This is a genomic window from Streptomyces sp. SP18CS02 (genome assembly GCF_036322365.1).
Lineage (GTDB): Bacteria > Actinomycetota > Actinomycetes > Streptomycetales > Streptomycetaceae > Streptomyces.
Genome location: NZ_JAQYXC010000155.1, coordinates 1 through 43,494, shown reverse-complemented (window position 1 = coordinate 43,494; position 43,494 = coordinate 1). Strand labels below are relative to the sequence as shown.

Genomic DNA, 43,494 nt, shown 5'->3' with positions numbered 1-43,494 from the left:
CGTCCTGGAGGGAGATCCAGACGCCGTCGTCGTGGCAGCCGACGATGTCGAGCCTGCCGTCGCCGGTGGTGTCGGCGAGGAAGCGGGGGTGCTTGTCGGCAAGCCACCCGCCCGCCTCCTCCCCATGGCCGAACGCCCTCAGGACCGCTTCGCCGCTCGCGGGCGTGAACGTCCCGTTCTCGTCGGGGCGGGCCAGCCGGACGCCGTCGGCGCCGAGCACGACGATGTCGGGCCGGCCTTCGCCGGTGGTGTCCACGAGGGTCCACAGGTCCTTGGGGTTCGGAGAGGGTGTGGGCGGGTGCAGGACGCGCTCGTCGTCGTCGAACGTGCCGTCGCCTCGGCTGGCCGAGGTCACAGCTCCCTTCGCGGGTTTGAGGCCTACGATGTCCGCTCGGCCTGCTCCCGTGGTGTCGGCGAGGAAGCGCTCGCCCAGGCCCGCCCACCACACCGGTTGCCCGCTGGGGCGGCGGCCGACTCCGGTGCTCTTCCACCCGCCGGCGTCCTGGTCGCTGCCGAACTGTTCGAGGACCAGCAGCATGTTGCTGAAGGAAGGCGTGGCTCCGGGGGCCGGGCGCAGCGCGGTCGAATCGGCCAGTCGCCAGGAGCGGCGGCCGTTCCAGTGGTCCAGCAGTGCCCAGCGCAGTACGGGGTCGCTGATGCGTTCGGGCTCGGCCGGGACGAGCTGCCAGTGCTGGCTCGGCGCGGCCTCGTCGTACTCGCGCAGGACGATGCGGGTCTCGTCCTGGTCGGCGTCGGCGAGGTCGAGAACGGCGTTGTCGGTCGTGCCCTCGATGAAGTACAGGCCTGCTTCGCCGTCGACGGGGACGAGGTGCCACTGCTGGCTCTGCCTGCCGGCAGCAGCCGTGGCCTGGCGGACGGCGCGGTCCGCGGTGGCGGGGTCGTCGAGGACCGCGCCGCTGTCCGTGTTGCGGATCACGTACGCGTGGTCGTCCTGCGCGGGCAGGAACTGCCAGTGGTGCGGGCTCGGTCCGCCGTCGGGGAAGTCGCGCACGACGAGCGCCCCGTCCGCGCCCGGCTCGGCCGGGGCGCCCAGGGCTTTGCCGGTGGCGGCGTTGACGATCTGCAGCTTCAGTTCTTCCGTGGGCACGGGCATGGTGCGGCCTCTTCAAGGCGGTAGGGGCGTTGGCTCGGGACGGATACGGCACGGCGGCCGCCGGTCACGTGAAGACGTGGTGGTAGGGGACGTTCCACTCGCTGGGCAGTCGCGGGTAGAACGTGTTGATGACCGTGCCGGTGAAGTCCCCGCCCCAGTTGTAGGTGAGCCGCACCTCGCTGTTGGGCGTCACCGCGTAGTCCTTGAACCCGAGGATGGTGTCGGGGTGGGTGATGGGCACGAAGGTGATTCCGCCCCACGGTGTCACCGTGACGACCCAGAGCTGGGTGTCCTCGGGCGCGCCGTTCTTCCCCCGCCACTTGTCTGCGACCTTGTCGGGCAGGCCGACCTGGACGGTGTCGGCCGTGGTCTTGGGGGCGTCCTGGTGCACGGTCATGCGTCGGCGCTTCGGCTTGGGCGTGCCGTCGTCGCCGCGTCCGGCGTCGGCGGCGCCCGTGCCGGGAGGTTCGGGCGTCACCTGGCCGGCGGCGCTTTCGAGGAAGTACAGCGGCCGCTGCCCGAAGAAGCCGGCTGGGGTGATGTACCAGAGGTGGCCCTGTGCCTCCTTGGTCGCCGGATCGAGTGCGGTGGCCAGCTGGACCCCCTTGTCGTGGCTCTCCTCCCTCAGCTCGGCGGGCCGCAGATAACCGCCGTTGAAGGCGTGCACCAGCATGACCGGCCGGTTCTCCACCAGCGCGGCCACGATCGCGTTGTCGTAGCTGTTCACCGCCACCGGCCCGCCGACCACCAAATTCGACATCGTCGTGCGTTCCTGGGTGTACATAGTGGAAACCTCACCTGTTCCGAATAGAAGGGGAGAACAACGCATCGATCCCTGCCTCGAACCCTTTATAAAGCGTCCCGTCGCGCGATACGGCAAGGATCCCGATCGCTTTCATCGGGAAGGCACTTGGAACAAAGCAGACGGCTGGGCCAACGGCATCGTTCACAGCAACATCCGAGTTCACGGTACCCATTGGCAGAGCTCTGCAAAAGTCATCGATCGGGTGACGCAGGAGAAGAAAGGTCACTCCATCAACGTTTCGGAAGTAACTGCCGAAAATCGGTCACTCGATGGAGTGTGACACTCCGGTTCCTCTTTCAGGGTGCCTATGGGGACGATAATTTCGCTTGCTGGAACATGTGCAGATCTCTGTTCGCCTTTCACCGGGCACGGTTCGGACGAAATTCAGTCGAGGACGGGTAGATGCCTTCCAACGCGTACAGCCTGGTACCGGCCAGGCGTCAGCCGCTGACGAAGAAGAACGTGCGGGAACTCAACATCGAGCAGACCTGGCAGGCGATCCTGGATCACCCCAACCTGGTCTACGTCGACGACTACGGTGTCCAGCACAAACCCGTCGGGTTCTCCCTGAACAAGACGAGGTTCGGCTCCTTCCCCGGAACCGCGTTCGACCTGGGCTGGCTCGCCTACATGAACCTCGGGGAGCCGCTGATCGAGGTACGCGGCGACATCGCCCAGCCTCCGCCCGACACCTTCTCCTCACGCGACTACGTCAACCGCAGCCAGTCGGAAATGACGTTCACCGACTCGGTCGACTTCACCGTCTCTAACGGGGTCACGTGGTCGCTGCACGGGGACGCCAAGCTCACCTTTGGCGGCAGCGTCGGCGCGTCCCTGCAGCTGCAGCTGCAGAACCAGCTCCGGCTGGACCTGCAGTCGCAGCTCGCGGCGTCGTGCCAGAACGGCATGGCGAACAAGAACGCGAACACGATCACCAACAAGAACAGCAAGGACAGCGTCGGCGTCGACAACGCCAACACCACCGAGACGTCCGCGAGCAGCTCCGCGACGAACTCCGCCTCGACCGGGATGACCAGCTCGGTGGGGTTCACGACGAGCGGCAGCGCCACCGGCAACGCCTCGCTCAACGCCCAGCTCGCCCTGGGCATCGCGGCCACCGTCGGCGGCTCGCTGAACACCAGCTGGGCCTCGAAGTCGCAGATCTCCGGCAAGGTACCGCCGAACTCCCGCGTGCAGACCATCGTCTCGCAGCGGCGCACCCGCAAGCAGTACTCCTACGAGATCCCGGTGACCTTCTCCGGGCTGATCGCGGTGCAGTACGCCGTGCGGGCACCCGTCCTGTCCCCCCCGCAGTCCGGGGACTATCCAGGCCTGGAGAAGGTGGTCGCCCGCGACATCGCCGACATCGACCTGGCGCCCGGCGGCTTCCGCATGAAAGGGCTGGCCGAGGTCGTCTCCGCCCTGGAGGTCCACCACACAATGCTCGACGGCGAGGCCCTGGCCGTCAGCGAGCAGACACTGCACAAGCTGCCCTGACCCCGCGCGGCGCCGCCGCCACGACGACGACCAGAGGTGACGACCATGGTGTTCGACAACATCTTCAACTCCGCCGGCAGGGGCGCGGGGCTCTTTTCCGTGACCACCGACAGCACCAAGCCCCGCCCGGGCGAGGGCGTCGACTTCGAGGACTCCGACGACGACACGTACGACGACACCAACCCCAGCCTGTTCAACAACGCGATCCACGGCGCCTCCTCCCGCGCGAAGATCGTCCAGGAAACCTGTCCCGAGGCACGGGCGGTCCTGGGTTTCCTCGGCTCCTTCATCCAGACCACCCAGGCCTCCGCGGGCGCACAGGCCCAGTACGCCCAGGATCCCGGCTCGGTGGCCCAGGCGGCCTCCGCCGGCATGCAGGACGCGAGCACGACGGTGACCGAACACAGCGACCTCCAGAAGGACGAGGACCTGGAGAGCAGGCCGAAGAAGAGCGACTTCACCAAGCCCCCCAAGACTCCGCAGGCCCCCACGGCACCGGAAGCCCCCAAGGCACCCAAGGCAAGCGCTGAGAAACCGCCCAGTTCCCAGTAGGGCCCGTTGAGAGTGGCGAGGGGGCAGGGGCGAGACCGTCCCTGCCCCCCCGGACGTCATACGGGCAGCAGCTGCCACTGCCGTTCCCGGTGGTCGCCCTCCGCCCCGCCCTGCTTGATCGCCGCACGGGCGTTGGTGTCGACGCGCAGGAACAGACCGCTGTTACGGCTGGCGATCTCGTACACCGCCGGTGTGCCGTTCGCGGGGCCCACCGGGATCAGCCGCCAGTGCTGGTGGTGCGCGTCGCTGCCCTCGTAGGCGCGCTGCGCGAGAACGGCCCCGGCCGTCTCCTGGGCTCCGAGGACCTCCAGCACCTTGCCGCTGCGCACGTTCTCGATCCGGTACAGCACCTCACCGTCCTCCTGGGCCGCCACAACCAGCCGCCAGCGCTGGTGGTCCCTGGGGGCGGTGAGCCCTTGGTGGATCTCGGCCCCGTCCTTGAGGGACTCCCGGTGGACCCCCATCCGCAGCCTGCTGCGGACGTTGGCCCAGGAGACGACCGTGCCCGACTCGGGCAGCCCGGCCATCCGCGCCGACGGGATCTTCCGGATCCGGTGGTTGAGGATGTCGGCGATGTAGAGGGTGTCGGCACAGTCGATGGTGAGCCCGATAAGGTTGTTGAGCTGGGCCGAGGCTGCCGCATTGCCGTCACCGCCGAAGCCTGCGGTGCCCGTACCGGCAACGGTGTGCATCTTTCCGTCGGCCGTGACCATCCGAAGCCGGTGGTTGGCGGTGTCGGCGATGTACAGGGCACCCGTGCTGTCCAGTGCCAGCCCCATCGGCCTGTTCAGCCGGGCGGAAGCGGCCGGACCATTGTCACCGCTGAAGCCTGCGGTGCCCGTGCCGGCGGCCGTGCTGATCTTCCCATCCGTCGTAATCTTCCGTACCCGATGGTTGTAGGTGTCGGCGATGTAAAGGTTGTCCGCGTTGTCCGAGAGCAATCCGATCGGCTTGTTCAGCTGGGCGGAAGCGGCCGGACCGTTGTCACCGCTGAAGCCTGCGGTGCCCGTGCCGGCGGCCGTGCTGATCTTCCCATCCGTCGTGATTTTCCGCACTCGGTGATTATTGAAGTCCGCCACGTAGAGGATGCCGGTACTGTCCACCGCCACCGCGTAGGGGCCGTTCATCCGGGCGGCAGTGGCGGCGCCACCGTCACCGCTGAATCCTGCGGCACCCGTACCGGCGACCGTGCTGATCGTTCCATCGGCCGCGACCTTCCGAACCCGATGGTTTTCGCTGTCGGCGATGTAGAGAGTGTCAGTGCTGTCCACCGCTACCCCGCGGGGCATGTTCAGTTGGGCCGAGGCGGCAGGGCCGTTGTCACCCCGGTAGCCCGCGACGCCGGTACCCGCGACCGTGCTGATCTTCCCGTCCGTCGTGATCCTGCGGACCCGGTGGTTGTTACGGTCGGAGAAGTAGAGGGTGCCGGTGCTGTCCATCGCAAACTCGTACGGATAGCTCACCTGCGCCGAAACAGCGGGCCCGTTGTCCCCTGCGAATCCGGCGATCCCGGTCCCCACGACCGTGGTGATCACAGAGGCGGAGCGCTCGCCCTCCGCGGCTTCCGTTCGGGCAGTGCTCATCGTCATTCCTTCACCGTTCACCGGCCGCCTGCCACAGACAGCCGTCAGTTGATTCCATCCAGCCGCCGCCGTACGGGACGTCGCCGAGAGTCTCCGGGCGGTCGGAGACCTACTCGTCGCGCGACCGCTTCGCCGGCGACGGGCGCGCAGAACTCGGACGCCCCCTCAGCGGACTCCATCCAGGCCCCGTCGGACGCTCACGGTGCGCGCTTTCTGCGGGCCCGGTCGGGGCCATGCCCCCTCGCCTGAGTTCTGCCGGCTGCCCTGTGGCAGCCGACGGCAGCATGTCCACGTACAGACGGGTAATTCCGCATTCATTCCGATGAGTGATCAGCATTCAGCCACTCGCCCCGCACCCCGCTGCCCGGGCGCCGCAACGTTTCCCCAGCCCCTTCAGCGGCGGATCGCCGGCCCGTTTACGGCCTGATAGCGATCAAGGCCCTCCACCGCCCTGCCGTCTCCTGCACGGCGGGCCATGGAGATGTGGGCAGGGCGGCCGCAACGAAGATGCCGGCGAATGGATTCACCGGCCGAGCAAGGCCACCTCGATCTCACCCAAGGCCGGACGGTCTGGGCCCGACGGTGGTCAACCGATAGGGCACTCACTCCACTCGGCTGAATCTCACGTAGTGCAGGCCGGGCGGAGGCTGCGCGTGGTGAGGATGATCGTTATGAGTGCTGAGACGACCCGCCACGTGGTGCTCGTGCGTCACGCCAAGGCCGAGTCCAACGACGTAGATGATCACGAACACCCGCTCGCGGAACACGGCCGTAAGCAGGCGCCTGATGCCGGCCGGTGGATCGCCGGCTCCGGTGTGCCTCTCGACCTGGCACTGTGCTCGACTGCCGGACGCTGCCGCGAAACCTGGAAGCTCATCGCAGATGAGCTGTCGCAGCGGCCCAGAGCGGTATACGAAGAGCGCCTTTACGAGGCATCATTGGGTGAGCTGATCGGCCTTTTGAACGAGGTCGACGACCAGGTTGGCGGCGTAGCGGTCATCGGGCACAACCCCGGACTCCACAGTCTCGCCGACGCCCTGACCGCAGAGGCAGAGGGCGATCTGCTGGCGCAGATGAACCGCAGTGGCCTTCCTACGGCCGCCGTCGCCGTTCTCACCTTCACCGGCTCCTGGAAAGACGTCGAGCACGGTGTCGGAAAGCTGACCGCCTACTGGACCCCGCACGCCTGACAGACCCCACGCCGACAGCACGGGCTGAACGCCGAGACTTCCCGTCGACGCTCAACCCATCAGAGCCGGTAAGGCAGCTTGTGGCTGATGCGGATCCCGGGCTTTCAAGAGGCCCGGGGTCCGGGCACGGCGCAAGAAGGCGATCAAAGGCTGTCCGGGGCGGCCTGGGGGACTGTCACCGGCCTTGCCCGGTCGATGCCCAGTTCCCGAATGCGTCGAGCTGTTCCCGGGTGAGTTTGTCCCGGCGGGACTTGGTGTTCGAAATCCATACGCCGAGCTTGACGGTCACCGGTTCCGTCTCGCCGTCGACCGCGATCGGCTCACCGTGGCCACGTGGCACCGCCCGTTGGGGGCCTTCCCGTCCGACCCACTGTGTGAGGGCTGCCAGGCCCCGCGCGAAGGCCTGCTGTGCCTCGCTCGGGCTCTTCGTCGTGCGGGCGGCTGCCGGGGGAGGGGCCTGGTCGGGCTGTACGCCCAGCGCGGTCAGCCGTTCCTGCTGCTCGGTCGAAAGCCGGGCCCAGGTGCCGGGGTTCTTCTGCCGCTGAAGCCACCGACCGATGTCATCGCCTTCGAACAGCGCTCCGGGTGCGATGGCCGGCAGAACCCCGTCAGGTTCGTCGGTGGCGAGGTCGGCGAGGACGCGGTAATGGCGCTGCCAGTTGAGCGGCCAGGGGCAGTTCCAGTCCGGGTCGATCGCGGTCAGCTGCTTCGCGCGCACGGCGGCCCACTCCGCGTCCTTGCCCAGGCCGCCCTTGCGCCGGAGGTTGGCCATCTGCTGTCCGACCGGCACCATCGCCTCGCTCTCGCCCCAGACCGCGTCCTGGCGGGTGTACCCCGAGGCCACGACCGGAGCCGCCGCCGCGCCGGACGCTCCGCAGGCACCGGTGAAGACGCGCGAGATGGGATCGGCCGGCTTCCACCAGGCGCTCGCCGCGCACCAGGCCGTCGTGCCCCCCGAGCCGCGTCGACCCGTCGATCACGGAGGCGGTGGAGCGGCAGACGCGGGCAATACGAGCGCTCAGCCGCCGGGCGTTCCCCGGTCCGGAGCAGAAGGCCGACGACCAGCCGGCACCGATCGAGCAGGCCCGTCTCCCGCGCCGCCGCGGTGCACCGGGCCCGTGCGGAGCGGGCGGCGAGGGAGGCCGGGACGGCGGCCGCGGTGACGCCCCAGCGTGCCCCGCTGCTGTGGCCGTCAGCCTGAAACGCCGCCTCACCCCCAAGAGGGGCTGTACGGTATTTGTACGGTAGAAGTACGCTGATTTTACGCTTTATGGGGTGGAGTGTGGATGAGGAGGTGCTCCATGTCCGAGTTGTTCGACGCGGTCGACGCGCTGGTCGCGTCCCGCGCTCCGCTGCCGCCGGCGGAGGAGCGCAAGCGGCTGCGGGTCGCGCACGGCCTGACGCTGGATGACGTCGCTGGCGCGCTGAAGGTGCGCCGGGCCACGGTGTCGGCCTGGGAGTCGACGAAGAAGGCGACCGAGCCGCGCGGACCCGAGCGTGAGGCGTACGCGCGGCTGCTCACGCAGCTCGGGGAGCTCTACCCCGCCCCGGTGCCCGCCACGTTCACCGGCGCCCTTACCTCGGCCGAAGCGCCGACTCTGTCCACAGGCCCGGCCCCCGAGGCTGCGCCCATGACTGCAACCTAGACCCCCCAGACCGCCGCCCCGGCCCCCGTCGCCGCTGCTCCGGCCGCCGCGTCCCGCCCGGCGCGCACCACCAGGACATCGTCGATGTCGCGCCGCCCGGGTGCGAAGAAGGCGGCACCGGCCGGGACCCCGGCGGGCGGAACCGATCCGCGGTTCGAGAACGGCCCGCTGGCGGTCGTCGACGCCGAGGACGGGCAGGTGCTGGCGTACTGCACCGGCGGCCTGGTCCTGGACGTGCCCGCCAAGAGCGTCCCGGCCCTGGTCGACTGGACGCTGCGCGCGAGGCCAAGCTGGGTGCGCCGAAGCTGTCGGGGCCGGGCAAGGATGCTGACCCGCTGCTCCTGCTCACCGAGGCCGCGCTGGAGCGCTACGGCCTGCCCGTCACGCTGACGGAGGAGGAGAAGCACGCCGGGCGGATCCCGGAGGGCCACAAGGTCATCAAGCAGCTGGCCCGCGCGGAGTGGAAGCTGACGAAGCGTGGGTTCGGGTCGTGGGCGCGGATCTACCGCCCCGCGACCGGTTCGGAGCGGGCCTGTGTGCAGCTGTGCATCCCGTCGTGGGGGGGCGCTGGACACCCGGCACTGGGGCGAGGCCGGGCAGCTCCCGCCGGCTGAGCTCGCCCGCGTCCTGGGCGTGTACGCCTCCCGGGTGATGACGCCGCGCGGCTCGACCGCCGTGACCGGCCTGGAGCTGATGACCGCGCTGCGCCCGCCGACCCGGGCCTCCGAGCCGGACGCCGACGGCAAGCGGCACTCCGAGCACAACCCCGGCTCGCTGGGCAAGGACGCCATCGACCCGATGCACTGGCCGCCGTGCGAGGTCCCCGACGGCCACCCCGTCCTCAAGGACCTGCCCCGGTTCCACGTGCGCGCCCCGGCGAGAAACTGTTCGAGGAGGCGTACGACTGGGCACGGCCGATGACCGATGCCGAGTGCACCCTGCGCCACCTGGTCGGCATCGATGTGAACATGGCCTTCGCCGCCGGCGCCAACGGCCTGAACGTCGGCCTCGGCGAGGCGACGCACGTCAAGGCCCCCGCGTTCGATCCGAAACTGCCCGGCTCCTGGCTGGTCGACCTCTCCCACGTCGACCTGTCCCGCGTGAAGGCCGCCAAGGACAAGTGGGCGGACCTGGACGGCAGCCTGCTGCCCAGCCCGTTCACGCCGAAGGGCGAGCGCCCGACCGGCCCGGCCTGGTACGCGACGCCCACCGTCGCCTACGCCCAGGAGCTCGGCTACGACGTCACGCCGCTCGAGGCTTACGTCCGCTACGAGAACGGCCGCTACCTGGACGGCTGGTACCAGCGGCTCCGTGACGCCTACCTCGCCACGATGGCCGACCTCGGCGTCGACGCCGACCTCGCCCCGGCTGACTTCCTCGCCGCGATGGACGGCTACAAGGCCCGGGACCCAGAGCTGGCGATCGTCGTCTCGGCGGTCAAGGCGACGGTGAAGGGCGGCCCGGGCAAGCTGTGCGAGCGCCCGCGCGGGGAGGGCTGGCGGCCCGGCGAGCCGTGGCGGGCCCTGTCCCGCCCGACGTGGCGGCCGGACTTCCGTGCGGCGGTCATCTCCCGCACCCGGATCAACCTGCACCGCAAGATCGTGAAGCACGCGGCGTTCACGGGGCTACTCGATCGCGGTCCTGTCCGACTGCGTCGTCTATGCCGCAGGCGGGCCCTCGCCGCTGGACTTCCTGCCCTACCGGGAGGGCAAGCCGCTGCCCGGCGGCTTCAAGCTCGGCATCAACCCCGGCTTTGTGAAGTGGGAAAGCACGCAGGACGTCCTGTGGGGCGAGGAAGTGCGGGAGCGGTTGAACGCGCCGGAACTCAACCTGGCCCGGTACATCAAGGACGGCAACGTCACCGACGTCGACAACGGAGAGTGGGAGTAGGCGATGAGCCTGTTCGGGGACGGCCTGGAGGCCGCGGTGCAGAAGGCGTTCACCCGCCCGGCACCCAAGAGCGCGGGCGCGCAGATGCGGTACTACGAGCGTTTGTTTTGGCGAGTTAGCGCTCGGTCTGGCGAGTTGAGCCCTTCGCATCCAGGGTGCGGGCGGGTGGACGGCCCCGGGAGTGAGGGTGCCACCGTGCTCAGCGGCTGGCCCGACGGGTACTGGTCTCTGTTGTCCAGAGTTGGCTGAGATGACAACTGGCCTCGGCCTGGGGTACCGACCGGCGCCGCCGCTGGATCGGGTGTGAGGCGACCAGTCGTGGGCCCCCGAGCCGACTGCCGCTTCGAGATTCTCGGCCTGCTGTCCACGAGGCCCCGGCCGCCTGGAAGGGAAAGCGGTACCCGCCGACGTTCACGACCTACCCACGGCCACGAAGGCCGAGGGGCAGTCCGCGAAGCAGAGGGCGGGTGCCGAGTAGAACCGGCCCGGCCCGGAAGTCGATCCGCAGCGCCTTCGGCGCCGCGCGCCGGGGCCGGCCGGGCCGGGGGTGGACTACGAGATGCGGCCCAGGTTTTCGATCAGCGCGGTGTACTCGCCGGAGTTGTCACCGTAGGTTCCGGGCTTGTCGTTGTAGGCGACGCTCACCTCGCCGTCCTCCTGTGCGACGAAGGTCTGCAGGGAGCCGACAGTCAGCCACGGACCCGAAGCGATGCGGGCGATCAGCATACCCACCGGCGCTCCCTTGAGGACGACATCCGGCTGCATGTACGCCCCGCTATAGTTGCCGCCGTTGTACCGGGTTCCGTCGGGGTACGTGGTGTGTTCCCCGTGGTTGTAGGACGCCCGTCCGCTGCCGGAGACGATGACGGCCTCGCCGCGCTGGACCGTCACGCCGGACTTCACCCCACCCTCGGTCTTGGCCGGAACCGTCACGACGTTGAAGTTACTCATACTGACCCACCTCCTGGTGGTTACGTTCTGCAACAAAGGCAACGCTATGTTGCAGAACGCTTTGAGTCAATTACGAAACGTGACGAGTCTGGTGGTCCAGACCACGGCGGCCGCACCTTTCGGCTGACACCTCGCCCGCAGAAACGCTTACCCAGAGCTTCCGGCTCGGATCTGCTGCACTGGGCCCCGAGGCAGCTCCGGCCAGATGTGGCCGTACTGAGCGCTCCAGGCCCTGGCCGGGGCCCGCGCTCAACCCGCCACATCAAGTGCTCAGTCACACCGGACCGACACGGTCCGGGGCTCGCCCGCGCATCCGCAGAGGGCCGATTGCCGCCAGGGCCTGGCCTTTTACCGCGTGGCCCGGCCACACAGGGTGGTCAACCGATGGTCAGGGGTGGTGCGGCGCTTGTTCGTGCGGGCTCGGAGGGCGGAAAAGGCCGACGAAACATCCGGACAGGTGGTCTTCGGATGTCGTCACACCCGGATGGGCTACGCCGAGTGGGCCGGCGGGCACCGCGGCGATACGAAGGGGAGTTGGAAGGGCCAAGGCGCGCGAAGCGGACCACGGCGCCCTCGAAGTTCGCGAAGGAGCGGTCATGACGACGGTGGAAAAGGGGCCGCAGGGCCCCACCGAGGAGATGATTTCGGCCGGGAAAGGTCAGGGCCCGTCCGCGTCGCCGGGGGTGCTGGCGCCCGCGCCGGGAACGGTGGGGGAGCAGGACAAGGACGCCGAGTTTGCGCAGGAGATGGCGAAGGAGTCCATTGTCACGCTCGTCGGCATGGTCCCCTATGTCGGTCCGGTGCTGGGGCTCTATGCCTCGGCGATGATGAAGCTGTTCTGGCCCTCGGAGGGGCCGGATGTGTGGGCGGACATTCGCGATCGCGTCGAGAAGGCGATCCGGGAGAGCCTGGAGAACTTCTGGGTCAAGCTCGTCGGCTATGACCTGGACGACTGCAAGGGCAAGGTCCAGTACTACGTGAAGATGGCGAAGATCGCCAACTCCGGTAATGCGGAGGACAAGCGGCTGGCGCGCGCGGCGTACTTCGACGCCAAGTTCTTCCTCGAGAGCAAGTACAGGCGCTTCACCGACGATGACTTCGGGTGGAAGGCGCTGCACGTCTTCGCGCAGTACGCCAACCTGCACATCCTGCTGCTGCGTGACATCATCGCGAACGCCTCGTATCTGGACCTGGAGTCGGACGATCTGGACAAGGCGAAGAAGACGCTGGCGAAGGTGGCTGCGAAGACGGAGAAGTCCGGGGGGACGTGGAGCGGCGGAACCTACGCCTCGTATGTGATGAACACGTACGAGAAGGGCGTCAGGATCTGCTTCAACGACAAGGACTGGCCGCAGGTCTTCGACTACCAGCGGGTGATGCACACCGGTGCGATCGACTACGCACAGCGGCTGTGGCCGCTGCTGGCGGACCCGGGAACCCAGCCCAAGGAGGTCGAGCGGGACTACTACCTGTGGCAGGGCCCCTTCGGTACCACGATCGGGGGCTCGGGCGCTGACTTCCGGAAGTGGGTGTACGCGGAGCACAGTGACGGGACCCCGCACTGGATGTATCCGCTGCACAAGCCGAACCTGTACGAGAAGTGGGGCATCTACACCGCCCACGTCAGCGACTACCGCCGCCCGAGCGGTTTCCAGGGGAAGTATCCGAACAGCGAGGAGTGGGACTGGACGCAGGGCACCCGCGGTGACCGCTGGCACGAGCTGTACCCGGCGGGGAAGACCGGCCGCCCCCACAAGCTGTGGGTACACGCGGTCAGCCACCTGTACGTGACGTGCCTGTGCGTGGGCTGGCGAGACAAAACGGACAGCGGCTGGTACGGCACCGTCATGGCAGATGAGAACCAGCGGGTCGACCGGTACCAGATGACCGGATGGAGCATCGCCGCGTTCCGCGTGGACAGCCGGTACTGGACGGGTCACATGAACGCCCTCATGGTCGGGTTCCGGCCCGACAACCCGAAATGGATTCCCAAGGAGAAGCTCCCGCCGGTACCGGGCGAGCACTACAACCTCGTCAGCCCCGAGACCGGCCAGGCACTTGACCTCGCTCGGCTCTCCTTCGCCGACGGCGTGCCCGCCGCGGTGGCCGCCCCCGGAGACGGGCTGTCCCAGCAGTGGCGCCTCGTGCCCGCCGAGACCGCAGGCCACGACGGCGGCGAGGCATGGCGCCTGATCAACCGCTACAGCCACCGCGCCCTGACCACCAGCGACGGCAGGGCCGTCCAACGGGACCTTGACGGTGGCGGCACCGTGTGGACCCTGCTTCCCAATGGTGACCACACCTTCCGCCTCGAATCCGACGGCGTCGGCATCGACACCCTCCTCGGCGAAGACGCACTGCCGAACCGGTGGCTCCTGTACCCCAGCACTGACACCCCCCCCACCGCCACCGGCGGCACCCGCACCCGGCGTGTCCGCGCCGTACCCGACACCGTCGACGGCCGCAACGCCATCCGCGTCACCATTTCCAGCCCTCCTGCGGCCCCGCCCATCGACACCTGGGAACTCTCCCTGAACCTGCCCGCCGAAGCCGGCGACACCATCACCCTGGCCACCGCCCCCGCCAGGTGGCACAGCGACAGCCTCGTCACCGACGCGAGACTGGCCACGGCCGACCATGACGGCCGCGGCACGAACATCACCATCACCCCCGGTAGTCGGCCTGGCAGGCTCGGGGAAGGCGAAACCCTCACCCTCATTCTTCTCACCTCCACCACTGCCCAGGACATCGACCCCGCAGCGCTGATGCCCGACGACATCCGCCTCAACGGCGAACCACTGGCCCACGCCTGAAATCGCCCCAGCGCGGCAGCACGCTCTTTCGCACCCGGATGACGGCCCGGCAACGCATGTGACGTCCATGCCCGTTCACGCGGCCCGCCGACAGGGCGGGGCCGCGCCGTACGCCACCACCCCGCAGCGGCATCCTCCCCAGGTGCGAGGTCGTCGTAGCGGACCGTCGTCCTTGACGCCCCGTCCAGCGATCGCAAGGCATGAACGTGGCCTTCGAGGAAGGCTTCCGGTCCGCAGGAGGCGAACACGCGGTGGACAGCCCTGCCCGAATACGACAGTCCCAGTGGACCGTCGCGCTGTTCTTTGCCCCCTGACGGCCCACAGCACCGTTTGTCAACAAGCGTGCTCACTTGCCAATTCTGGTGCGTCGTCACAAGACGCCGACGATCGGCACGACCTGCGCGGGCGCCGGCCTCTGTCCACAGGCGGCCCATGGCCGACTGATCCCATGAGCGATCACGAGCAGCAACAGTCGGCCCCACGCCGCGGCAAGGTCCTGGAGGCCCTCGCACGGGCGGAGCGGAAGGTGTTCACCCGGCCCGCGCCGAAATCCGCAAAAGCCCAGGTGAAATTCCTTCTCACGCGGGCGAAGGGGTCGACGCAGGCCCTGGCGGGGCGTCTGGGCGTCTCGCACCGCACGGTGGAGCGCTACCGCGCCGAGACACTGACGACCCCGCAGAAGCGTTGCCGGACCGCCCTGGTGGAGGAGGCGGAATCCGAGTGGCAACCGCAGGTCAGAGCACAAGCGCGTCAACAGGCAGCCACCTCCAGCGGCATGATGATGGACGTGACGGCCCACTTCTGATTCACCTGCACGGGCAGCTCCGACGACGGCCGCGAGCGCCAGATCACCACGGACATCTCGCCCTACTGCGCGAAGCAGATCCTCGAGCTCCAGGAGGCCGGTGCGACGGAGGAGGACCTGCATCCGATCGTCGCCATCGGCGCGCTGGCCGAGCTGGTCGCCGAGGGCAAGGTGCGCCACATCGGACTCTAGGAGGCCGGGCCCGACACGATCCGCCGGGCGCACGCCGTGCATCCGGTGGCCGCGCTCCAGACCGAATACTCCCTGTGGACCCGCGACGTCCAGGCCGGGATCCTCCCGCTGCTGCGCCAACTCGGTATCGGATTCGTCCCGTACTCGCCGCTGGGCCACGGACTGCTGACCGGGCAGATCCGCACCGTCGACGACTTCGCCGACGACGACTGGCGCAAGACCAACCCGCGGTTCACCGGCGAGAACTTCCAGCGCCACCTGCGCATCGTCGACGAAGTACAGGCCATCGGTGCCGAGATCGGTGCCACCTCGGCACAGACCGCGCTGGCGTGGCTGCTGACCCGCGGCGACGACATCGCCCCCATCCCCGGCACTCGGCGGGTCTCGCGCGTCGAAGAGAACACCGCCGCCGACGCCATCGAACTCAGCGCCGCTCAGCTCGACCGCCTGAACAATCTCACGCCGGCCGCCGGCGAACGCCACGACGAGGCGAATATGGCCAGCATCGACCGCTGACCGCCGGGGCTACCGGCCGACGGCGGTCACGCGACCGCGCTGCCGGACGCGAAGAAGCAGACACCCACGACGAGATCGCCATACGCGATCACCGGGGGCGCGACCCCTTCTTCGCCGAGGCCGACAGCGCCAAGACCACAGCACGGACTTCGCCCCTGCCCGGCTCAACCCCTGCGCTCGCCGAGCGCGGGAGAAGGACTGACACCCCGGCGAATCCCTGACCCGTCACACCCGGCCAACCCGCACGCAATCACCGATCACTGAAATGGATCCTCATCATGTCCAAGGTTCTCCTCGTCACATAGGCCACCCCGATCTGTCCCGGTCGAAGGCCAACGCGGCGCTCGTGGACGCCGTCCGCGAGCTGACCCATGTCACCGTGCACGACCTCTACGCCACGTACCCCGACTTCCAGATCGACGTCGAAGCCGAGCAGGCGCTGCTGGCCGAGCACGACGTGATCGTCTTCCAGCGCCCGGTGTTCTGGTACAACACCACCCCTCTGTTCAAGCAGTGGCAGGACAAGGTCTTCACCCTTGGCCGGGCCTTCACCATGGACGGCTCGCCCTCTCAGCTGGCCGACAAGAAAGCCGTCGTCACCGTCACCGCCGGGGTCCCCGCCGAGCACTACACCCCCGAAGGCGCGAACAAGACCACCCTGGAGGCCCTCCTCAGCAGCTGGCACGCGACCCTGCGGCTGTGCCAGTTCGACACCCAGCCGATGGTCAAGCTGTACGGCACCGCCTTCGGCCTCTCCGACGCGGACCTGACCACCGCCGCCAAGGAGGACAACGAACTGCTCGCCTCTTTCGCCGCCTGACCGGCTCGCACGACAACAGCGGCCCTCTTCGATCGCGACGTCCTACAGGTCTTCGGTCACTCTTCGCCGGATCGGCGGCAAGCGACCGGAGACCTGTACTCGGCGATCATCCGCGCCGCGGAGACCTACGAGGAACTCGCGGCTCGCTGGCCGACCGTATTCGCGAAGGATCTCGAAGTCCCCTCTCATAACCATTCGATACAGACAGAGACCGTTAAGGCGAGGAGTCACCGTCCACTCTTGCCGAATCGCGCAATCGCCTTCAGGATCGCGTCCCGCATGGCGGGGCTGCCCGTGTGTCCGGAGTTTTCGATAACTGTCAGCTCCGCGTCTGGCCACGCTTTGGACAACTCCCATGCGGTCTTCAGCGGGCTGCCCACGTCGAGCCGGCCGTGGATCAGCTCCGCCGGGATCCCAGCCAGCCGGTCCGCGTCACGCAGCAGTTGTCCGTCCTCCAACCATGCGTCGTTGGCGAAGTAGTGCGCGCAGATCCGGACGAAGGCCATCAGCGCGTCGTCGAGCTTGTCGCTGTATGCGCCGGGCTTGCCGAGTGCCTCGTGGGCGATGACGGCGTCCTCCCAAGCACACCAGTCCCGCGCGGCCTTGACCCGGACGGCCTCGTCCGGGCTGTTCATCAGCCGGTTGTAGGCGGCCACGAGATTGCCGCCTCGGTCTGCCTCCGGCAGTGCGTCGCGAAACGCTTCCCAGGGGCCGGGCAGCAGGCGTCCGACGCCGTGGTAGAGCCAATCGGTCTCCTCGGGCCTGGTCATGGTGACGCCGGCGATGACGATCTCGGAGACCCGGGCGGGGTAGCGCTCGGCATAGGCGAGAATCAGCGTCGAGCCCCAGGAGCCGCCGTAGAGGAGCCAGCGCTCGATGCCCAGGTGCTCGCGTAGACGCTCCATGTCGGCGAGCAGGTGCTCGGTGGTGTTGTGCTCGAGGCAGACAGCCGGGTCGGAGGCGTGGGGCTGGCTCTCACCGCAGCCGCGCTGATCAAACAGGACGATCCGGTAGACCTCGGGGTCGAATAGCTTGCGGCTGTCGCGGCGGCCCCCGCTGCCGGGACCGCCGTGCACGCACAGGGCCGCCTTCCCCTTGGGGTTGCCACTCGTCTCCCAGTAGATCCGGTTGCCGTCACCGACGTCGAGGAGGCCGTGCGCGTACGGTTCGATGGGCGGGAATGACTGGGCCATGGCAATCTCCTCCTGCGTGCGGGAAGAACGACCTCGCGAGGTTAGTCGGTGCCTTGAACGGCGTCTGCCGATTTTCCGCAGCTCAAGCCATCCGGGGTGGCGGGGGTCGTGCTCAAGACCCGCCGCCCCACTCTGTATGCCGACCGGCACCGCATCGCGGTCACCGAGCGGCCCCGGACCGACTGCCCGCACAGCCAAGGCGCAGGCGGCCGGTGGACCTGCGGACCGTTCCCGGAGATGGAGGCGTGCGGCTGCTGGTCCGGCCGATGCGGGCTGCGCATCCGGCTCCTGCCCGTCCCGGCCTGACGGACGAACCACCCTTCTGCCCCCCGTTCTCCCCTCTGGCGGCCCGCACTACCCCGTGCGGGCCGCCAGGCATGCCTGCGACAAGGAGGCCAGCGACCATGACCTCCACCCCCTGCACCGCATCCAATGACACCGAAAACAGCACCGGCAGGAACACCGACAAAAACCTGGACGCCGCCCACCACAACCATCGCCATCGCTCAGGGCCCTGAAGTAAGGGCACCCTGGCGGTGCGAATCAAGGCTTTCGTGGCCCGGGTGAACCACGAGGCCGCGGCTCATGGGCTTGCCGAGCAGCGCATCCCCATGGACCTCCGAGTTCTACGAACGTGTCCGCAAGGAAGCACGGCAGGTCCCGGATCCGGAACAGCGGCTGGGGGCGACGGTCGCCAGGCTCAGGAAGACCCTCGCCAACAAGGAGGCTGAGCTTGACGAACTCCGCCGGATGGTCACCAACCTCACCCTCGCCAACGCCGTCCTGACTGCGGGGAAGGGGGTTTCAGCAGAGCCGGCCTCGGCAGCTGACAACGTGATCCCCTTCCGCCCCACCACTGGCTGAGGCAGCTGGCGGACAGATCGACCAGGCTCGAACGGGTGGCTGAGCACGGACGTCCGTACGCGGTGGTGCACAACGTGCTCAACCCCGTACTGGTGAACGGGCTCTGTCGCTGATCTTGTGACCGGCTTGGATAGGTGCCCTGCTCGCGGGCGTCCCTCGGCAGCCACGGTCGGCCATGTCAGTGCTCCCGGATAGCATCGCTGCGTCGCGAGGCGGGGCGAAGGGAGGGCTGATCATGCAGGCTGCTGGCGTAGAGGTGTATGTCAATCACCCGGTACTGGCGCTGGGGTCGACTGAGTGGCTGCCGGTCTTGGAGTTGGGGGAAGAGGCCGCGGTTGCCTGCGACACTCACGTAGTGGTGCGGGTGAAGGCACAGATCCAGCTCGTCAAGGTGCGGCTCTTCGTCGAGCCGCTCGACGAAGGTACGGGACCGAATCCTTCCTTCACCACAGTGTTCGAGGGCCTGCTCGCGCTGGCCGATGGGCGGCTGGTCATCGGTGACGTCATGGGCGAGACCCGCTTCGTCAAACTCATTGGCGAGTCGGGCAGACGGTGGGTCCGGGTGGCCGTGAACGAACCCGGCTGGAGCGCAGCCGCAGTCGACATCGCGGTGGGACCGAAACTCCAGTAGCGGGCGGGTCAGCTTCGGAGAAGGACTCGCGTGCGGAGCAGGTCTAGTTTCGCCCGGCCGTAGCCGGCGCGTTTGAGGAGCTTGACCCTGGTGACCTGGCCTTCGACTTGGCCGGAGCTCCAGGTGCTCGACAACCCGGCGACGACTGCATCCCAGTCGCGTAGAAGCCCATCGGCGAACTGTCGAATGGCTGGCAGATCATGCCGTCTGACCTGCTCGATCCATCCTTCGAGGCCATCACCGTCATGCTCGTCCATCAACAAGCCGAAGCCTCGGACGCGCTCGACGGTCGCGTTGAGTTCGGGGCAGGCCGCTCGAGTTTCCTTCAGGCCCACGGCCTCCTCGGGTCGCAGGTGGTCGGGGCGGGTCATGATCCAGCGCAGAGCCCGCCTGGGCTTCGGCAGCGCTGGGGGCGGAGGTGCGGTGATTGTGCCCTGTTTCAGGAGGCGGACGTAGGAGTTGACGACACTCCTGTCACCCGGGAAACCCTGGTCGTGTACTTCTCGGTAGAGCTGGCTGGTGCGGCAGCCTTGGACGAACCGCTGGTAGATGTAGGGCTTGTAGTCGTCCAGCAGCGTCCGGCGCTGGGTCACTTTCACCAACAGCTCTTCGACGTTCGCCGTCCGCGCGTATCGGCGAACGGCGTAGTAGTCCAGATCCAGGTCGCGGCTGATGCCACGCAGGGAACGGCCCTGGGCGAGGAGTTGATGAACATCACGGTGGCGCTCGCGGATAGTCGCGACGATACGACGGGGGCGCCCTCGGACATCGAGAATCCCGTCCGGTGCTGCCGGCGGCGGGGGTTCCTCGGGTTGGTGCACAGCGGCGTGGGCGGCACGAATGCAGGCGTAGTGGCCGGTGACGGTCTTCTCTACAGCCTTGGCGAGGTTGTTCCACAGGTGCCAGGCGTCCGCGACCTGGACGGCTTGAGGAGCGGCTTGCCTGGCCGCCTCGGCATAGGCGGAGGCCCGGTCACGGCAGATGATCTCCACTTCGGGGTGGTCCGCCAGCCAGCGGGCCACCGGAGCGGCCTCCCGACCGGGCAGCACGTCGACCGGCCGGCGAGCTTCGAGATCGACCAGCAGCGTGGCGTAGGTGTGGCCCCTGAGCAGGGCGAACTCATCGATGCCAAGAACCCGCACGGCTCCCGGTTCCTGCTGCGGGCTAGCTCGCAGCAGCCGCAGCGTGGTGTCCTTCGCCGCAGACATGCCCAGGCTCCGGGCGAGTCGTGCACCAGGCCGTCCCGCCAGTACCTGCGCGACGCGGACCAGCAGGTCACGCAGCACCGGCGTGTGCCGGGCATGCGGGCGCGTCAGCCCTGGTATCTGCTCGGCGAACGTGACTGCCGCACAGCCAGCCGTCAGACACTTGAATCGCCTGACCAATAGCACAATCACCACCGGCAGACCACCCAGCGGCGCGTCCCCAACCCGCCGCTCATACCGGCCATGTATTCGACCCGAGTGCTTCCCGCACCGCGAACACCGCGCTGTGCGCCTACGCGAACGCGCACGCAGCACAAGGACGCCTTCGCCCTGCTGCACCCTCTCGACGACTACGCCCTCCAGATGCGGCAACACCGCATGCAAGCCCCCTGAAACGCACACCTATACGAAACGATCAACTCTGCATGGCGTCACAAGATCAGCGACAGAGCCGGTGAACGTGCTCAGTTGATGATGCGCTGACCAGGGGTTCTCGTCAGCAAAGGACCGTCGACGCGTCAGGCAACCGGGCACTTTCATGCCACCTTGATGACGACCTTGCCCGAGGCATGACCGTTCTCGACGGCGGCGAGGGCGGCCGGGGCTTCGAAGAGCGGATGGGCCGCCGTGATTACGGGTGCGAGGACTCCGTCGAGGGCCAGTCGGGCCGACCGCTCCAGGTTCTCGCGGTCGACGCGACGCTCGACGAAACGCCCGCCGAGATCGGACACAGACGTATCACCCACAGCAATGACATCGCGGGGATCCCGGGCCAGCGGAGCGACCGTCCGCAGCGAGGTGCCTCCGACCAGGTCGACGATCCCGCCGAAGCCGCCCGGAACCAGCTCGCGTGCCGTGGCGGCGACGTCCTTGGCGGTGTAGTCGATGAATCGCACCCCAATGCCCTCGGCGTGCTCGCGTTTGGCCGCACTTCCGGTGCCGATCACGCGCAGCTCGCGCCCGATCGCCAGTCGGGCGACGGCGAGGCCGACCCCGCCCCCGACCCCGTTGACCAGGACTGTGGCGCCGGCCGGGAGGCCGAGTTGGTCGAGCACGTCCACCGCGGTCGTCCCGGCCACTGGCAGCGTTGCCGCCACGGCCGCGGACAGACCCGCCGGGATGCGCGCGGTGTTCGGCGCGGACAGCACCGTCGTCTCGGCGTAGGTGCCGCCACCGGTCAGTGCGAAGCCGAAGACGGCGTCGCCCACCTCGAGCCCGTCGACGTCCTCGCCCCGGGCAAGAACGGTTCCGGCTGCCTCCATGCCCAGCACGCGGGGAAACGGACGCCCGCCGTCGAGCCCGTCGACCAGACCTGAGCGCAGAAGGTGGTCGAGGGGATTCACGCCGGCGACATCGACCCGGATCAGCACCTCACCGCGACCGGGTACGGGATCGGGACGATCGAAGAACTCCTGCACCCCGGGCCCGCCATACCTGTGAAAACCCCATGCCTGCCCCATCCTCAGCCGCCTCTCGTATGGCCAACCCGGTGACTCCGGGTGCTGTCGCCATCCTCACCGCTGACATTGATGTCAGGGGCAACCGGCTGAGATGCAGATCACAGCATCAGGTCGACTGCGCCACCGATTGCGGGGCCGCGGAAAGCTCCGCCCGGTGCCTGCTGTTGGCCCTGATCAGCACGTCGAGTGCATCCCGGGTCTCGATCAGGTGCGCAATGTCGGCGTCGATCCGGTCGCGCTCGCGCAGCATCGCCGTGAACGTCTCCTCGGCGACGTCCAAGTCACCCGGGATGTCCACACACGGCAGCACAGTCGCGATCACCCGGCTGGACATCCCCGCGTCGAACAGCTGCCGGATGAGCGACACGCGCTGGACCGCGGCATCGGAATAGTGACGCTGCCCCGCGTCGGAGCGTGAGCTGGTCAGCAGTCCCTGGTCTTCGTAGTACCGCAGTGAGCGCGGACTCACGCCCGTGCGCTGTGACAACTCGCCTATCCGCATCCTTGAGAGCCTACGTCCGCGGCCACCAGGTTCAGACCGCCGAGGAGTCATGCACGCTTACGGACACCCCTCCGCAGGGCTGCCGTCCCGGCCCCACGACTGAGCACGTTCGTCTGTACATGCCCGAGCAATTATCTCAGTACGCCGACAGCCGGGCCCGGGCTGTGCTTGGCCGCCGTTTGCGATGCCGGAGCGGAACTGGCCACTCGTGCCCGGTCCGGACATCGCCACCACATCTCCACCGTCTTCCCTCGTGACCGTGACGGCTCCGGACTGATGAGACCTTGGTGTTGGTGTACCGATCGCCCTTGAAGAGGTAGACGTGCGTGCTGCTGTTGGGGACGGCGCAGGCGGCGTCCAAGTTGGAGGCGGAGGTGGTGCCTGCCGGCTGCGGCCAGCCGGTGGCGATGGACAGCGGACCGCGAATGATCCTGTCGTAGTGGGCGTTGTGGCGCACGTACTGATCCTCCTTGAACAGGTAGAGGTCGGTGCCGTGGCCGGGGACGGGGCAGGCTGCCTGGATGTCCCGTTCGAGGATGGTGCCGACCAGTGGTGGGAACGCTTCAGCGATCTTCCTGGGCCCCCACTTGATCTCGTCCTCGTGGTTGTTGTAGTTGACGTACATGGCGCCGGCGGACAGATAGAAGTCCGCGGACTTGCCGGGGACCGCGCACCTGGCGTCGACCCCGCGGGTAAAGGCAGTCGACTCCAGTCCGGGGAAACCCACCACCGGAGGGCTTGCCCAGGCACTGCGGCTACGGGCCGTCCCGCCCGGGCGCAGGACGTCGGCGTAGATCCGCGCCCGGACACCAGGTTCGCCGGGATCCCTGCGCACCGGGCCGATACCCGAGGTCGCCCAACGCTCCTCCAGCGCGGCCATAACGGCCCGGACCGTGTCCTCGTCCCCGCCGGTGCTGTCCCGCACCACCAGGCCAGGCTCCGCGATGTGCTGCTCGTCGATCGGCTTCATGCCCCCTGCGACAGCACGACGACGCCGGGCGGTTCGCCGGCGGCGACGGCGCCACCCGTACGAGGGAGCAGACCGCGGCTCATGCTCGGTCCGCTCAGCGCACCTGGGCAAGCCTTCCCCGCAGGGAAGGCCGCCGGGCGCAGCCCGACCCGCAGGCCTACTGGTCGCCACGCTCAGGCAGCGCCCCCGGAAGATCTACGCCGTAGTCAGCCGCAAGAAGTCGGACCCGGGCGACGCCCTGGTCCTCGCGAACATCATCCGCACCGATGCGCCGGTGCACCGCCCGCTACCCGCCGACACCGACCTGGCCCAAACGGTCGCCGTCCTGGCACGCGCACAGCAGGACGCGGTCTGGAACCGGCAACAGGTCGCCAATCGGCTGCGGTCCCTGCTCAGGGAGTGCTTCCCGGCGATGATCGAGGCGTTCAGGGACAAGCCGGGAATCCTGACCCGCCCCGATGCCCGCCGCATCCTCGCCGTTGCGCCCACACCTGCCCTGGCGCCAAGCTGCCGATGGGGAAGTTGACGGCCATGCTCCGGCGGGCCGGCCGTCGCCGGGGCATTGAGGCGGAAGCCGAGCGAATCCAGCAGCTCTTCCGTGAGGAAGCCCCTCGGCAGCTGTCTTTCGTCGAGGACGCCATGGGCAAGCAGGCACGGGCCCTGCTGCTGCAGCTGGACGCAGCCTGCGAGGCGGTCGATGACCTGGCGCGGGCCACCGAGGAGGCCTTTCGGGCGCGTCCGGATGCGGCGATCACGCTGAGCCTTCCCGGGGTCGGCCCCCAGGCTGGTGCCCGCATCCTGGGCGAGATCGGTGACGACCGGACACGGTTCGCCACGGCTGGAGGGCTGAAGGCGTATGCCGGCTCGGCCCCGATCACGCGTGCTTCCGGCAAGCGCCGTTACGTCGGGCGCCGGTTCGTGAATAACAACCGGCTCAACCACGTCGGCCACCTGTGGGCCTTCGCCTCCCTCAGCGGTTCCTCCGGCGCGGACGCCCACTACCGGCGCCGCCGGGCAGGAGGGGACTGGGACACGCAGGCTCTGCGGCATCTGTCCAACCGGATGCTCGGCCAGCTCCACCACTGCCTCCTGGCGCGCACTCCGTTCGATGAATCGATCGCCTTCCCCACAGAACCAGGGACGACGACCACGCCCATGAGACCCCAAGTGCAGACAATCGCTGCCCGGCCCGTCGCCCCGGCCTTCGCGTGAGCGCGGCCCAGCCCACACGATGAGGTGATACCGGAAGGTGCGACCATCGTCGGATGCGAGGCATCGATGAGCTGGTCAATGTGGACGATCCCGCGTGGCCGGAGCTGCAGGGGGTTCTCAGGGCGAGCACCGTGCCGGTTCAAGTGCTGCCCGGAGACATCAACGAGGGCCGCCGATGCCTTCTGCAGATGCAGGTCACCGGGCGATCGGTGCTGGGTGCACTGGCGTTGCACACCGGCGGATTGCTCGTGGACAACGGGTGGATACGCGTGTTCGGCGGGGGTTCTGGTTCGGTCGCGGACGGGCGGCTCCTGAGTCTGGCGCAGGTCAACCGCTTTCCCACGGACTTCGATCCTGGCTGGCATCCCGCGACAGGTCTTGTCGTCGGCCACGACATTGTGGGAGGGGTCTTCGCGTTGAACGGCGGCGATCCCGCGGCAGCGGGCCGCCCTGGGGCACCCGGTCAGGTGACGTATTTCGCTCCCGACACTCTGGAGTGGGAGGCGATGGAGATGGGCCACTCCGGGTGGGTCTCCTGGCTGCTCTCGGGCAGGCTGGAGACGTTCTACGACGGACTGCGCTGGCCCGGCTGGCGTGAGGAGGCCGCAGCCCTGGCTTTTGAGCAGGGTCTTTCCGTGTATCCGTTCCTGTGGTCCGAGGAAGCTCACGCCGATCGCGCGGCCACGAGCAGGCGGCCCGTGCCGATGCGCGAGGTGCTCGGAGTCGCAGCGGACTTCGCCCGGCGGATGGGGCCGGCAGATCCAGGTTTCCTGGGCGACGTGTGACTGGCTTCGCTGTCGGTCCTGGTGTGTCAGCGAGGTCCAGAGCCGGGGACAGGGCCGGGGTTCAACGGACGCGATGGGCCGGCGAACACCCCGCGGCTTGACGGCTTAATTGCATGAGGTGTCTTTCCCACGCGGTAGCCCTGGGGAAGGAGAACGTCTCATACGCGAGGCCGCCGCCCGGACAACGCCGTCGGCCGCTGTCTGTACGACCGTCTCGGCTACACCTACGCGGGTCCTTGCCCGCAACGAGCTGGGCGACCCGGGGCTACGACCTCTTGCTCCTTGAGGTCGACGCCGACGTGCGGTAGGGGCTCGCGCGGTCCGCTCGCCACCGTTGCGCCGTCTCTCTCGCGAACGTCTCCAGCCTCGTGCTCCGGGGATGCATGTAGACGTAGCGGTCGGCGGCGAGGATCTGCGCGGTGTTTATTTTGTCCATGAGGGCCCGGGGGATGGTGCCGGCCATGTTCTTCCTTGCCAGGGCCAGCAGATGGCGGGGAGTGATGGGCAGGATGATGGAGTGCGCGTCGCCGAAGGCCATGTTGTACGACCAGGGCGTCTTGTCCGTGCGCACGGACACTGCCGGATTGTCGCCGACCAGGAACTGCCCGCTTTCCGGCGTCAGCACCTCCAAGTGCCAGCTCGATGCCATGGCACGCACCTTGTTGAACATGCTTTCGATGCTGGTGCGGAACAGTGCGCCTGTTCCGAAGTCCTGGCTAACCTCGGATTGCTCGACGAGACGCTCGGCGAAGGCATCGAGGGCACCTGGGCCGGCCAGGTGCAGCCCGGTCTGCCGCAACGCTTCACGGCGCAGCGGCTCCGGGAACCGCTCGACGAGCTCCCTGCGGACCTTCACGCGCACAGTCTCGAACGCGTTGGTGTACACATCGCGATAGCGGTGTGACCGCACATAGTGCAGCACGATCAGGTCACGCAGGGCCGCAATGTGCAGGGGATCAGCGAACGGCGTGCCAGCGTGCACAGCCTCGAAGGCAGCGGGAGCCCGCCTCTCCACGGAGCTCCACAGATCCTCGGCAGACGGGGAGTCGTAGGCGACGAAGGTGTCGACCCAACCACACGCCCGGGTGCTCTTCAGCTTGTTCGCGCGTTCCGGGTAGCGCACGTCAACGGGACGCACCTGAGGGCCTCGGTCATCCGGCTCGACCATGGTGAACTGCTTGAGCAGGACCTGAGAGACGAGGTGCTGCCGGGATATCTGAGCTGCCTTCACTCGCCCGATTCTGCCAAGCGCCCGGCGCACGGCGCCAAGAATTGTCATTCTCCAGGAAGCTGCCGGGTCCTCTCCTGACCGATCCAGGGGGCACGGCAGCCTGCGCCCAGAGGTCGTCAGAGGTGGTTCACCGCGGCCGCGCTGTCCGACCAGAGCCAGTTCACCGGCGCGTACTGCTTCTTCAGCGCGGTGCGCTCGCGCCCGTAGTCCTTCAGCGCGGCCTCCACCGCCGCCGCCAGGTCGTCCAGGTCCTGCGGCACCGGCACCCGCAGCAGCAGATGCTGCTTGCGGTGTGCGAGGAGCAGCTCCCCTGCGGGGGTGCACTCCAGCAGGGCGAAGTGGACGAGGGGCTTGAACGGCTTCTCCAGAGTGGACATCCGGGCGCGCAGTACCCCGTCGGCGCTCCACGCGTACAGGCCGTAACGGTTGAGATGGAAGGCACGGGCGCGGTGCGGGTCGGCGACCACGGTGAAGTCGAAGCCGGTGAACGGGCTTTCCTCGCGCAGGTGCAAGCCTCCCAGACGACCCCGCAACCCCCCGCCGTCGTCGACAAGGGCGAAACTGAACTCCTGGCCCCGGTTGGTTGAGCGGTAGGTCTTCCCGAAGACCGGGACGACGAACAGGTCGTCGCCGAGCGCTGCCGGGCGGGTCATCGTGGAGTCGAGGTAGCCGTAGAGGCTTCCGCTGGTCCCGGTGAGCTCCGACAGGGCCTCGGTCAACGAGGGCGAGGGCCGGTTGCCGCGCCCCACCGGCTCGTCGCCGTACCGCACGTGCGCGTAGGAGTCGGCGTCGCTCTGGCGGTCGGTGCGCGCGTCCAGGGTCGCGATGGCGCGCAGCACTGGCTTGCGGCCCGGGCCGAGTGTTGCGCCGGGGTCGGAGACGGCGACGATATTGGGGTGGGCGCCGGCCCAGTTGCTGAGCCCGTACTCGGAGGTCATGCACAGCAGCCGACCCGCGGGAGTGACGGCGATCGACGCGGCGAACGGGTCTTCCCCGGGGCCCTGCTTCTTCCCCCAGCCCCAGGACATCGGCCAGGAGGCGAGGACCTCGTCCAGGTCCGGGGACAGAAGGTGGGTGCTGCCGGGCTTGGAGCTGACGGCGACCGCGCCGTCCGGGAGCACGGCCAGGGTCGCGCCGTCGCCCTCCGGTATGACCGACGGGCCACCGCCCGGCACCGCCTGTCCGAACACGGCGGTGGCGGTGGGCTTTCCGTCGGCGCCGTGGCAGGTGATCAGCTGGTAGCAGAAGTCCTGCTCGGCGGGGTCGGCCGAGCCGGCCGCGTGCCCGCGGTAGCGGCGCAGGCCGGTCAGCACATACGTGTCGCCGGCGGCCGTCGCCACGGCGTGGTCGGCCCTCAAACCCCATCCTCCGGCTTCGGGATCAAGACAGTGGATGCCCAGCAGGGACGCGGGCGCAGTGATCGGCAGCAGTGTCATACCGGCATCCTCCCCCCTGCCACCGACAACTCCCGGGCGAGGCTGCCGCAAGACGTTCACGCGTTCGGCCTCCGCACAGAAGAGGTGTCGCGAGCGACGAGAACACAACGGCGGCCGAGGACCCGCGCGCCCTGTGCGAGACCGTAGTACGGCACACCCCCGCGACCGCCGTCGGAGCTTTCGTAACCGACCAGGTCCCCGAACCCGCAGCGCCCTGGTCCTGGCCTGCGTGCTCCAGCAGACCGACACCGATGACGGTACCCGGTCCTGGTGCCAATACGTCGCCGGCGCTGGCCAGCCCGCCGCCCCTGCTTCTGCCTCCACCACCTCGCCCTCGGCGAGACCCACGTCGCCCGCTAATGGCACACCCAGACCAACGAGGTAGACACCGACAAGCCCACCGGCCGCGACCCCCGGCTACGCGCTGCCACTCGCTGGGAGGGGCGACCCGGCAGTGCCTGCTGTCCTCCACGCCGCTCGACGGCGCCTCCCGAGCGGTGACGCTGGGGGCGTTCGGTAGGGTTGCGGGGTGCTGGCTGTCTGGTCGGTGCCTTCCTGGGGGGGATGACGAGACGAGGAACATGCCGGAGCAAGCGAGTCCGCCTGTGATAGCACCGAGCGGGCCTGCGGCCGCGTCGGTCGAGGCGGCGCGGTTGGCGGCGGTGCGCCGTTACGACATTCTCGACACTCCGCCCGACGGCGCCTACGACAGAGTCGCGGCGCTGGCGGCACGGTTGTTCGAGGTGCCGGTGGCGACGGTGACGATCGTGGACGAGGACCGGATCTGGTTCAAGGCCGCGCACGGCCTGGAAGGCGTCACCGAGATCGGCCGCGATCCGGGCCTGTGTGCCTCGGCGGTGCTCACCGATGACACCACCGTCATCCCCGACACTCTGCTGGACCCGGTCGCCTGCTCCAACCCGCTGGTCGCCGGCCCGATGGGGGTACGGTTCTACGCCGCCGCTCCGATCATCACCGCCGACGGGCACCGGCTGGGCACGGTCAACATTCTCGACACCCGCCCCCGCGAGATCAGCGAGGCCGATGCCTCCACCCTCGGGGACCTGGCCGCGGTAGTGCGTGACCAGCTGGAGCTGCGGCTGTCGGCACTGAACGCGGTACGCGCCGAGCAGGAGCGCCGCAAGGTCGAGCAGGACAAGCGCCAGGCGGAGGAAGAGGCCCGCCAGCGTGCGGAGCGGGACAAGGCGGCCATCGCCGCGTTCGCCTCGACGCTGCAGCGCACCCTGGTGCCTCCCGCGTTGCCCGCGGTACCGGGGCTGGAGCTGGCCTGCCATTACAAGACCGCCTCCCCGCAGGAAGTGGGCGGTGACTTCTACGATGTCTTCCCCGTGGGCGGGGGCCGGTGGGCGTTCTTCCTGGGCGATGTGTGCGGCAAGGGCGCCGAAGCGGCCTCGGTCACCTCACTGACCCGCTACACGCTGCGGGCCGCAGCTCTCGTCGACGCGGACCCTACGGCCGCGCTCAACGCCCTGAACACCGCGCTGCTGCTGGACGCGGCGGTCGGTACCCGCTTTTGCACCGCCATCTTCGGCCTGCTCGATCCGGCCCGGGACGGCGGTTTCACGGTCACGCTGGCCACCGGCGGTCACCCGCCCGCCTACCGCCTCAGCCCCATCGAGGGCGGCGGCGTGCGGGTCGAGGCGGCCCACGCCAAGGGCGGCATGCTGGTCGGCGCGTTCGCCGAAGCCGTCTTCGCCTCACGCACCCTGCGTCTGGCACCCGGCGAGGGACTGCTGCTGTACACCGACGGGCTGACCGAGGCCCGCACCGCCGACGGTGACATGCTCGCCGACACGGGCCTGACGGACTTCCTGGCCCAGCGGCCCACGCCGGTCAGCGCCGGCGACCTGATCGACGACACCATCGCGCTCCTGGACACTCTCCCCGACACCGAACGCGACGACGTTGCCCTGCTGGCCCTGTCCGTCCCCACCCCCGATGCCGCTCCCGCCGGCATCACCACCACCGCTCACAGCGCCGCCGCCCCGACCGCCGACATCCGCGTCGGGCAGGAGAACCCACGCCCATGACCGACGCATTCCACATCAACGTCCCGCACACCGACGGCGCCCTGGCCGTGATCGCGCTGTCCGGCGAATTCGACATCACCACCGCACCCGCCGTGCGGTCCCGCGCCCTGGAACTCATCGCGACCGGACACCCCGACCTGGTTGCCGACCTGTCGGGCGTCACCTTCTGCGACTCCTCCGGGCTGGGCGCCCTCGTCGGCATCTGGCGCTGCGCCAAGGAAGCCGACGGCTCCCTGACCCTGGCGGCCATCCCCGACCGGCTGGGCCGCCTGCTCAGCGTCACCGGGATGGACACCTTCCTGCCCGCCTACCCCAGCGCCGAGGCCGCGCTCGCCGCGCGTCCAGGGAACCGCACCACCGCCTGAAACACCCTCGCTCACAGGGGTGGCATCAGCGAGCACGCTCGGCACAGCGCCGCCCCGCATAACGTGCGCGGGGGCATGGCCAAGCGCGCGCGTCGCGGCCGACGTACTGGCTACGACGCGCGCTCCTCCGCTCCGTCCGCGGTGCTGCACGTCGGGAAGCGGCGTGCAGCGCACCGGATGCCGCCCTCGCCGCCCTCGCCCGCGAGCGGGTCAGTGGGACTCGGCGTAGGGATCGCGGCTGCCGGACTCGGCCAGCCCACAGCTGACCATGGAGCCGACGGCCAGGGTCACGATCCACCACCACGCCTGGTCGGCGCGGGAGCAAGCGCGGTGACCCAGACGAAGGCCGCCACCGGCACGGGGCGGCCGATGGCGGTGAACAGCCGGGTAAGGGTGCGCGCGGTCAGGAAGCTCGTGCCGCCGGTGATGGTGATCAGGACCGTCCCGTCGAGTGAACAGCGCAGCCGCTCCGTCGGTTCGGTGTGTTCCAGGTCCAGGCAGTGCCCCTCGTTGAGCAACGCGACGGCCACCGCGTAGTCCAGGGCCGGCTGTGACACGTCGATGCCGATGGCCCGTACGACGTCAGGGTGGCGGCGGGCCGCGTAGAAGTCACGGTCGAGGTCGGCGAGTGCGGCGATAGCGAGTCCGGCCACCGCTGCCGAGGTGTTGTGCGCGAAAGTTCGTCGAGGGTGACGTCGTGGTTGAGCAGGGCGGCGTTGATCCCGTAGGAGCAGCACAGGTCGAGGACCGTGCGCCGCGCCGGCCCGAGTTCGGCGGTGAGCGCGCGGAAGACCGGCTGGGCGTTGCAGGGGCTCTGACGCGCCTGCGAGCGACCCGGATCTTCCAGTTCGTCCCCGTCCGCAGCCCCTTTCCGCGGGCGCCGGCGGCGTGCTGGTGGGCTCGGTTGATCGTGGCGTCGACGGAGACGGTCCATTCCACCCGGCCCACCGCTTCGTCGCGGACCTGGACGTGTTCCAGCAGCTTCGCCCAGGTCCCGTCCGCTTCCCAGCGGGCGAACCGCTCGTAGAAGGTCTGACAGGGTCCGTACCGCTCGGGCAGTTCGCGCCAAGGAGCCCCGGTCCGCAGCCGCCACAGCACCCCGTTGACCACCTGCCGGTGATCACGCCACGGACGGCCACGCCCATCCGCTTGCGGCAACAGGGGCTCTATTCGCTCCCACGCCGCATCCGTCAGCTCACCCCGACCTGCCACAAGATCAATGATCAGACCGGCAATAGGGTCCCGCCTGTGGCGAATCATCAGGACGAGATCAGGGCGGCCTACGACGGAGTCGTCGAGCTGTACACATCGCTGTTCGCAGACCGGCTGGAGACATAACCGTTTACCCGGGCCATGATCGGCACCTTCGCCGAACTGGTGCGCGCGAGGGGCAACCCGCGGGCAGCGGACGTCGGGTGCGGGCCCGGACATCTGACGGCCGTGCTGCACGAACTGGGCCTGAACGCCTTCGGGCTCGACCTCTCCCCAGGCATGGTCGACCACGCCCGGCGGGCTTATCCGGCTCTGCGCTTCCAGGAGGCGCGGATGGAGTCCCTGCCGATCGAAGACGGCACGCTCGGCGGCGTGCTGGCCCACTACTCGGTGATCCACACCCCTCCGGGAGAGCTCCCGGAGCTGCTCGCCGAGCAGGTTGGGCGTCCTGGCACCAGGTGGTCCGCTCCTGGTCTCCTAACTGATCATTTCAGAATGAGGTTCGGAGTCGGCGCAAGTAGATGATGCTGCAGGCGAGTTGGAGGAGTCCGAGGTGGAGGTCGGCGCGTATCTCGTAACGGGTCCGTAGGCGTTTGAACTGGTGGAGCCAGGCAAAGGTCCGCTCGGCGGCCCAGCGGGTCTTGCCCAGGCCGGAGCCGTGGGCGGTCCCCTTGCGGGCGATCTTCGGCGTGATGCCGCGGGCGCGGAGTCGGCGTCGGTACTTGTCGTAGTCGTAGCCGCGGTCGGCAAACAGCCGGCGCGGACGATGACGGGGGCGGCCGCGTCGGCCGCGGATGCGGGGGATCGCGTCCAGCAGCGGCATCAACTGCGTCACGTCGTGCCGATTTCCGCTGGTCATCGATACGGCGAGGGGTGTTCCGTGGCGGTCGGTGATCAGGTGGTGCTTGCTGCCCTGACGGGCGTGATCGACCGGTGAAGGTCCGGTGTGAGCCCCCCTTTCAAGGCCCTGACGTGAGAGCCGTCGACCGCGGCGTCGTCCATGTCCAGCAGGCCCGTCTTGCGGAGTTCCGCCAGGAGGATCCCGTGCAGACGTGGCCACACACCGGCCTCGGTCCAGTCCCGCAGACGCCGCCAGCAGGCCACCCCACTGCACCCGGTCCGCTCGGCGGGTACGTCTGCCCATGCCACACCCTTACGCCGGACGTAGACGATCCCGCGCAAGGCGGCACGGTCGTCTGCCGGCAGACGACCCGGATACCGCCGACGCCGCGGCGGGCGCGGTGGAAGCGGCGGGGCGACACGTTCCCGCAAATCATCGGACACAGGATCATCCGACACATCCACAACCTCGCCGCCCGCCAGCCCAACTGCCAAGCCCCTGAGCCAAACTCATTCTGAAATGATCAGTAAGTACGCCCCCAGCGTGCGAGCGCGCGGAGCAGGTGTACGTAGGGAGTCCAGCAGCCTGGGCGGGCCACCGTGCCCGTGCAGGCGAGTTCGGCGCAGTCCAGGCTGTCCTCCAGACAGGCGTCGTGCATCCAGCGGAAGGCCAGCGGCCAGCTCAGGCGGGCGAGGCCGCTGGTCTTCATCGAGAGGGTGTGCCGCAACACGGTGCGCTCTTCATCGACGGGCAGCGCGGCGAACTCGTGGAAGCCGTGGAATCCGCGCGGCCCGCTGAAGGCGAAACGGATCCAGGTGCCGGGCACGTACGCCGCGACCGTGTAGCGGACCGGACCGTGGCCGCCGGACGCGCCGACTGCCAGCGGGCCGTCGAGCTTCAGCGCCGGCCAGGACTCGTGCGGCCACAGCCTGTCCTGCGTCCCGCCGGACAGGCTGTCGATGAGCGCACCGACCTCGCTCCCCTTGGCGGCCAGCAGGCGCTCGTGCACGTTGTAGACGCCCATACGTCCTCCCCATCAGATTATTAGAGAGCAGTCTCTAATAATCTGGAGGGTACTCTCTGGTTCATGGCGAGACCACCCCGCTTCGACACCGACCAGATCCTCGACACCGCAGTCCGGCTGGCCGCCTCCGCCGGGCCGTCAGGCGTGACCATGTCCGCCGTCGCCCAGGCGATCGGCGCGCCGAGCGGGTCCATGTACCACCGCTTCTCCGGCCGTACAGCACTACTCGCCGAGGTGTGGCTGCGCACCGTAGAACGCTTCCAGGAGGGGTACTTCGCCGCGCTCGGCAGCGCCCCCGACCCCCGCCCGGCAGCCCGCGCGGCCGCCCGGCATGTCGTCTCCTGGAGCCGCGCCCATCCGCAGGAGGCCTCACTCCTCCTCTACGGCGCCGAGGAGTTCGGCCGCGCCGACTGGTCCAAGGAACACAAGGAGCGCGCGGACCTGGGCAACCAGCGCGTGTTCGGCTCCCTCCACTCCCTCGCCGAAGCCCTCGGCGCGGCGAACCCACAAGACCACGAGCGCATCACCCTGGCCTTGATCGACCTGCCGCTGTCCGTGGTCCGCCGACATCTGCGCGCCGGGCAGCCGCTACCGCCGCACGCAGAGGACCTCACCGAGGAGTGCGCGGCAGCGCTGTTGGCTACCGCCCAGCCTGTGGCCGTGGGGACCGGGAAAACTTCGTCGCTCCCCACCGACACCGCCGCCCCCGAAGCGGACATCGGCCGGATTGGCGGCGGGTCGGTGCGGGCGCCGGCTGCAGGTTGATGGGCGCGGACGACGGTGGAGTCGACAGACAGTTCCCGTCGATCTCGTCTGTCCGGTGTCGGCTGCGGCCTGGACCTGCTGAAGCAGTTGCTCCCAGGTGCCGTCGTCGGACCAGAGCCGATGGCGTGCATAGACGGTCTTCCGCGGCCCGTGCCGTTCGGGCAGGTCACGCCACTGGACTGTGCTCCGCAGTCGGTGCAGAATCCGGTCGATCTCCTGTCGATGGTCCCCCCACTGCCCGCAACGCCGCTTGTTGACCGCCAGGAACGGCCGCAGCCGTTCCCGCTCCGGCATCCGTCAGATCCGCCCGTCCCATGTCCACATCAACGACCCGGACGGAGTATTCACATGATCGACCGGACACGTCCTAGTCGTAGGTGAGGTAGTCCTCTAGGCGTGCCACTGTGAACCCTTGTTCTTGGATGCGGCGGAGCATGTTGGCGGTCATGTCGGTGAGGGACTGGCCCTTCAGGTCTTTCGGACCGCGGAAATGGGCCAGGATGATCTGCCCCGGGCGCAACGTGCGATCGGCCCGCTGATACTCCATGTCCTCGATGCCCATGTCCACGCGCCATAGCACCATGGCCTGCAGGTCGCATGCCTTCATGGCTGCGAGAGTATCGTCGTTCCAGCTTCCGAACGGGGGGCGAAAGAGACGTGGTGCTTGACCGAACTCCTTCACGAACTTCTCCTGCGCGCCGCATATTTCTCTCTGCTGGCCGCTTCGGTTGAGCGTCTTGAGGTCGGTGTGGGTGAGTGTGTGGTTCTCTATGGGGTTGCCGAGCGCCTGAAGCTTCCTGAAGTAGCCGTAATCCTTCTTGACGGCGTCGTCGGTGAGAAACATGGTGAAAGGAATTCGCAGGTCCCGAATTATCTCGATGAAGCGCGGGTCCTTCTCGTTTCCGTCGTCGAAAGTCAAGAAGACGATCTTTTTATCGGTCGGTATCTCCTTGATCCACGGATCCTTGACCGCGGAGATTCTCAGCGGCTGCTGTGGAGGTACCGGGGCGGGAGCCATCGGCTCGAGGCCCCATTTGCGGAAGGCCGCCGCGCTGCCGAAGCCGCCGCGCGACTCGGGGAGCGTGCCGGCGGCCGGTCTCTCGGAAGTCTCCGGGCGGCCCTGCGACGCGGAGGCAGACGGGCGCTGGGGTGGAGTCGTGGAGGCGGCGGGAGCCGCGCACCCTGTGCCGACAAGGGCGCACAGCACGCCTATGGTTCGCAATCTCATCGGGTACCTCTTCTGTGTCGTCGGACCGGTCTCTCTGCGGTTGGTGAGACGAGGGCGACGAGGTGCAGGTCACACCGAGAACGTGATAGCGGCGGTTCGTCTTCATCTTGTGATGTGGGGACGCTGAACTGCGTCCCACGAAGTCACGCGCCTGCGTGAGATCCCTGGTTCTCCCCGGTCGGGCCGCCGTCCGAAAGACCTCTGACGGCGCCTGCCGTACGGAGGCCTGCGACCTGCTCCGCCGGCCTCGGGCCCCTCCTGAAGGAGGCGGCCGTCGTCGGCGGCGTGGGTGGCTGCGGCTACCCCGTCACGAAACTGCCCCTCCAGCACACCAGGACAACCCGCAACCTACCGGGCGCCGCGCCGTCAGCCGCCCGGCGGGCGTTCGTCGTCCGAGTCGTCCGGCGCCTGGCGCGCGACCGTGGCGGGGTCGGCGTCCCCGCCCCGGGCCAGCAGACGCAGAGAGGCGAACAGCCCGGTGCCGCGCATGCTCGCGAGCTGCCACGCCCATGCCATCCCGCAGATCAAGTCGGCGACCACCAGATAGCACAGGACACGTACGGCGTCGAGGTCCGACGGATCGCGCAACAGAATGACTCCGGCCCAGATCTCGATGACCACGACGCACAGCAGTCCGGCGGCCAGCCCGTACGGCCGTCTCGCCGCGCCGTCCCGAACGCGCAACGCGGCGAGCACGAAGGCCAGAACGCAGACACCCCCGGCGGCGGACCACCAGCCCAGCTCAACCCCTGGCACCAGGGCGGCCAGCGAGATCACCAAGGCGTCGGTGAAGACCAGCAGGGCGGCCGAGGCCAAGGTACGGAAACCCGTGCCGCCCGCGACCCCGGCCGCCTGCTGCGGGGACAGCGACAGCGCGACGAAGAGCAGTCCGGCCAAGGCGCCCGTGGCCCCGGCCGCCGCGGTAAAGAAGTCGCGGTACTCCTCCGGCATCATGCGCGCACGATATCGCCCGCGCTCGCGACCCGCTGGGTGCCGCACCAGACGGACAATCCCGACAGGCACTGCGGACCGAGCACGGTCACGAGGTGAGCTCCGGCCTTCTCGGCAGGCTCCGACTCGATAACCGCCAAACGGCCGCGCCCCGCCGAACCGGGATTCCGGTTCGGCGGGGCGCGGCCGTTCAGGCTCAGGGCGTGCTCGGGGGCAGAGCGGTGGCGTAGCGCTCGCGTGTGCGCGGTATAGACAGGGGAGACACCATCGCTGGACGCGATGCACACTGATCGTGTCTTTGGCCGTCCACGGGTACCCGTTGAGGTCGAAGGTCCACGTGCCAGTAACCTTCCGGGAGATCTTCGAAAGGGTCACCCAGCCATACTGCCCGGGCGGCACACGCCGGGGAATGGCCTACCACCGCCACCGGCCGCAGTCCCTCGATCACCGCTCTCCCCCATCAGGCATCGTGTCCACGGACACAGCTATAGGGACGTCCACGATGAAGATGCCGATCGCCCGTACAGATGCGCGCAGCGGCGAGCAAGTAGTCCACCGCGTCTGTACCGATGCTCTGACCTGCGTCGCCGAGGTGATGAACGACATGGAGCCCCTGCTTGCCGATGCTCTGTCGGCATGCCACCTGGTATGGCGACCAGGATCCGTTCGTTTCTGACGTCCTCGCCACGCGTGCAGCCTGGCTAATCGTCATCCGACTCCAACCAGATACGGGCCGGCGGCACTTTGCGAAGGCGCCCTCCTCAAGGCATGGGGGATGAGTGTCCGGTGCGGCTGAAGGCTGCACCGGACAAGCACCATGAACAGCGGGGTGAAAGTTCAGCTTGGGCACCCGTGGCTCCGGTTGGTCAGGCCGACCTTGCATCTTTGGCGGCTATGCCCAGACGAACCGTATTCCCCCATTTCGGCCCGCTCGGGCGGCACGGGACGACAGCATGGAGCCGGGGCCGTCGACACCAGCCCCCGGCCACATGAGAGGGAAGCATGAGCATCACCTACGGCTCCATCGCCGGCGACCGTCCGATCTTTTCCGCCGAGGCGTACCGTCGAGGCCGCGGCCGAGAGGCTCCCCGCCCTGTACGTGCCGAGCGTCCTGGAGCACGCCGCCGAGCTGCTCACCAGCCTGTCGGCCATGGGCGGTGAGCACTCCGTGCCGCCCGCGCAGTGGAGCTGGACGGAGAATACGGCTCAAGGGCGTGCTCGACCTCGCCGCCTGCCCGTACGAACGCGACCTGGAGACCGAGCGCACCGACGCTGAGGTCACCTCCCTGACGGGCTTTCTGTTCGAGGCTCTGGTCTCCGAGGAGATCGGCCTCAGGGCCCAGCTCGGCGCACACCGCGACTATGTAATCGTAGATCGCGGTCCCGCACCCCGAGAGGTGGACAGAGCGGCGACTCCGGCATCCTCGTCGCCATCTCGAACGACGGAGGCCGGTTCTTCGCCTTCAGCGACATGCGCTTCCGCCGTATGCCGGTCATGGCTCCGGCGTCCCCCGCCGGCGCCCACCAGGTCGCCGAGGTCATCCGGGCCTTCGTATACGGAGAGGGCGGCGACGTCTTCGCCCGCCCGGCCGCTGCCGGGCGCGTCTGGCTCTCCCGCTGAATGTCCGCCGCTCCTCGGTCGGCCATTGCCTACCGACACGGTGACACGGACTTTGCGTTCCCAATGACATCACGCTGCGCATGACAGCCACATGCAAGATCCAATGGATCTGTGCAGATCTGGATGCAAGGCCCGGCTGACCTATGCAAGGTCAGCCACTACAGGACAATGAGCGAGGCACTCCCAGCAGGGCGGCGGGTGGCGCGCCCTTGGGTGGCGCAGTATTCGCACGGCTCCGTCATGCGCCGCCGCAGTGGCTCTGCATCGCCTCCGTCCACTGCTCGGGCCGGTCGGGTTGGCAGCCGGGGTATCGATACCCAGTGACGCGTTCGGCGGTGGGGAAGTCGGACTGCGCGGAGCGCACTTCGAGCACGTCCAGGAGCAGCGGCATGCGGCAGAGCGGGCAGAGGTCTCCGTGGAGCAGTTCGCCATTCATGCGGCGGACTGTGCACAGGTCGGTGGCTTACCGTCCCGGGCTGGCCCGGTGGCCCGCCTGACGGGCGCTGCGGTAAAGATCTGGTGATGCCCTCCCGCCCGGCGGGAAGGACCCCGGATCACGCTTCTGCGCAGGTCAGCGTCCGGGTTCCATGGGCCGATGATCAGCATGTCGCCAGTTCGCCCCGGGGCCGGGTGGCGCTACCTGTTCCGTGGCGTGATGGTCGGCGACGGCCACCGCCGGGCGGGCACGCCGCTGCGCGCCGCTCAGGACGAGGCCGGTGTCCCGCCCGGTGTGTGGAAGGGCCGGGGCCTGGCCGCGCTCGGCCTGGCGGCCGGGGACGTGGTGAGCGAGCGGCAGGCCGAACTCCTGCTGGGGGAGGGCCGGCACCCGGACGCCGACCGGATCGAGCGCGAGCTCCTGGCGCAGGGCAAGAGCCCGGCACAGGCGAGGCGGGCGACCGTGCTGGGCAGGCCCATCGAGCACAACCAGCCGGCCGAGACCGACAAGGCCAAGAAGCGCACCCCCTGGCTCGCCTTCGACCTTGTCTTCCGGCCCCCGCCGACGGCACACCTCGCGTGGGCCCTGATGGACGACCGGCACCGCCGGGTGCTGGAGCTGTGCGACGACGTCGCCCGTGACAAGACGCTGGCGTGGCTGGAGGAGTCGGTCGCCGAGATCCGCTGGAAGGCCGGCGGAAAGCAGCGGGCCCGGGTCAAGGACGGGCTGCTCGTCGCGGTCTTTAGGCACTACGAGTCCAGGGCCACGGAATCGAGGCCCCTTCTTCACGCGCACGCGGTCATGTCGATCCGGGCCCGGCGGCCGCACGACGGGAAGCGGGGCAACCTGTCGGCGGACTCACTGATGACCCACATCGTCGCCGCCGACACCCTCTACACCCTCCACTTCATGGAAGAGATGACGGCCCGGCTCGGGTGGGCGTGGGAGCCGCGCGAGGTCACCCCAGGGCGTCGGCCCGTCATGGACATCGCCGGGATCGACCGGCGGCTCATCGGCTGGCAGTCGACCCGCCGCCAGCAGATCGAGGACGCGCTGCCCGTCCTCACCGCCCAGTACAAGGAGAAGCAGGGGCACGCGCCGGGGGAGCGGGCCTCATACGCCCTGGCCTGCCAGGCCGCCGACCACACCCGCCCGCCCAAGCGCACCGAGCCGCTGTCGCTGACCGAGCTGCGCAGGCGATGGCGCACCTCCGCGATCGCCGCGTTCGGGGCCTGCACCGTCGACCGGCTCGCCGAGCGGGCACGGGCGGCGGCCGCGGCGGCCTGGGTACGGCCAGTCATCGACATCGCGCTGGCGGCCGTCGACGTCGCCGCCGTGGTGTACGTGATGCGCGGCGCCTTCAAGCGCCACCACCTGCTCGCCGAAGCCCGCCGCCACCTCTCCTACGCCCTGCGCGGCCGACCCCACCAGCCGGGCCTGGACGACCAGATCGTGCAGACGGCCATTGACGACTACACCCGCCCGGCGAGCCGGCGGATGATGACCGCCGGCCTGCGCGCCCTCTACCCGCGCGACACCGAGGACCAGGCCGTGCTGCGCCCGCTGACCCGCAAGCAGACCGCCCCGCCTTACGAGCGGGCCCGCCTCGCCGCCGACGCCCTGGCCGCCCGCGTTCGCGCCGCCCGGCGAGCAGAGCGCCTGGGCTCCCGCCTTCGCCCGTACGCCGTCGCCGTGCCCGCCGCCTCGAGGTCGCACCCGCGGCCGCTGCGCACCGGCCCGAAGGACGGCCGCCTCCTGGAGCAGGAGACCGGCGTGGTCACGGTGGAGCAGACGCGCCGGACCTTGGAGGCCGCCGCCGCGCAGATGACCGCCACGCTCCAGGACAGCCGGCGGGCGCGCGAAGCCGCCCACGGCCCCCGCCCGCAGCCCGCCCCGGCGACGGCACCGCCGACGCACACCCAGCAGCAGCCCGGCACCCAACCCGCGCCGGGCCGGACCCCAGGAGGAATCACACGAACACCCCGGAAGAACGCCCCAACCCCGACGACGCACTCGCCCGCGCCCGTGCGGCCCGCGAGCAGATGGCCGCCGCGCTCACCGAGGACCAGGAGCCCGGCCCCGACGAGCCCGTGGGGTGGCAGCCGATCTGGAAGCGCCCCCGGATTGTGGGAGTCACCTTCTGAGCGAGATTGCGATGTCGGTCGGTTTTGACGTCACTGCGGGTCTTGCGGTGGGACGGTGGAGTGTGCCTGTGCCGCTGGGGGGCTCATGGGTTCATCGCAGTCGGCCTGAGGAGCGGGCTGCTTCGGCGCGGCGGGGTCTTTTGCTGCCGGTTCAAGCGCGAGAAGAACGAGGCCGGCGCAGATCGGGATGTAGACGAAGGTGTCAGCCGACTGCCACGGCTCGCCCAGGAACGTCAGGGAGACCAGCACCAGCAGTACCGGCTCGACGTAGCTGAGCACCCCGAACAGGGAGAACGGCAGGACACGGCTGGCGGTCAGGTACAGCGCGAACCCGGCGGCGCTGAGAAGCCCGAGCAGGACAAGTCCGGCGATCAGCTGCGGGCGATGGGTGACCGTGCCGAAGGACGGCTTGGCCGCCAGGACGAAGACCGAGAAGGGGAACATCGCGATGAGCTCGAAGAGCTGAGCTGCGGCGGAGTCCAGGGCGAAGGCGCGTCGGCTGATGAAGGAGAGCGGAAGCCCCAGTGCGACGAGCAGGGTGGGCCAGCGCAGCCCGCCGGCGACGACCACGGCCGCCGTAACTCCCGCAGCGGCGCAGAGCACGGCCCCGATCCGCCAGCGGGAGAGCTTCTCGCGGTAGACCGCGACGCTGACCACCACCATGACCAGCGGCAGGATGAGATAGCCCAAAGAGAGATCGAGGCCGTGCCCGCTTTGGGGCGCCCATCCGAAAAGCCACAGTTGCAGCCCCAGAAGAGCGGCGTCCAGGATCAGGACGCCGGCCAGATGCGGTGTTGCTCCCAGACGGCCGACCAGCGCCGCGGCCTGGTCCCACATCCGCGCCGCGCAGAGGAAGGCGGCCAGGAAGGCGACCATCGCGATGATGCGGTATCCCAGGATCTGCTCAGGATCCAGCGGCAGAAGATGCGGGGGGATCATGAAAATGATCCCGAAGATGACCGACGCTCCGACCGAGGACAAAATCCCGGACGCAGGGGCGGAGGGGGCGTGCGCGTTCATGGGAGCGTGAGTGCTTTCCGAGAGGAGGCGGGCAGCGTGAGGTGCCGACCGGCCGGGCGGCGACCTCCAGCGTCCCCCACCTCGCCGGTAAGCACCAGCGATGAATCATGGAGCGGATTCATTAGGATTTGTGGATGGTCTTGTCTGATCTCCGCCGCCTGAGGATGCTTCGCGAACTCGCCGAGCGGGGCACCCTCGCCGCCGTGGCCGCCGCGATCGGCTACAGCCCCTCGGCGGTCTCCCAACAGCTGGCAGCACTGGAGCGGGAAACCGGTGCCCGCCTGGTCGAGCCGGCCGGACGGGGAGTCCGGCTCACCGACGCCGGAAAAGTGCTCGCCCGTCACGCTGCCGTCCTGCTGAACACCGCCGAAACCGCCGAAACCGAACTGGCGAACCTGACCCAGGAAGTCCGCGGCAGGATCCGAGCCGTGGGCCTGCAATCGGCAGCCCGCCGGCTCCTCATCCCCGCCCTGGTGGAAGTGGCACGCTCACACCCACTCGTCGAGGTCGAGATCACCGAACTCGAACTCGAAGTGGCCCTGCCCGAACTGCGCCTGGGAACCGTCGACCTTGTCATCAGCGACGAGTACGAAGGCCATCCCCGCCCGCGCCCCGACGGCGTCGACCATCACCTGCTCCTTTACGAAGGGACACGCCTGGTTCTGCCAGCAGGACATCCACTCGCCGCCCACCCCGGGCCCGTCACGCTTTCCTCGCTGCGCAACGAGGTATGGGCTTCCTCAAGCAGCGGTACCGGACACCACGCAATGATCATCGGGACCTGCCGGGCGCACGGAGGATTCGACCCCGACCTCCGACACCGATCCAACGATGCCGACGTCCAGCTCGAACTCGTCCGCAGCGCAGGCGCAGTGACCCTGCTGCCCGACCTGACCCTGCCAGCCGCAGACCCGCGCCTGGCCATTCGCGACATCGCCGGGACCAGCCTGACCCGACGGCTCTACGCCGTGATCCGCCAACAATCCCAAACCTCACCAGCGCTCAACGCCTACATCGAAGCCTTGCACCAGCAGAGCAGATCCAACCCGACCTGATCGGCGATCCCCACCGGCAAGCGCAAGGCCCGGTGTCATCGCCGGCGCCGCCATCCGCATCCTCCCCGGTCCCCACGTCTTCCGCATCCTGGTCGCCACGCTCCTGCTGCCGCTCGGCGCCTGGCCGTGCCTGCGCACCCTGCGCCCCGCCCGGCGGCGGACGGACGCGGCCGAGCCGTCGGCTCGCGTGCTCGCTGCTCTCGCCATGACGGTCGGGGTGGTCGGTGGGATCTACGGGATCGGCGGCGGTACCCTGCTCGAGCCCATCCTCGCCGCGCGCGGCATGCCCATGGCCAGCATCGCACCGGCCACCCTCGTCGCCACCTTCACGACCTTCGTCGCCGCGGCCGCCGTGTACGCCGCGCTGGGCCTGGCGAGGCCCGGGCCCGTCGCGCCCGACTGGTGGCTAGTGCTGTGACCGGGAACGTGCGCCGGGTTGGTGGTTGGGGCGGTTGGATGAGCGGTGACGTCGGTTCCGACCGCTGGAGGTGTGGTGGCTGAGCCTGCGCGGGTGCGCGGACTGACCGATCAGGAAGGGCAGAAGCTGCAGCAGATCGTGCGCGGGGGAAGTACCAGCTCGGTGCGCTACCGGCGGGCGATGATGCTCCTCGCCTCGGCCGGCGGGAACCGCGTCCCGGTGATCGCCAAGGTGGTGCAGGCCGACGAGAACACCGTCCGGGACGTGATCCACCGGTTCAACCAGATCGGCCTGGCCGAGCAGGCAGCGAACGGGCTGGACGTCCGCGACATCGCGGTCGCCCTGGCCACCTGGACCCCCTGAGTGAGTGTTTGACATCCCTGGTCGTGCGGCCAGGACATCGGGATGCTGGTTGCCATGGCCATTGGTGGGGTGGTTCGAAGGTATTGCCGGGAGTGTGGGGTGCCGCTGTCGCCGACAAAGTCGGCGACAGCGGTGTT

Annotated in this window: 37 protein-coding genes and 8 pseudogenes; 24 read left to right on the top strand and 21 right to left on the bottom strand. The window is 68.9% G+C overall.

Features of this window, described 5'->3' with window-relative positions; genetic code table 11:
- Together PUR26_RS01290 and PUR26_RS01285 are read right to left on the bottom strand one after the other, a co-directional pair.
- Positions 1-1,114: RICIN domain-containing protein (locus PUR26_RS01290; protein WP_329868337.1), on the bottom strand; the 1,114-nt coding region annotated here is incomplete at its 3' end.
- A gap of 64 nt (positions 1,115-1,178) precedes the next feature.
- Positions 1,179-1,898 (bottom strand): hypothetical protein, encoded by a 720-nt coding sequence (locus PUR26_RS01285; protein WP_329868335.1) that lies wholly within the window; start codon positions 1,896-1,898, stop codon positions 1,179-1,181.
- Position 1,899: 1 nt separating this feature from the next.
- On the opposite strand from PUR26_RS01285, the gene PUR26_RS01280 reads away from it, so the two are divergent.
- From PUR26_RS01280 to PUR26_RS01270, 3 genes are all read left to right on the top strand, one after another.
- Positions 1,900-2,199, top strand: a complete 300-nt coding sequence (locus PUR26_RS01280) for a hypothetical protein (RefSeq protein WP_329868334.1) — start codon at positions 1,900-1,902, stop codon at positions 2,197-2,199.
- Positions 2,200-2,321: 122 nt separating this feature from the next.
- Positions 2,322-3,416 carry a hypothetical protein gene (locus PUR26_RS01275; RefSeq protein ID WP_329868332.1) on the top strand — a complete coding sequence of 365 codons (1,095 nt, stop codon included), beginning with the start codon at positions 2,322-2,324 and terminating at the stop codon, positions 3,414-3,416.
- A gap of 45 nt (positions 3,417-3,461) precedes the next feature.
- Positions 3,462-3,968, top strand: coding sequence for a hypothetical protein (locus PUR26_RS01270; protein ID WP_329868331.1), 507 nt, complete (start codon positions 3,462-3,464; stop codon positions 3,966-3,968).
- Between the two features lie 56 nt (positions 3,969-4,024).
- Here the strand turns inward: PUR26_RS01270 and PUR26_RS01265 are convergent, their stop codons facing one another.
- Positions 4,025-5,551, bottom strand: coding sequence for an NHL domain-containing protein (locus PUR26_RS01265; protein WP_329868329.1), 1,527 nt, complete (start codon positions 5,549-5,551; stop codon positions 4,025-4,027).
- Between the two features lie 671 nt (positions 5,552-6,222).
- Here PUR26_RS01265 and PUR26_RS01260 point away from each other — a divergent pair.
- Positions 6,223-6,741: a SixA phosphatase family protein gene (locus tag PUR26_RS01260; protein ID WP_329868327.1), complete on the top strand. Its 519-nt coding sequence runs from the start codon at positions 6,223-6,225 to the stop codon at positions 6,739-6,741.
- Between the two features lie 175 nt (positions 6,742-6,916).
- Here PUR26_RS01260 and PUR26_RS01255 read toward each other — a convergent pair whose 3' ends face one another.
- On the bottom strand, positions 6,917-7,585 hold the full coding sequence (locus PUR26_RS01255; protein WP_443076926.1) for a helicase associated domain-containing protein: 669 nt from the start codon (positions 7,583-7,585) through the stop codon (positions 6,917-6,919).
- Between the two features lie 457 nt (positions 7,586-8,042).
- Between PUR26_RS01255 and tap the strand changes: the two are divergent.
- Positions 8,043-10,277: pseudogene (gene tap / locus PUR26_RS01250) on the top strand (telomere-associated protein Tap).
- Positions 10,278-10,280: 3 nt separating this feature from the next.
- Positions 10,281-10,370: pseudogene (locus PUR26_RS01245) on the top strand (telomere-protecting terminal protein Tpg); the annotation flags it as partial.
- Between the two features lie 459 nt (positions 10,371-10,829).
- On the opposite strand, the gene PUR26_RS01240 reads toward PUR26_RS01245, so the two are convergent.
- On the bottom strand, positions 10,830-11,228 hold the full coding sequence (locus PUR26_RS01240; protein WP_329868326.1) for a LecA/PA-IL family lectin: 399 nt from the start codon (positions 11,226-11,228) through the stop codon (positions 10,830-10,832).
- 596 nt (positions 11,229-11,824) lie between these two features.
- On the opposite strand from PUR26_RS01240, the gene PUR26_RS01235 reads away from it, so the two are divergent.
- The 4 genes and pseudogenes from PUR26_RS01235 to PUR26_RS01220 all read left to right on the top strand — a co-directional run bounded on the left by PUR26_RS01235 (position 11,825) and on the right by PUR26_RS01220 (position 16,374).
- Positions 11,825-14,041 carry an insecticidal delta-endotoxin Cry8Ea1 family protein gene (locus tag PUR26_RS01235; protein ID WP_329868324.1) on the top strand — a complete coding sequence of 739 codons (2,217 nt, stop codon included), beginning with the start codon at positions 11,825-11,827 and terminating at the stop codon, positions 14,039-14,041.
- 448 nt (positions 14,042-14,489) lie between these two features.
- Positions 14,490-14,846 carry a telomere-protecting terminal protein Tpg gene (tpg, locus tag PUR26_RS01230; RefSeq protein ID WP_443076924.1) on the top strand — a complete coding sequence of 119 codons (357 nt, stop codon included), beginning with the start codon at positions 14,490-14,492 and terminating at the stop codon, positions 14,844-14,846.
- Positions 14,847-14,981: 135 nt separating this feature from the next.
- A pseudogene (locus tag PUR26_RS01225) lies at positions 14,982-15,554 on the top strand (aldo/keto reductase); the annotation flags it as partial.
- A gap of 265 nt (positions 15,555-15,819) precedes the next feature.
- Positions 15,820-16,374: an NAD(P)H-dependent oxidoreductase gene (locus tag PUR26_RS01220; protein ID WP_329868322.1), complete on the top strand. Its 555-nt coding sequence runs from the start codon at positions 15,820-15,822 to the stop codon at positions 16,372-16,374.
- Between the two features lie 227 nt (positions 16,375-16,601).
- Here PUR26_RS01220 and pip read toward each other — a convergent pair whose 3' ends face one another.
- Entirely contained in the window at positions 16,602-17,567 is a 966-nt protein-coding gene (gene pip, locus PUR26_RS01215) for a prolyl aminopeptidase (protein WP_329868320.1), read from the bottom strand.
- Positions 17,568-18,158: 591 nt separating this feature from the next.
- Between pip and PUR26_RS01210 the strand changes: the two genes are divergently transcribed.
- Positions 18,159-18,431, top strand: coding sequence for a hypothetical protein (locus PUR26_RS01210; RefSeq protein ID WP_329868318.1), 273 nt, complete (start codon positions 18,159-18,161; stop codon positions 18,429-18,431).
- A gap of 235 nt (positions 18,432-18,666) precedes the next feature.
- The gene (locus tag PUR26_RS01205; protein WP_329868316.1) at positions 18,667-19,062 is read left to right on the top strand and encodes a hypothetical protein; all 396 of its coding nucleotides are present in this window, start codon (positions 18,667-18,669) and stop codon (positions 19,060-19,062) included.
- An 8-nt stretch (positions 19,063-19,070) separates the two neighbouring features.
- Here PUR26_RS01205 and PUR26_RS01200 read toward each other — a convergent pair whose 3' ends face one another.
- The 4 genes from PUR26_RS01200 to PUR26_RS01185 form a co-directional block, all read right to left on the bottom strand.
- Complete coding sequence (locus tag PUR26_RS01200; protein ID WP_329868342.1) at positions 19,071-20,582, bottom strand: ISL3 family transposase; 1,512 nt, start codon at positions 20,580-20,582, stop codon at positions 19,071-19,073.
- A gap of 221 nt (positions 20,583-20,803) precedes the next feature.
- Positions 20,804-21,637, bottom strand: a complete 834-nt coding sequence (locus PUR26_RS01195; RefSeq protein ID WP_329868315.1) for an alcohol dehydrogenase catalytic domain-containing protein — start codon at positions 21,635-21,637, stop codon at positions 20,804-20,806.
- 196 nt (positions 21,638-21,833) lie between these two features.
- The gene (locus PUR26_RS01190) at positions 21,834-22,229 is read right to left on the bottom strand and encodes a MerR family transcriptional regulator (RefSeq protein ID WP_329868314.1); all 396 of its coding nucleotides are present in this window, start codon (positions 22,227-22,229) and stop codon (positions 21,834-21,836) included.
- Positions 22,230-22,365: 136 nt separating this feature from the next.
- Positions 22,366-23,199, bottom strand: a complete 834-nt coding sequence (locus PUR26_RS01185) for a DUF6207 family protein (protein ID WP_329868312.1) — start codon at positions 23,197-23,199, stop codon at positions 22,366-22,368.
- A 97-nt stretch (positions 23,200-23,296) separates the two neighbouring features.
- Between PUR26_RS01185 and PUR26_RS01180 the strand changes: the two are divergent.
- Positions 23,297-24,411: pseudogene (locus PUR26_RS01180) on the top strand (IS110 family transposase); the annotation flags it as partial.
- A 53-nt stretch (positions 24,412-24,464) separates the two neighbouring features.
- Complete coding sequence (locus PUR26_RS01175) at positions 24,465-25,196, top strand: DUF2625 domain-containing protein (protein ID WP_329868310.1); 732 nt, start codon at positions 24,465-24,467, stop codon at positions 25,194-25,196.
- A 265-nt stretch (positions 25,197-25,461) separates the two neighbouring features.
- On the opposite strand, the gene PUR26_RS01170 is transcribed toward PUR26_RS01175, so the two are convergent.
- Positions 25,462-26,427: a DUF4238 domain-containing protein gene (locus tag PUR26_RS01170; protein ID WP_329868308.1), complete on the bottom strand. Its 966-nt coding sequence runs from the start codon at positions 26,425-26,427 to the stop codon at positions 25,462-25,464.
- Positions 26,428-26,543: 116 nt separating this feature from the next.
- A complete protein-coding gene (locus PUR26_RS01165; RefSeq protein ID WP_329868305.1) occupies positions 26,544-27,863 on the bottom strand; it encodes a hypothetical protein in 1,320 nt (439 codons plus the stop codon).
- A 605-nt stretch (positions 27,864-28,468) separates the two neighbouring features.
- Here PUR26_RS01165 and PUR26_RS01160 point away from each other — a divergent pair.
- Both PUR26_RS01160 and PUR26_RS01155 read left to right on the top strand, forming a co-directional pair.
- A complete protein-coding gene (locus PUR26_RS01160; protein ID WP_329868304.1) occupies positions 28,469-29,914 on the top strand; it encodes a PP2C family protein-serine/threonine phosphatase in 1,446 nt (481 codons plus the stop codon).
- A complete protein-coding gene (locus PUR26_RS01155; RefSeq protein ID WP_329868302.1) occupies positions 29,911-30,279 on the top strand; it encodes an STAS domain-containing protein in 369 nt (122 codons plus the stop codon). The genes PUR26_RS01160 and PUR26_RS01155 overlap by 4 nt, the downstream gene beginning before the upstream one ends.
- 287 nt (positions 30,280-30,566) lie before the next feature.
- On the opposite strand, the gene PUR26_RS01150 is transcribed toward PUR26_RS01155, so the two are convergent.
- Both PUR26_RS01150 and PUR26_RS01145 read right to left on the bottom strand, forming a co-directional pair.
- Positions 30,567-30,932 (bottom strand): hypothetical protein, encoded by a 366-nt coding sequence (locus PUR26_RS01150; RefSeq protein ID WP_329868343.1) that lies wholly within the window; start codon positions 30,930-30,932, stop codon positions 30,567-30,569.
- Between the two features lie 158 nt (positions 30,933-31,090).
- Positions 31,091-31,491, bottom strand: a pseudogene (locus tag PUR26_RS01145) (IS5 family transposase); the annotation flags it as partial.
- A gap of 36 nt (positions 31,492-31,527) precedes the next feature.
- On the opposite strand from PUR26_RS01145, the pseudogene PUR26_RS01140 reads away from it, so the two are divergent.
- Positions 31,528-31,969, top strand: a pseudogene (locus tag PUR26_RS01140) (class I SAM-dependent methyltransferase); the annotation flags it as partial.
- 12 nt (positions 31,970-31,981) lie between these two features.
- Here the strand turns inward: PUR26_RS01140 and PUR26_RS01135 are convergent.
- Both PUR26_RS01135 and PUR26_RS01130 read right to left on the bottom strand, forming a co-directional pair.
- Positions 31,982-32,790, bottom strand: a protein-coding gene (locus PUR26_RS01135; RefSeq protein WP_329868340.1) for an IS5 family transposase whose coding sequence is annotated in 2 segments (ribosomal slippage) — positions 31,982-32,451 and positions 32,451-32,790 — 810 coding nt in all. Because the reading frame shifts where the segments join, the coding sequence is not laid out codon by codon here.
- 65 nt (positions 32,791-32,855) lie between these two features.
- Complete coding sequence (locus PUR26_RS01130) at positions 32,856-33,356, bottom strand: SRPBCC family protein (RefSeq protein ID WP_329868301.1); 501 nt, start codon at positions 33,354-33,356, stop codon at positions 32,856-32,858.
- 63 nt (positions 33,357-33,419) lie between these two features.
- Between PUR26_RS01130 and PUR26_RS01125 the strand changes: the two are divergent.
- Positions 33,420-33,995, top strand: a pseudogene (locus PUR26_RS01125) (TetR family transcriptional regulator); the annotation flags it as partial.
- Here PUR26_RS01125 and PUR26_RS34535 read toward each other — a convergent pair.
- The 3 genes from PUR26_RS34535 to PUR26_RS01115 all read right to left on the bottom strand — a co-directional run bounded on the left by PUR26_RS34535 (position 33,945) and on the right by PUR26_RS01115 (position 36,303).
- On the bottom strand, positions 33,945-34,415 hold the full coding sequence (locus PUR26_RS34535) for a transposase (RefSeq protein ID WP_443076923.1): 471 nt from the start codon (positions 34,413-34,415) through the stop codon (positions 33,945-33,947). The pseudogene PUR26_RS01125 and the gene PUR26_RS34535 overlap by 51 nt on opposite strands.
- Positions 34,416-34,488: 73 nt before the next feature.
- Complete coding sequence (locus PUR26_RS01120) at positions 34,489-35,349, bottom strand: polysaccharide deacetylase family protein (RefSeq protein ID WP_329868299.1); 861 nt, start codon at positions 35,347-35,349, stop codon at positions 34,489-34,491.
- A 366-nt stretch (positions 35,350-35,715) separates the two neighbouring features.
- Entirely contained in the window at positions 35,716-36,303 is a 588-nt protein-coding gene (locus tag PUR26_RS01115; RefSeq protein WP_329868297.1) for a hypothetical protein, read from the bottom strand.
- A gap of 499 nt (positions 36,304-36,802) precedes the next feature.
- Between PUR26_RS01115 and PUR26_RS01110 the strand changes: the two genes are divergently transcribed.
- On the top strand, positions 36,803-36,976 hold the full coding sequence (locus PUR26_RS01110; protein ID WP_329868295.1) for a hypothetical protein: 174 nt from the start codon (positions 36,803-36,805) through the stop codon (positions 36,974-36,976).
- Positions 36,977-37,771: 795 nt separating this feature from the next.
- The gene (locus PUR26_RS01105; RefSeq protein WP_329868293.1) at positions 37,772-37,921 is read left to right on the top strand and encodes a hypothetical protein; all 150 of its coding nucleotides are present in this window, start codon (positions 37,772-37,774) and stop codon (positions 37,919-37,921) included.
- A 238-nt stretch (positions 37,922-38,159) separates the two neighbouring features.
- Here the strand turns inward: PUR26_RS01105 and PUR26_RS01100 are convergent, their stop codons facing one another.
- A complete protein-coding gene (locus PUR26_RS01100; RefSeq protein ID WP_329868291.1) occupies positions 38,160-38,357 on the bottom strand; it encodes a hypothetical protein in 198 nt (65 codons plus the stop codon).
- 159 nt (positions 38,358-38,516) lie between these two features.
- On the opposite strand from PUR26_RS01100, the gene mobF reads away from it, so the two are divergent.
- Entirely contained in the window at positions 38,517-40,529 is a 2,013-nt protein-coding gene (mobF, locus tag PUR26_RS01095) for a MobF family relaxase (protein ID WP_329868289.1), read from the top strand.
- A gap of 2 nt (positions 40,530-40,531) precedes the next feature.
- On the opposite strand, the gene rarD is transcribed toward mobF, so the two are convergent.
- Positions 40,532-41,521 carry an EamA family transporter RarD gene (rarD, locus tag PUR26_RS01090; protein ID WP_329868287.1) on the bottom strand — a complete coding sequence of 330 codons (990 nt, stop codon included), beginning with the start codon at positions 41,519-41,521 and terminating at the stop codon, positions 40,532-40,534.
- A gap of 134 nt (positions 41,522-41,655) precedes the next feature.
- Between rarD and PUR26_RS01085 the strand changes: the two genes are divergently transcribed.
- From PUR26_RS01085 to PUR26_RS01075, 3 genes and pseudogenes are all read left to right on the top strand, one after another.
- Positions 41,656-42,576, top strand: coding sequence for a LysR family transcriptional regulator (locus tag PUR26_RS01085; RefSeq protein ID WP_329868286.1), 921 nt, complete (start codon positions 41,656-41,658; stop codon positions 42,574-42,576).
- A 37-nt stretch (positions 42,577-42,613) separates the two neighbouring features.
- Positions 42,614-42,994, top strand: a complete 381-nt coding sequence (locus tag PUR26_RS01080) for a TSUP family transporter (RefSeq protein ID WP_329868339.1) — start codon at positions 42,614-42,616, stop codon at positions 42,992-42,994.
- Positions 42,995-43,069: 75 nt separating this feature from the next.
- Positions 43,070-43,291: pseudogene (locus tag PUR26_RS01075) on the top strand (helix-turn-helix domain-containing protein); the annotation flags it as partial.
- Positions 43,292-43,494: the final 203 nt, after the last annotated feature.

Coding starts and splice junctions, on each gene's coding strand:
- PUR26_RS01285 (WP_329868335.1), bottom strand. CDS start 1,898: ATGTACACCCAGGAACGCACGACGATGTCGAATTTGGTGGTCGGCGGG.
- PUR26_RS01275 (WP_329868332.1), top strand. CDS start 2,322: ATGCCTTCCAACGCGTACAGCCTGGTACCGGCCAGGCGTCAGCCGCTG.
- PUR26_RS01270 (WP_329868331.1), top strand. CDS start 3,462: ATGGTGTTCGACAACATCTTCAACTCCGCCGGCAGGGGCGCGGGGCTC.
- PUR26_RS01265 (WP_329868329.1), bottom strand. CDS start 5,551: ATGAGCACTGCCCGAACGGAAGCCGCGGAGGGCGAGCGCTCCGCCTCT.
- PUR26_RS01260 (WP_329868327.1), top strand. CDS start 6,223: ATGAGTGCTGAGACGACCCGCCACGTGGTGCTCGTGCGTCACGCCAAG.
- PUR26_RS01240 (WP_329868326.1), bottom strand. CDS start 11,228: ATGAGTAACTTCAACGTCGTGACGGTTCCGGCCAAGACCGAGGGTGGG.
- PUR26_RS01235 (WP_329868324.1), top strand. CDS start 11,825: ATGACGACGGTGGAAAAGGGGCCGCAGGGCCCCACCGAGGAGATGATT.
- tpg (WP_443076924.1), top strand. CDS start 14,490: ATGAGCGATCACGAGCAGCAACAGTCGGCCCCACGCCGCGGCAAGGTC.
- PUR26_RS01220 (WP_329868322.1), top strand. CDS start 15,820: ATGGATCCTCATCATGTCCAAGGTTCTCCTCGTCACATAGGCCACCCC.
- pip (WP_329868320.1), bottom strand. CDS start 17,567: ATGGCCCAGTCATTCCCGCCCATCGAACCGTACGCGCACGGCCTCCTC.
- PUR26_RS01205 (WP_329868316.1), top strand. CDS start 18,667: ATGCAGGCTGCTGGCGTAGAGGTGTATGTCAATCACCCGGTACTGGCG.
- PUR26_RS01190 (WP_329868314.1), bottom strand. CDS start 22,229: ATGCGGATAGGCGAGTTGTCACAGCGCACGGGCGTGAGTCCGCGCTCA.
- PUR26_RS01185 (WP_329868312.1), bottom strand. CDS start 23,199: ATGAAGCCGATCGACGAGCAGCACATCGCGGAGCCTGGCCTGGTGGTG.
- PUR26_RS01175 (WP_329868310.1), top strand. CDS start 24,465: ATGCGAGGCATCGATGAGCTGGTCAATGTGGACGATCCCGCGTGGCCG.
- PUR26_RS01165 (WP_329868305.1), bottom strand. CDS start 27,863: ATGACACTGCTGCCGATCACTGCGCCCGCGTCCCTGCTGGGCATCCAC.
- PUR26_RS01155 (WP_329868302.1), top strand. CDS start 29,911: ATGACCGACGCATTCCACATCAACGTCCCGCACACCGACGGCGCCCTG.
- PUR26_RS01130 (WP_329868301.1), bottom strand. CDS start 33,356: ATGGGCGTCTACAACGTGCACGAGCGCCTGCTGGCCGCCAAGGGGAGC.
- PUR26_RS34535 (WP_443076923.1), bottom strand. CDS start 34,415: ATGCCGGAGCGGGAACGGCTGCGGCCGTTCCTGGCGGTCAACAAGCGG.
- PUR26_RS01120 (WP_329868299.1), bottom strand. CDS start 35,349: ATGAGATTGCGAACCATAGGCGTGCTGTGCGCCCTTGTCGGCACAGGG.
- PUR26_RS01115 (WP_329868297.1), bottom strand. CDS start 36,303: ATGATGCCGGAGGAGTACCGCGACTTCTTTACCGCGGCGGCCGGGGCC.
- PUR26_RS01110 (WP_329868295.1), top strand. CDS start 36,803: ATGAAGATGCCGATCGCCCGTACAGATGCGCGCAGCGGCGAGCAAGTA.
- PUR26_RS01105 (WP_329868293.1), top strand. CDS start 37,772: ATGCGCTTCCGCCGTATGCCGGTCATGGCTCCGGCGTCCCCCGCCGGC.
- PUR26_RS01100 (WP_329868291.1), bottom strand. CDS start 38,357: ATGAATGGCGAACTGCTCCACGGAGACCTCTGCCCGCTCTGCCGCATG.
- mobF (WP_329868289.1), top strand. CDS start 38,517: ATGATCAGCATGTCGCCAGTTCGCCCCGGGGCCGGGTGGCGCTACCTG.
- rarD (WP_329868287.1), bottom strand. CDS start 41,521: ATGAACGCGCACGCCCCCTCCGCCCCTGCGTCCGGGATTTTGTCCTCG.
- PUR26_RS01085 (WP_329868286.1), top strand. CDS start 41,656: ATGGTCTTGTCTGATCTCCGCCGCCTGAGGATGCTTCGCGAACTCGCC.